We start from the raw sequence: 57,671 nt of genomic DNA on the forward strand, positions 1-57,671 counted from the left end.
AGGCTTTCGCCAATGAAAGGTTCCTGTTGCATGATCTTTTTACACCCGCTTTCAAAAAATAAAGATAATGTTAGATCAAGAACGCGTTAACGTGATCGCAGGAAGGGAATTTTGATGGATGATGGAAATTTGTACAGGGAACGAGGACGCGTCTGGACGCGTGTAACGGGCTGCCAGGCAATACCCATTGCTCCCCCGATGATACCCAGGAGCATGCCAATGCCAAAGCCACCAGCAGCCACCAGCAGAGATACCAGCGAGAGGACGACCGCGATGGCGCCGGCAAGCAGCGCGTTGGAGGGGACCAGCAACTGGATGATGCCCATAGTTACCAGCAGGCCCCCAACCAGTATGCCAGCCCAGATATTGCTGCCCGGCAAGAGGGCAAATGGCAACAGAGCCACAGGACCCCAGAGTACCAGCACACCCGCCAGCACAACCAGAATCCCTCCAGTGAATGGGCGCGTCTTGCGCCAGAGGCGAAATTGTGACCACTGGTGCCAATCATCCTTCTGGCCTGCATTCCTCTTCGGGCCCCTGAACATCTGAAGCCGTGGCTGTGCCCATGTACGTGCCGCCGCCAGGCGTTCCTGCATCGTCTCCTGAATACGCGCTTTAGATACAGAAGTGTTAGCCAACTTCCCAGCCCTGGCATCCCTGCTCTGAACATCTACGATAGTTGGATCATCTTGATTGGCCATCGTCTGAGCCTCCTTTGCTCGGCACTGAGTCCTCTTTTCTCTTTACCCGCAAACTACATCTTTCTCACAACCCGTTTGCCAGTAAGCATCGCAGAGCGTGAGCCAAAATATATTGCGTAATGCGCCGGTTAAGAGCACGTCCAGATAAAAATAGGAGATAGACATTCATCAATGACATGAAACTGACTGACTCTCAATCAATGAACTTATATACAAAAAATAAATTATGCCACTGCACTTGTCAAGGCAAAAAGAAAAAAATAGTAGAAATGGTAGGGGTGGGAAGAAAATTCATGGCAGGCAATGGCAGATAGGGCACAGAAACAGCCTACTCATATAGTATTTGATTTAATGGGGTGGTCTTAAATCAAACCCAGCGCCTGGCGCACAAATTGCGAGGTTCCCGCGATATATTTTTCTACCGGCAGCGTTGAATGATAGACGTAGCATTGCAGGTTCGCATAGTAAACTGTTCCCACAATCAACTCTGCCGCGATATCAGGATCAATAGAGCCAGTAATAGTTCCACGCTCCTGCTCATGGTGCAGCAGTTCGGCAATCAGGCGGTGGTAGGGAGCGAAAACGAACTCGTTTCCCGAGGCCGAATCGATGAGACGAGATAGAACCAGCACATCGTGATAGCTGCTCAGGATAGCGAAGATATCCCTGATGCTCCGCTCTATTTTACGATCCAGAGATTCAGAGACCATGAATGCAGCGGTCAGTGCCGCCTGGACTTCATCTTGCATCTCTACTGTCAGGGCCTTTACAATCGAGGCTTTGGAAGGAAAATACCAGTAAAATGTTCCTTGAGCCACACCGGCCCGCGCAACAATAGCGGAAACGGTCGTGGCCTCGTACCCTTTCTCGGCCATAATCTCTCGTGAGACCTTCAAAAGTTCAGCGCGTCGATCCAATTTAGGGGATCTGGGGGATTTTGTGTTATGATGCATGGGCCCTCTATCCTGGCTGCATAAACGTTTTTGAATGGTTTTGTCTAGCATAACACATCACAATCACAAAGTACAAAATTAGTAATTGAATACTATTCAAATTTGAATTTTGTTCAAATTTATGTTACACTCCTGGAAGGTAGTCAGGTGCATATGGATCTATGAAAGCAGAAAGGGTGCAAAGAGATACTGCCATGGCACAACATATCTCGGCCGAGTCGACCCGCGTTGTTCCGCGCTTGAACAAAAGTGAAAGCCTGTCGTTCATCCTCTCCAACGATCCACTAAATACGCCTCTGCGCCTGGCACGCAAATATGGAGATGCATTTTACCTGCAGACAGGGCGTGATAAGGTCTTTTTCCTCGCTCATCCAGATGACATCCGTGAATTGCTGGTTGTGCAGCATGAAAACTTTCACAAAGGCCATGGCGTCATGATGCTCGACCGTATGCTTGGCAATGGATTAATTACCAATGATGGCGATTCGCACAGGCGGCAGCGTCGGCTGGTGCAACCGACCTTTCACCGGAAACGCATCGCAGGCTATGCTCGCTCTATGGCCGAGGCCGCCCAACAACAGGCACACACGTGGAGGGATAGCCAGACCGTCGATATGTCCCAGGAGATGATGCAGCTCACACTTACCATCGTTGGCAAGACCTTGTTCAACGCTGACGTCACACAGGAGGCCGATACGGTGCAGGCTGCGCTGGTGACCGCGATGGAGGCTTTTCGCAAGCTAGGACTCTCGCCGCTGGGCGAGCTGGTTGAACGGCTACCGCTGCCCATCAATGCGCGTCTGCGTCGCGCCCGCGCCCAGCTCGACAAGGTGGTGTATCGCATCATCGAGGAGCATCGGCGCCAGGGATCGGACCAGGGAGATCTCTTATCGATGCTCCTCATGGCACGAGATGAAGATGGGAGCACCATGGATGACCGGCAACTGCGCGATGAGGTGATGACCCTGTTTCTGGCCGGTCACGAAACAACCTCAAATGCCCTCACCTGGACATGGTATCTGCTGGCGAAAAATCCACAGGTGCGCGCGAAACTGCAGCAAGAAGTCGATAGCATACTGGCGGATCGCACAGCCAGCATCGAGGATCTCCCCCACCTGACCTATACAGAAAAAGTCCTGACGGAAGCGATGCGCCTCTGCCCACCAGTCTGGGCCATCGACCGCATCGCCATCCGCGACACCAACCTGCGTGGCATCCATATTCCCCGCCTATCACGGGTCGTCATGAGCCAGTACGTCGTGCATCATAATCCCAGCCTCTATCCCGATCCCGAGAAGTTTGATCCCGAACGCTGGACACCCGAAGCCCGGGAGACACGTCCAAAGTTCGCCTACTTCCCCTTTGGTGGTGGTCCACGCCTCTGTATCGGTGAAGCATTCGCGTGGACCGAGGGCATCCTGCTGCTGGCCACCCTCACCCAGCACTGGGAAGCGAACCTGGCCCCGCGAGCACGCATCAAGTTCCAGCCCGCCGTCACCCTGCGTCCCCAATACGGCGTCAAAATGACCCTCCACCAACGCCACCTCCACTCGTAGGTGCGCCCCTCGCGGGCGCTTGCTGCGCAGCAGCCCCGTTCCCGGACATCCATATGCCATCAACAACGCCATCTCCTCATCGATTCATGTCTCGCGCTCGATTATACCCTCTGCCATCTACGTTCGACTTCTCGTACACGTGATCGTTTTGGTAACGCTTCTTGACAAATGACCATGGGTCAATTATAATTGACCCATGGTCATTTAAAGCGGGTGACATGTAGGCAGCTAGAGCAAAATACAGAACATGTTGAGGGAAAGATAGATGAAATATTTCGTGACAGGTGCAACTGGCTTTGTCGGAAGCCATGTTGTGCGCCAGTTGGTTAAGGACGGTCACCAGGTGGTGGCGGTCGTGCGCAATCCGGCGAAGGCTCAAGAACTGGTCAGACTGGGTGTACGTGTTTTCCAGGGTGACGTGACAGATAAGGAGAGCATGCATGAGCCGATGCGCGGCACGGATGGTGTCTTCCATATCGCTGGCTGGTACAAGGTAGGCGTCAAGGATAAAAGCGCTGGCGAAAAGATCAATATCCAGGGTACACGCAATGTACTGGAACTCATGAAAGAGCTGGGCATCCCGAAAGGGGTCTATACGAGCACTCTGGCTGTGAACTCCGATACCCACGGTAAAGAGGTGGATGAGACATACCACTTTACGGGACAGCACCTAAGCGAGTATGACCGCACCAAGTGGGTGGCCCACTATGAAGTGGCCGATCCGATGATCGCCGAGGGACTGCCCCTGGTCATCGTGCAACCAGGTCTGATCTATGGGCCAGAAGATACCAGCAGCGTGCGCACAACGTTTATCCAGTACCTGCAGCGTAAACTACCGATGCTACCAGGAGGCACGGCCTTCTCCTGGGCCCACGTCGAAGATATCGCACGTGGTCATATCCTCGCCATGGAAAAGGGTAAGGTCGGTGAGAGCTATATCATCGCCGGACCGACCCACACCCTGGTCGATGCTATGCATATGGCCCAAGAGATCACTGGTGTGCCCGCGCCCCGCATGATTGTTCCGCCCGCCGTGATGAAGGCATTGAGCGTGATCATGGGGGTAGTTGAAAGGGTTACCCCTGTGCCGGATGACTACAGCGCCGAATACCTACGCATTAACGCCGGCACTACCTATATCGGCAACAACGCTAAAGCCAGGGGCGAGCTCGGCTATCAGCCGCGTCTCCTCAAAGAAGGCTTGACGCAAACCCTTGAGCATGAGATACAGCTACTGGGAATGAAATAGGATGAAACTAGTACCATCTGAGTAGATACAAAACGTTTATCATATATGGGGGGTAAGATAAGGGGGGTACAATAAGGAGGTATGAAACGTTTTGTCTGCACCATCAAATCCTGATCTTGACCAATATAGACAGCGCTTGATGCATCGCCGTCGCTATTATCCTATTTATGGACTTTTAATGATCATTACCGGCGGATTAGGCGCACTGGGATTGATTTCACTCTATATTGATCATCCTCTATCTCTGCTGGCCGTGAATCAGCCAGGCAGACTGCTGCACTTATTCCTGTTGCTGGCTTTTCTAGCGTTTATCATTGGTGGAGGTATCTGTATTTCTTATGGTTTCAGGGCGCCCGCCCTGTCTGACATCCAGCGTTATCGGCAGGCAGAACGACATCGCCTCTTTCAACAGGCCTATGGACAGGCCATCCCCTGGTGGAGCCGACTGATTATCCGCATCCTGACAGTGTTGCTCGGCCTGATCTTTTGTGCCGGTGGCATCCTCGTCATGTCCCAGTTTGGACTGGGAGCGCTTGACGGCTGGATCTATCTGATGGTCGGCGCCTTCCTGATCAGCCTCGTCTGCTACTTTATTCCGCGCGAACTGCGCAAACTACCGGCACTCAGCGCCGAAGAACTGGCGCAGAACTGGATCGCCGGAGAAGCTACTGCTGGAGAAGATACCTTCCCGGAAGACAACACGCTACAGCAAAAAGAAGATGAGTAAGCACCACTGAAGGAGCCACAACGATGTCGGTCAAACAGTTGCTGGTAGCGATTGATGGGCAGACAACCATCGAAGTGTTTGTAGCTGGCGATCAGCCGCCGATTCTCTGCGTCACCCATCCCTTCGCTCCCACAGAGGGCAATACACTCTCGTCACTGAAAAATAGTTCGTATTTACAGGCCCTCCTCCGTGCCTCGGGTACCCTGGTAGTTGTCAATCCGAGAGGCATGGGTCAGTCTTCACCATTGAGATCACCCGAAGACGCAGGCCTTCCATGCCTGGTAGAGGACCTGGAAAAGGTACGCCTGCACCTGAGCATACCGCGCTGGACCTTTATTGGCGGCTCATCGGGTGGGGACACCGGACTACTCTACGCCCTCAACCATCCAGAAGGTCTGCAAAGCCTTATCGTCTGCAGTACCACCGCCGATGGTCGGCGTATGCTGCAGAACCCACAATCGATCGCCAGCCCCAACCATTCCAGGTGGGCGCAGGAGATCGCTGCCTTTAAAGCACAAGCCGCTCAGGGTAGCAACCAGCAAACCGGCTATCGCTGGTACAACCTACGCCCTGCTGTCTGGATCTACCTCAAAGATAACGAGCCACTGATGGTCGCTCCACTCAATCCGGCCCAGCTTAGCCGGCAACAGGCCGCCGAGGGTATGTTCGCCAGTTCCTTACTCGCGGAGCGGTTACATGATATTAGCGTTCCTACCCTGGTGCTCTGTGGTAAACAGGACCCGATTATCCCCTGCCACCACTGCCAGTCGCTGGCGGAGATCCCGCACGCGCAACTGGTCACCTTCGGGCACAGCGGACACGACATCGCCGACGACGAACCCGAGCTGTTCTGCGATGTCATCCAACGCTTCCTCAATGAATAAAGAAGATTAATCGGAGGCAAGCTCCGAACCTATCGGTTTCCGACTGTACTTTCGCGCACGATGAGGTGGCACGGGACTTCCACACGTTCCGGGGGACCGGTGCGTGTGCCGTCGATGCGTCCCAGTAAGAAGGTAGTGGCGAGGTAGCCGATCTTTTCCTTGTCGGGCGAGATGGTGGTAAGGGAGGGGACTGAGTAGCGGCCGTCTTCAATATCATCAAAACCAACAACGGCGATATCTTCAGGCACGCGATAGCCCGCTTCGTGGATGGCACGCATCACTCCCAGGGCCAGGTGGTCATTGAAACAGAAAACGCCATCCAGCGGCGTATCGAGGGCCAGCAACTGGCGCAGCGCCTTCGCTCCAGTGCTGCGACTAAAAACAGATATTCCTCGAATGATGAGATGGGGATCAACCGGGAGACCAGCCTGGGTCAGCGCTTCAGTATAGCCTCGCAGACGCAGACGGGACGTGGCGGTCTCACGTGAGTCGGATTCCTGCACCCCAATGGCGGCGATGCGCCTGCGACCCAGACCGATCAGGTGCTGGGTCGCCATGCGTGCGGTCGCCACATTGTCATATGTCACATGATCATAGGGCACATCGTAGATGCGATCACCCAGCAACACTATCGGAATCGATCCAGCACGCGGTGCCAGGTCCTCCGGTTCTGAAGCGAAGGGACTCAAAATGGCGCCATCGATCAGGTGCGGCGTCAACCCCTGCAACACCTGACGCTCGCTCTCCCTGCCTTTGGTGCTATCAATCAAGACGGTATAGGAGCGCTCATGGGCCGTCGCGAGAATCGCTTCACCGATCTCGGAAAAATAAACATTACTCAAATGAGGGATCGCATAGGCAATGATGCCTGAGCTCCCCTTGCGCAGATACCTGGCGGAGAGATTCGGCTGATATTGTAGCTCTTCAAGGGCTTTTTTGACCCGTTCACGCATCTCAGGAGTAACGTAGGGATAGTTATTTACTACATTCGAGACGGTTCGTATTGAGACGCCAGCCCTGAGCGCGACATCCTTTAGTGTGACAGCCAAAGGTCAACCCCCAATCCTTCCAATCAGATATGCAGCATATTGTAGCAGAGATTAAACAGATCGAAAAACAAAAAACAGATACAGGGTGCAGGAGCTTTGCAACGTTATCAAAACTATACCATCAAAATGTTTTTTCCGTCAATAAAAAACAGAATGAAACATGAATAATATTGACAAATGCGATTTTTATATGGTATGTTTCTTGCAACGTTGCAAAACCCTCATCTGCAGATGCTTGAGCGCCCAAAACTTGTGACAAGGTTGTGACAAAAACGCAAGGAGACAGCATTTGGCACGCATAAAAATTGATACGGCTCGCCGCCTTGGAACCATTGATAGGAATATTTATGGCGGCTTCATTGAGCACCTTGGCCGCTGTATCTACGGCGGTATTTATGAGGAGGGCTCCCCCCTCAGCGACGAACATGGCTTTCGTAAAGATGTTATGGAGGCGGTCAAAGGGCTCCATCATCCTATCTTACGCTGGCCCGGCGGCAACTTCGTGAGCGGCTATCGCTGGACCGACGGCATCGGTCCGGTGGAGCAGCGCCCGGCCCGCTTAGAGCTGGCCTGGCATTCGGTGGAAAACAACCACTTTGGTACCGATGAGTTCATGCGCTACTGCGAAGTGATGAACATTGAGCCCTACATCTGTGTCAATATGGGTACGGGCACCATGGACGAGGCCCGCGACTGGGTCGAGTATTGCAATGGCACCGGCGATACCTACTGGGCCAATCTGCGCCGCCAGAACGGCCATCCCGAACCCTACAATGTCAAGTATTGGGGACTGGGCAACGAGATGTATGGCCAGTGGCAGATCGGCCACCTCAGCGCGGAAGATTATGTCAAAAAGGCGCGCGAGTTCGCCAAGGTGATGAAGTGGACCGATCCCAGCATAAAACTGGTCGGTTGCGGCCAGAATGGATGGAACGATTGGGATCAGACCGTGATCGATGGCCTGGCACCATTGATGGATTACTATAGCCTCCACCTCTATACCGGCAGCGATGATTATTATAGCAACGTGCTGGCCCCGGCCCTGGTCGATTTCGCCCTGGAGACATGCCAGGCTACGATCGAACGTGCGCGCTTCAACCAGAAAATAGACCATCCGATCCACATCGCGTACGACGAATGGAACGTCTGGTTTCGGCAGCGCAGCGCCGAAAGCGCCCTTGAGGAACGCTATGACCTGGCCGATGCTCTGGCGGTCTCTTCATACCTCAACAGCTTTGTGCGTCATAGCGATACCGTCAAAATGGCCAACCTGGCCCAGATGGTCAATGTGATCGCTCCCATCTTTACCAGCAAAGAAGGTCTGTTCCTGCAGACCATCTACCATCCACTGCGCATCTACGCGGAACAGATGCAGGAGGTCGCGCTGGATGCCTATGTTGATTGCAAACAGCTCACGCTGACGCAGGATCAGGAAAGATCGCGCTGGCCACAATCTATTGCCTCGTTGGGACCCTTTAATGTCCTGGATGTGTCAGTTACCAGCGATCAGGAAGGCCATGAGCTGGCGATCGCCGTCGTCAATCGCGACCAGGAAGAGGATCATAGCACGACCATCCAGTTTGCCGATCCCATATCCATCAGTCAGGGAAGGCTCTACCAGGTCAACGCCACAGATCCCAACACCAGCAATTCTTTTGAACAGCCGGACGCCGTCACTGTACAGGAGCGCCAGCTAGAACTCGCGAATGGGGCCCTTACGTATACCTTTCCCGCCCACTCACTTACCGTCCTGCGTTTACACGTAGAATAGCCTATTCAGTTTGCCTGATGAGGAGAGGATCAGGGGGGTCACGACCGCTGTTTGTGTTCCCTCCCTCCCCTCTCCACATCATCATTTAATACAATCCTTTTTCTCTTACGGTCCTCCTATATAAGCCATCTGAGCCTGGAAATCGACTGGCTGATAGATCCTTCTCGTTCTGCGCTATCTACGACGAAGCAGGGTGACGGGAGCATAGTCAGCCGCGCTTATTTCTTACAGTCCACTGTAGCGCTGTAGTAGCAATATTTGCGATGAGTTTCAGGAGGAAGCTCTATGACCTCAGAACCCCATACAGGACCTGGCATGCAGCACAACACAACCAAGGGCATGACACGGCGCCAATTGTTGCAGCGCGGCACCGCGCTAGGACTTGGCGGTACGGCGGCGCTCAGCCTGCTCAATGCCTGTAGCACCCCGGCTGCGAACGCAGGACAGTTAAGCGCCAACATTACCTATTGGAACCTCTTTGGCGGCGGCGATGGCGTGCGTATGGTACAGATGGAGGATAGCTTTAGTAAGAGCCATCCCAGTATCAAGCTCGAATCAGTGACGCTGGCCTGGGGAGCGCCCTACTATACGAAACTGGCCATGGCGGCCGCCGGTGGTCGTCCGCCCGACGTCGCCATCTCGCACATGACACGCGTCCCCATCTATGCCGCTCAGGATCTGTTGGATCCATTTGACCTTAATGAGCTGGCAAAGGTTGGCATTACCGAAGATAAATTCCTGCCCAATATCTGGGAGCGCGCCCACTACAATGGCAAGCTCTATACCATTCCCCTCGATACCCATCCCTTCGTGATGTACTACAACGTGGATATCTGCCAGAAAGCTGGACTGCTTGATGGATCCGGCAACCTCAAACCGATGGAAGGAACCGCCGCAATTATCGATGCACTTAAAAGCGCCCAGAAGGTAACGGGGAGCGCGGGCGTGGCGTTTGAGGACCAGGGTGTGACCCCCTGGCGCCTCTTCTATTCCCTGTATTCTCAACTGGGTGCTCAGGTGCTTTCGGCCGATGGCAAGAAGATGATCATCGACGATGCCAAAGCCATACAGGCGCTCTCCTTTATGGCTGATCTAACCACCAAAAGTAAGGTCGCCCCCCCACGATTGACTACGCCGGCGCGGTGGCGCTCTTTGGTAGTGGGAAGGCCGCGTTCCACTGGAACGGCGAATGGGAGGTTTCTACCTTTATTGCTCAGAAGGGTCTGAAATTCAATATGGTGCCATTCCCCAAAGTGTTTGATCAATACCATACGCAGGCCGACTCCCACGCCTTTATCTTACCGCGCCAGAGCGCCGTCGATCCCAACACCCGCGCGGCCGTACTTGAGTTTATCAGCTATATGCTCAAGACCAGTTTCACCTGGGCGCAGGGCGGTCATATCCCTGCCTACCTGCCGGTGACAACCGATGCCCAGTATAAACAGCTCAAACCACAATCGAACTATGCCAGTGTGGCCTCGGCCGCCACGGTTGACCCGATCGCCTGGTTCAGTGGCTCCGGTTCAGAACTGGAAAACGAGGCTGGCTCTGCCTTCCAGCAGGTGCTGGCGGGACAGTTTACGCCACAACAGGGACTGGACCAGTTTAAGGCGTCGCTGCAAAAGCTGCTGAGCCTCACCGCCCCGATGTAGTGCGGTACATCTTTTTTATTGGCTGACATTGTTGTCAAAGAGAGGAGCTGATATGGCAGACGTATCGCTTAAAGAAGGCTTGAATGCACCCGCCCTGCAGCAGCGTGTAGAGGACGCCAGGAAGCGTAATCGCTGGCGCACCAACCTGGTGGGGCTGAGCTTTGTACTACCGTTTTTGATCGTCTACGCGATCTTTGTCATCTGGCCCATCATTCTCGGCTTCCGCATGAGCTTTTTCAACTGGACGATCGGCAAGGGCGGCACGCAATTTCTCGGTATCGCGAACTATCAGGAGCTATTTGGGGATGCGGCAGTATGGAGTTCGCTCTGGAATACCATCCTCTTTACCATTATCAGTACGCCGCTGCTGGTCGCCATTGCGCTGATCCTGGCGCTGCTGGTGAATCGTGCGATCCCCGCGCAGGGATTGTTCCGCACCATTTTCTTCGCTCCCTTTGTGCTGCCAGTATCGGTGGTAACAATTATCTGGGGCTGGCTCTATCAACCCGGTTTTGGCCTGATCAATGGCACCCTGACCTCGCTCGGCTTGCAGGAAGTTCCCTGGTTGAGCGATACCCATGTTGCCATGCTCGCCGTGGTCATCCTGACGATCTGGTGGACAGTCGGATTTAACTTCGTGCTCTACCTGGCCGGTATGCAGCAGATCTCTCGCGAGCTCTATGAAGCCGCCAATATCGATGGAGCCGGTGGCTGGGCCCGCATCCGCTGGATTACCATTCCCCTGCTCAATCGTTTCACGGCCCTGATCGTGATTCTGCAGGTCATCGCCTCGCTGCAGTTGTTCACCCAGACCTATCTGCTGACGGCTGGCGGACCAAACTATTCGACGCGCTCCATTATTCAGTATATCTATGAATCCGGCTTTACCTCGTTCCGCATGGGTTATGCCTCGGCCATATCCTATGTCTTCTTCGTCATCATCTTGCTGGTCTCAGTAATTCAGTTTGTTTTGTATAACCGCGATCGAAAGGAGCAATAAGATGGCCGCACAACAGATACAGGCTGAAGCGCCTGAAAAAGTGGCGCCACGCACAGGCAATTCCCGGGGCAAAATAGCATACTGGGCCGCCTTCGCTCTACTGGTCCTGCTGGCTCTGATCTGGCTGATTCCGCTGGCCTGGGCCATCGATACGGCGCTTAAGCCGGAGAGCGAGACAACAACGGTCCCGGTCTCCTGGTTCGCCTCTCACTTTACGCTGGATGCGTTTATTACGACCCTGGCAACCAGCAATCTGCCGCGCTGGACATTTAATAGCGCGCTCACATCAATCGCGGTCAGTGTATTGACGGTCATCCTGGCCAGCCTTGCGGCATTCGGCATCTCACGCGTTCGCTTCCAGGGCCGCAACCTGGTCTTCTGGATCATTCTAGCAGGCATTATGGTACCCGGCCAGATCTTGATCGTGCCGCTGTTCACCCAGATGCAGGCGTTCAATATGGTGGATACCTACTGGGGCATCATCCTGCCTCAGATCGCATCGCCGGTAGCCGTCTTTATCTTCAAGCAATACTTTGACGGCATTCCCCATGAGCTGGAGGAGGCGGCCATTCTGGATGGAGCCAGTCGCCTACGCGTCTACTGGCGCATCTGGATGCCGCTAGCCCGTCCGGCGATCGCCGCCGTCGCCATATTCACCTTTGTCACCTCGTGGAACAACTTTATCTGGCCGTTTATCGTCATCACCGGCAACAACATGATGACCCTGCCGGTCGGACTGGCCACGGTGCAGACCTCGTTCGGCATTCGCTATGCCCAGATCATGGCCACCGCCGTCATCGGCAGTATCCCGGTCTTGATCGTCTTCCTGTTCTTCCAGAAACAGATCGTCGAAGGTATCGCCGGTACCGGCCTGAAAGGATAAGAGAGCGTCAAACACACTTTTTACTGGGGCGCGTGAGCGCCCCCGCACAGGCGTTCGCATACGTGGCCGCCTCTGTTTTTTATGAGTTGGTGCTGGAGGCGCGAATGCGCCTCCAATGCACCAACTCATAAAAAACTATAACAGGTTATAAAGATGTGGTGGTCCGGCGTGCACACTGCACGCCGGACCACCACATCTTTATAATCTGTCGTTATTGTCTGGCTTTTTCTAGGGCATCACCGGCGGCGATGTCGCGCTGCAGCCAGCGGGCGCCAATGATACCGACGATGCCAGAGATGACCAGCGCGGGGGCACAGGTGATCAGAAGAGCCTGCCCCAGGTCTCCACCAGCCATGTTGTGCAGAAAATGCTGTCCATGGGTGGGATCGAAGTTAGTGGCCATCACGCCGATGATGGCGGGCGCGAAGGCGTCGCCAAACACATGGGCCAGTAGCATGGTAACCGCGATGGCGGATGAACGCAGCCATGAAGGGACGACATCCTGCGTTGCGGCGGTACAGGGTCCACCATAAATTGAGAAGAGAACGACTGTAATAAAGAGGAAGGTGGTAAAGAGGGTGAAGTCACGCGCCAGCACGGCAACGATAAAGGTGGGCGCGCTGATCAGGAAAGAGAGTCCGCAGACCAGGACGCGAGCCCCTTTAAAATAGCGACCCAGCAGATCGCTGATATAACCGCCAGAGAGATTACCGACGATGCCCGCCAGGACGATGACGCCGCCCGAGTAGATGCCTGTAAACTGCTGGCTCAGATGAAAGGTATCGGCCTGCTGCAGATAGAGTGGAAGATAGGTCACGTTCGCGCTGAGCACAAAGAAGGCGAAGATCTGCACCACCGTTAGCACAAGGAGCGTTTTGATGTGCAGGAGGTGCCAGCATTGCTTGAGGATCGATTCTTTGACAGCGGTCGCGCGCTCCGTGAGTGCTGGCTGCTCCCGCTCAATGGAAGGAAGCCGTCCCTCCTCAAGCATGGCCTCCTCATCAGCCTGGTTGCGACGCGGCTCGCGAATACGCCAGACCAGAAAGGTCATCACCAGTCCCGGCGCCGCTGCCACCAGAAAGGCCTGGCGCCATAGTCCCAGGCCACCCAGCACACCACCAACGGCAAAGCCAAGGAAGATACCGGTATATTGAGCTACGCCCCACCAGCTCATGATGCGCGCCCGCTTCTCCCGGCTGAAGAAATCGCTGAGCAGGGCACTTCCTGCTGGATAGTAGCCCGCCTCACCTATCCCTAATATCATACGCGACAGAAAGATCATGACAAAGCTTGTGGCCAGGGAGGTCCAGGCCGTGGCAATGCTCCAGATGGTCAGGCATATTGCGGCGACATTCTTGCGCGGCACGCGATCGGCCCATAAGCCCAACGGGATCGTCGCGATGGTATACACAATAAGGAAAGCGGAAGCAATATAGCCAACCTGCCCCAGCGATAAACCCAGGTCTTTAGCGATAGCGTTTGAGGCGCCCGTAAAAATATTGCGATCCAGAAAGTTCAATAGATTGATGGTAAAGAAAATTGAAAATACATAGCGAGGATAACGCGAGCGTGTACCTGTTGCGGCGACAGATACCTCTGGGGAAGACGCGATCTTCCGCATATCCACCTCCCTGTAGGAATATCACAACGTTGATATCGAAAATGGGATTGCCACCTCTACCATAACATAATAGGAGGTAGATTGTATATGGGACAAGAAATATTCTCAATGGAAGGCACATGAAAGGGGCATCTTCGTCATTGAAGATGCCCCTTTCGCGAGGAGAATAAGAAGAGGTGCTGTCTGCATAAAACTAGGGTTGTGAAAGGGCGGCAGCCTGCGCGGCCGTCAGGGTGTTGACATTGGCGACGAAGTTCTTAGGAGTACCCAGACCTGTCACGTAGTCATAGCCGGGACGAGTGGTGCAGTAGAAACCACATTTGCCATTGGTGCCCGAGGTGATGTCGTTGAATGAGTTGGGCTGACTTTTGGCCAGGCCGTAGAGCAGCTCATTGGTGATCGGCTTATTGACCAGTGCGGCAATGCCGGTCCAGATCGGTGCCGACACGCTGGTGCCCATCTCGGTCTGCCACTTGCCTAACTCGTAGATGGCTACGGGCGAACCGGCAACAGCAGCCACGTCGGGGTTGCCACGGAAGCCCTTGGCCCGCGGGATACCGTATTTCGTCTGATAGGATGGCTCAGAATACAGTTTAGAAAGGCCACCACCAGAACCATCCCAGGCCGTCTCAATAGTTCCATTGACAACAGTGCCGCCAACCGCGATCACACCAGGGTAAATCGATGGCGGGGTAATCTGTCCATAACCATTGTCGCCAGAGGCGCCAAACATGGCCACTTGATTGGGATTGTCATTATACAGGGCCGCGAATTGCTTGCCATTGCCATCAAAGCCATAACTCATATTAATCGCCTTGAGTCCTGGAGTCTTGATAATCTCAGATGGGCCCTCCGCGATAGAAGTATTATTGCTATTCATGATATACACCAGAATTTTGGCTTGAGGAGCTACAGCGTGCATGAGCTGTACATCCAGTAGACCCTCGGCGGGATCGCTGCCGTTGGGAATATACTGGCCACCCTGATTCTTGATGGTCAGACAACCGCTGGCCACGGTACATCCCGGCAGACCAAACTGGCGGCTATAGGCGTTGAGGTCCGATTCCATGGTAGGAATCGCCCCATCAATCACTTCAGCGATCAACTGTCCCTTACCGCCATTGATGCCAGGCAAATTATACATTTTCCACAAGTTCTGCGGAGTCAGGCCCGTGGGTGAAGCTTTAGCAGCCTGCTTCATATGGGTGAAACCCGTCTCACCCATGGTGATGTGGGTCTGTGGTTTTTTCATCCCGTTGAGGATATGGGCAGCACTGCTGTTCGAGAGGCGGAGGATAGTGGCGGGTATCAATAGAACAAGCAACAGAAGGGTAAAAAATAAAATGTTGGCGGCCTTTTTTCTTGTCATCGCCCTTTCAATAGGCAAATATCGATAAAAACCAGACAGCGGGGCACACTCTCTATTGTGGCCCAGGTTAGCTTCCTTATGTGAATTCAACATTACAACCTCTTGTCCGTATTAATTGATCCCCATCTATATAACTGACAGCAATCCTACGCCGGGCATGAGTATGAGGAACTGGGAACTGCTTGCAAGCACCTACGGGTTGGATCCTTGCATCGAAGATAAGCCGGTTCAAAGACGCCTGCCCATTCCCCGGCCCGTCTTTAAAGAACCACTGCTTACTTACGGTTGACTATAGGATAACATGGACTATATTGAAACATGCTGAAACATAATTAAACATAGCCATATTGGGCTACTCAACTATATAAATCTCAACAATAGGTTCGGAGCTTGTCTCGGATTGACCATATAATCCGAGACAAGCTCCGAACCTATTTGGAGGACACGCATCTTGTTTGTGTTATACTGGTGGGTGCCCGCCAATGGCGGGCTCATTGTGGTTTGTCTGCATTCATCCATTGAAAGGGCTTATCATTATGCAAGAGGCTGTAGCATCACCGCTCGCTGGCTGGGCGAACTTTTATGTCATCATCGGGTCTGCGGCGGCAGCGTTAACTGGATTGATGTTTGTGACCGTTACCTTGATCGCGGGGCTGCGCACACGTAGAGGCGGTGGATCGATCAATGCTTTCGGCACACCGAATGTGGTACATTTCAGTGTCGCACTCCTCATCGCGGTCACGCTCAATGCCCCCCTGGCATGTGCTCTGGAACGCTGGTCTGATACTCGGCCTGTGTGGTATAGGAGGGGCCGCGTACATTATAGTCATCCTGCGCCGGGCTCTACGTCAGGACGACTATAAGATGGTCCTGGAGGATTGGCTATGGCATATGATCATCCCGTTCGTCTCTTATACAGCACTCATCGTAGCCGCGATTCTACTCTTCAACCAGCCAGTACCAGCACTCTTCTGTATTGGGGCGGTCACACTTCTGCTCCTGTTCATCGGTATTCACAACGCCTGGGACAACCTGACCTATATCGCCTTCGAACGCTATCCACTGGAGGGCAATCCGCCTCAGGACTAGCGCTACGGCATATTTAAATTTGTTTCCTTCCTTTTCTCGTCTGATGCCGAGTGCTCTCTTCCTTATCACTCAGCATCAAGACGCAATCACGATTCTCTCACAATATTATGCATGCCAACAACGACCATCAAGGCCCTACACACATTGCAAAGTTCCCTGATTGACAGCGGCATATTCTTGAGCTATATTATGAATGATAAATAAACAGATACTCCCTCTATTAATAAAAGGGGAGTATCCTTGCTGGCTAATGATACCGCTACGAAACCATACGTCGTTTATTTGCACTTATAGATAATCAGGCACCTGTATCATGAGTAAAACGGCTTTATCCGGCAAGAAGGAAGGATAGTGTCATGGCTGCGATCATAGAGGTCAATAACCTGACCAAGCGCTATGGTAATAAACGTGGTATTACCGATGTCTCATTTCAGGTGGAAGAGGGTGAGGTCTTTGGTTTTCTCGGACCCAATGGTGCGGGCAAAACGACGACAATTCGCTTGCTCATGGCGCTGTTGCGCGCGAACTCGGGCACGGCATGCATCGCAGGATTGGATGTATGGCGAGAGTCTGTGGAAATTAAGCGGCTGGTCGGTTACCTGCCTGGTGAATTGGCGCTAGACCCCAATTTGACCGGCGGCCAGATTCTGACATACTTCGGACATCTACGTGGGGGCGTCGATCAGGCATACCTCAAGCAATTGATTGCACGCCTGGAATTTGATCCCAGCCGTAAGTTCCGCCACTATTCCAGCGGCAATAAGCGCAAGATTGGGATCATCCAGGCCTTTATGCATCGTCCTCGCCTGCTCATCCTGGATGAGCCAACCAGTGGCCTGGACCCGCTGAACCAGCAAGAATTTGAGCGCATGGTGAAAGAGGTGCGTGATGATGGGCGCACAGTCTTTCTCTCGTCACATATCCTGACCGAAGTGGAGCAGACCTGCAAACGCGTAGCGATTATCCGTGAGGGCCAACTGGTACGTGTCGGATCGGTGGAGGAGTTGAAGGATATCAAGCGCTATGAAGTGACGATCACGTTTGCCAGTGCGGTGCCCGTAGAGGATTTCAAACAGTTGGACGGGGTCGAGCAGGTAGAAGCTCTGGCCGCTGGCCGTACCTTGCGGCTCACCGTACAGGGTCAGGCGGACGCGGTAATCAAAGCGGCGGCCAGGTATCCCGTGATCAGTGTAACCAGCCACGAGCCCAGTCTGGAAGACATCTTCATGCGCTACTACGAAGGTGACAATACGGCCACCAGGGAGGCCAGTCATGTGGTTCACTAGCATCTATCTCAAAACCTTGCGTGAGGCACGTATCGCCATTTTAGGCTGGGGCGCGGGCATTGGCCTGCTGCTATACGCGGTCCTCTCCGCTTATCCTTCACTGGTCGAAACGGCCCAGGCGCGTGCCTCGCTGGTCAGCCTGGCAAGCTCCTATAACTGGCTGGCCGAGCCAGTGGCGGTAGATACGCCGGGCGGCTATGCGACCTTTAAATACGGCTTTACGATCCTGGTCATCGCTATCTGGCCACTGATCGTCTGCAGTCGTCTGCTGCGCGGTGAAGAGGAGCGTGGTTCGATGGATGTCCTGCTCTCGCTCCCACGTGGACGCGGGCGTGTCGTGCTAGAGAAACTGGCCGCCATCTGGACCGCTCTGCTGGGTATGGGGCTAATAATAGGGCTGCTGACTTTTGCCGGTGGTCAACACGTCAACGCGAGCTTCACCTTGACCGATAGCCTGCTCTTTGGCCTGAACGTAGCCCTGGTCGCTGGCATCTTTGGGTCAATCGCGCTCCTGCTCTCACAGTTTACTCAGGAGCGCGGCACGGCCTCGGGTATAACCGGAGCCCTCTTGCTGATCTTCATCGTCATAGACATGGTTCACCGCGTCATCCCCAACACGGAATGGATCAGCCGCTTTTCGCCTGTCTACTACTATAATCTAAGTAAGCCACTTATCCCCTCATATGGCACAAATTATGGCGCGCTCGTAGTTCTTTTGGTCCTGAACATTGTGATAAGCGGAGCGGCACTTGGTCTCTTCATGTTACGCGATATCGGGGGAGCAGTAGCGCTGCCCCGCTGGCTGCGCACACCGCAGAGAAACATACAGACTGAGCAGGCGCTGGCGGTGCATGATTGGTCGCTGCGCTCTGTCTATGCCCGTAGCCTGGGCATGATTCTGGTGCCCGCTTTGTGGTGGACGCTGGGTATCGCCGGATTCGCCGCCTGGGTGGTTGTGATCGTCAAACAGACTGAGGATAAGCTAGCTTCGCTGTATCAGAGTTCACCCCTGTTGAAAGAGCTGGTCACCAAAGTTGGTGGTAACGATGTGGCGACCAATGCCGCTTTGCTCAGCACACTCTTCATCCTGCTGCCATTGCTCATCATGGCCTTCGCCGTCACCCAGGCCAACCGCTGGCCTGCCGATGAAGAGGACGGTCTGCATGAGATGATTCTGGCGACACCACAGGCACGTCTGAAAGTTTTACTGGCACGCTTCGGCGCCCTCACTACCGCGACCATTTTCATGGGTGTGGTGACACTGGCCGCTACGTCTCTGTCTTCGCTCGCAATCGGACTCACGCTTGATAAAGGGAACCTGGCTGCCGCCACACTCTCTATTATTCCGCTCGGTTTGCTGATCGCCGCCCTGGGCTATCTGCTGGCGGGCTGGCTGCGTACGGCCGTTGACACCGGCCTGCTAAGCTTCTTGCTGGTAATCTGGTTCTTTATTACCTTCGTGGGGCCGGAGCTAAACTGGCCAGAAACAACACTTAAACTCTCCGCCTTCTATTACTATGGCACTCCATTGATCCACGGCTTACCGCTTGGGGATACTGTGGGCGTGCTGGTGGTAACCTTCATCGCGCTGGCCCTGGCGTCAGCCCGCTTTATGCGCAAGGACATCGGACGCTAAACGTTCGGGGTTCTCAAGGAATCCGAAAAAACTGGTTCTGAGGTTCTCAGGTTCTCAGGGGCGACCGGTCGCCCCTGAGAACCTGAGAACCTCAGAACCAGTTTTTTCTCTTTATGCTGGTTAGGATGTGATAGATTATAGCTATCTTATATTCCTACATCTCTGATGTTCTCAACAGGAGAAAAATATGCCCCGGATCGCTATAGTTGGAGCGGGAATCGCCGGCCTCGATGCCGCACTGACCTTGCAGGACGCCAACCTCGCATGCAATATTTATGAAGCCGCCGATCATGTAGGTGGTCGCATGCATTCGGATACCACCACATGGACCGATGGCATGGTCAGCGAATTGTGCGGAGAGTTCATCGATGGGGATCATGAGGCCATTCACCGCTTGATCAAGCGCTTTAACCTTCAGACGGTCGATCTGGGGCAGACCGGCCAGGATCGTACGCAAAACTTGATGTACTTCTTTAATCGCTATTATAACGCTGAGGAGATGGACGAGCATTTTCAGGCTCTGGCTCCGCTACTACAACAACAGATACTGGAAGCAGATTTTCCAACGACGTACAACCACTTTACTGAAACCGGCTCCAGGCTCGATCACATGAGCGTGTATGAGTGGATTGAAAAGTATGTTGAGGGGGGACATAATACTCCGACAGGGCGCATGTTAGATAGCGCCTGCACGGGTTTTTATGGGGTGGATAGCAATGTACAAAGCTCGCTTAACCTTGTCTATATGTTCGGTCCCCGCGACCTGGTGCAGGAACCTGCCACATCCACATCCATGCCAGACACTACTAAGATTGCGGGTGGAAACGCTCGGCTGCCGCAGGCGATTGCCCATAGCTTGCCTGAAGGATGCATCCACTTGCAGCATCGACTAACTTCGATAGAACGCATGGATGATGACACTCTAAACCTGACCTTCACCACCACTGAAGGTCCGAAACAGATCCAGTGCGATCGCGTCATCCTGACATTGCCGTTCAGCGCGCTGCGCCATATCGATTATCAGCGCGCCGGCTTTGATTCCTTGAAGCAGACCGCGATTGAGGAGCTTGGCTATGGCACCATCTCCAAGCTCTTCCTGCAATTTGATCGGCCTTACTGGTTCGACAACGGTCCCTGGCCCCAGTTGCACAGGGGTTTTATCATTACAGATCTGGCTGTTCAGACGTTCTGGGATACCTCCCTTGGTCAGCCAGGCTCCAGCGGCTTACTGGTCAACTACACCAGTGGGCATAGAGGGGCCGATTATGCGCCAGAGGCGCCCTATTCGACCACGCAGGATTCCGCAGTTATCCAGGACTATGCCCGACACTGTCTGCAAGAATTGGAAAAGGTCTTTCCCGGTATTACTCCCCACTATACCGAGCGTGCCGCCCTGAGCTATCCGACCGGCGATCCTTATCTGCGTGGCAGTTATGCCTGCTGGCGTATTGGACAATACACACGCTTTGCCGGATATGAAGGTGTACGCCAGGGGCCCATCCACTTCGCTGGCGAACATTGCTCGGTCGACTTCCAGGGCTACATGGAAGGCGGGGCCCGTGAAGGGGAACGCGCTGCGCGCGAGATCATAGAGGATTTCAATCAATCGAAATAAAACGCAGAGATCAAGGAAATGTGCCGCGGCACATTTCCTTGATCTCTGCGTTTTATTTCGATTTGTACATTCCGACCTTTTAATGAGACAGGGCGCCGGACATACCGGCTTCTTCCGGGACCGTTCGAGCTTCGGCATGGGCGGCCTTACTGCCAAGTTCGGTCAGCAGATAGCCAGCCAGTTCGTGGATAGTGATGCCTTGTAATAAGAGCACGACAGGAACGGAGATCTCAGTATCGGCCTCGATCTGATTTTTGAGTTCGACCGCCATCAGGGAGTCAATTCCCAGGGAATGGATCTGGCGCTGACTATCGAGCCTGACGATAGGAATGCGCAGAATGCGTGCGATATGCTCACACAGGTAGTTCTGCACAAGTTGTTCGCGCTCATCTACGCTCTGGGACTGCAAGACGCGGACGGCCAGGTCCTTCTGGGTGTGGGCGCTCTCAGTAATCTCAATGGGATCCTCTCTATCTGCCAGCAGACTGGCAAACATAGCAGAACTACCGACCGATGGATAGAACTGCTGCCATTGCACAACGTCGAAGGGCATCGCCCCTACCTGAACCATATCATTCCACAACAACAGTTCAAGGGCAGCCAATCCCTGTCGGGGGGTGATGTTTTTAATGCCGCGCTGCGCCAGGCGAGCACCACGATTGGTCTGCGCGGCCGCCAGTCCCACCTCAGACCAGGCTCCCCAGTTAATACTCAGAGCTGGCAGACCCCGCGCACAGCGATAATGGGCCAGCGCATCCAGAAAGGCATTGGCCGCTGAGTAGTTACCCTGTCCCGGCAGACCAATTAGCGAGGCCGTCGAAGAGAAGCAGACAAAGAAATCAAGTGGTAGATCAGCGGTGAGACGGTGCAGATTCCAGGCCCCCAGCACTTTGGGAGCCATCACTGCCCGCAGGCGCTCCAGGCTGGTCTGCAGCAGGATGCCATCTTGCAGGATAGCGGCCGCGTGCAGAATACCTCGGAGCGACGGCATGCTGCTCTTGATCTGCTCCAATGCCCTTATGATCTGCTGCGGATCGGTGATATCAGCCTGCATGACAACAACGTTGACATCCTGCCTCCTCAGTTCGTCCAGAACAACCTGAGCGCTTTCAGATGGTGATCGCCTTCCGACGAGCACGATATGCCTGGCCCCCTTCTCGACCATCCATTGGGTAATGGTGAGGCCCAGCCCTCCCAGTCCACCTGTGATTAGATAGGTGCTGTTGGCATTGAACAGACTATAGCCAGCTTCAGCTACGGCGGGTTTCTCAGAAGGAACAGGCTCAAACGAGATCGCCACTTTGCCGATTTGACGCGCCTGGGCCAGCCAGCGGAAAGCATCGATGGTTTCCGCCAGAGGAAAGGTCCGTGTCGGCAATGGCGTAAAGATGCGTGCTTCAAACTGTTGCAGAATCTCGCGCAGCATCGACATCATCAATTGGGGCCGCTCACGCAGCAGCAGAGTGATGTCGATGGCGGAAAACGAGAGATTCTTTTCAAAGGGAGCCAGGTTCAGGCGATTATTGCGCTGAATATCTTTTTTCCCCAGTTCCAGGAAGCGCCCATGGTTGGCCAGCAGGTCAAAGCTCCTGGTCAGCGCCTCTCCTGCCAGCGAGTTCAGCACCACGTCAACTCCCTGGCCGTGCGTGATCTCCATAATCTCATCAGCAAAACTGAGAGAGCGCGAATCCAGCACGTGCTGGATGCCCAGAGAGCGTAAAAATTCACGCTTTTCAGGGCTACCAGCGGTGGCAAAAATTTCAGCGCCGATGTGCTGTGCGATCTGGACGGCGGCGAGGCCGACGCCGCCACTGGCCGCATGGATCAGGACACGTTCGCCCCTCATCAAACGACCGACATAAATGAGGCCGTAGTAGGCGGTCAAAAAGACGATCGATGTGGTTGCCGCCTCCTCCAGGCTGATATGCTCTGGCTTGTGAACAACCAGGGCGGCCGGTTTGATTACGAAGCGACTGAAGCAGTCTGGCGCGCTGACCGCGATCACCTCATCGCCTACGTGTAACCCTTCCACGCCATCACCCACAGCGCTAATACGACCGGCACACTCGAGTCCAAAATGGATGGTCCCATCCTGGTAGTCAAGCATTCCCAGCGCGAACAGAACATCCTTGAAATTCAAACTTGCGGCGGAGACATGAATCTCAACCTCACCGGGTCCGGGCCTTCTACGACTAACGGAAGTCAGGCACAAGTTATCCAGGCTACCAGGAACAGGAACCTCAATGCAACAAGGCTGCTCATTGTGCAGCAGAGAATTATCCTGCTCAAATGAGCGCACAACTGGTACGGCATTCAGGGTAGCCGGATCAACCTTGCTCAGGCGCGCCACATAGCGTTGATGGTCGCGCAACGCAATCTGATCTTCAGGATCATCGTTGTAGATCAACTGAAAGAGGGCTTTTATCTCCGCCGGCCGTATCATATCCGCGCTCAGGTCTACACGGGCGCAGCGCAACTCTGGATGCTCATACACAATGGTCCGCCCCAATCCCCACAGAGGGGACTGCTCAACAGAGGCCGTTGTTCTCTCCTGATCTGTGGCCTGCACACCGCTGGTAATCAGCCACAGACGCGGCGGCTGTGGCCAGGAGAACTGCTCCATCGCCTGCAGTAGGTGCAAGGTACTGCCACAACCAAGCAGTTCGGCTTCCTCTAACATAGCCAGATCTATCTGCTCTAAAGACCGTGCTTCCAGGCTCCAGAGATGAAGGATGCCGTGGCACGAGGGTAAATTCGCTCCATGAACTGCCTGCAGCAATTGGATAAATTCACCGGGACGCGCCGGATTGAGCTGATAATGGGCCAGAGGGATCAGTTCCTTGAAAGCCTCGCCTGGATAAACAAGAATTACATTGTCACCGGACGTGTGCAGGAACTCGGCCACCTGTTGTGCCACGCCGAGACGATCAGCCAGGATCAACCAGCTCCCTTTTTCGCGCTGATGGGCGATACATGCGGCAGCGGTGCGCTTCTCATCGGTCTCTACATGCCTCCATTGGATCTCGTACAACCAATCGCTAACCTCTACAGCGTCAGGACGAGTGTCAGAACTGATCGTAGAACCAAGGCGCTGCAACCTCACGCCACGCGCCTCCAGTACGCGCTGCCCCTCCTGATCAAAAATGTCCCAGTCAAGTTCGAATTGATTGTCCTGCCCTGGCTGCTCCTGGCTCATACGTGCATAGCTCCACAGGGCCGTATGCAGAGGTCGATACAGCCGCAACTGCGTGATCTGAACTGGTATAACCGGCCCTTGCGCTTCCGGATCATCCGCTATACACGACGGCAATGCAGCCAGCACAGCTTGCAGACAGGCATCAAACAGGGCGGGATGAAATTGATATCTATCTATATCCGAGGAGATAACAGGCGCAACCTCAACCTGGCAGAGGGCCACGCCATCCGCTTGCCAGATACGCTCAATCCCACGAAAGGCAGGACCATACTGAAGACCGATGGAGTCCATCAATTGATAATGCGCTGCCCCCTCCATAATCCGAGAGGCTTCCCTTTGCAGGTGTCCCAGGTTCATTGACACCAATGAGATCTGCTCTGTCTCCTGGCGTAGCAACAAGCGGCCCTGGGTATGTAGCTCCCACTGATTCTGCGCCGAGAGCTGTTCGCCCTGCGAACTGAATAGCTGGAAGGAGACGCTCCCGGGCATCTCTGGCGCGACGATAAGCTGCATTCGCTGCGCGTTGTCTTCGGAAAGGAACAAAGCCTTTTTGAAAGCGACATGTTCTAAGCAATAGCTGCCCGCACCAAAGACCTCCCGGACGGCTTCCAGGACCAGTTCCAGATAGGCTGTGGCGGGTAAGATGGCGTTATCCTGCACGCGATGGTCGCGCAGGTAGGCGAATGTATCACAATCCAGGTCGAATTCCCAGCAGTACTCACCGGGACGCGCGGCGGAAGCCGTCCACGGACCCAGCATAGGATGTCCGCTGGCATTGCCGGGACGCGACCTGGCATGTTCACGCCTGGTGGCCTGCTCGGTTCGGGTATCTTGCTCGCTAAGCCAGAAGCGCTCCCGCTGCCAGGGATAGCCCGGCGTGGGAATGTATTGTTCGTTGCCCACATAAAATTGACCAAAATCGATATTGACGCCATGGATGTAGAGATGACCCAGCGCTTCAAGCAAGGTGGCTCGTTCGGGCATAGCGCGTCGCAATGAGGGGAGCGCCGCGCCCACCTGGGTCTCTGTCTGCAGCGCCTCCTTCACCGCACCCATCAACACAGGATGCGGACTGATTTCCAGGAAGATGTGATGACCATCTTCCAGTAAACGCTTGATGGTGGGATAAAACAGTACCGGCTGGCGAATGTTCTGGGCCCAATACTCAGCATCCAGCCGCACAGCCGCATCAAGCGAACTGGCCGTTACCGTTGAATAGAAAGCGGTTGTAGCTTCCCACGGGTGCAAATTCTGGAGGGCCTGTCGCAGTTCGGGCAACAGACCATCTACCTGCGCGCTGTGCGACGCCACATCAACGCGAATCAGGCTACAATAGATCTTCTGCCTTTGTAGCTTCTGCATCAGAGCTTCAACGGTAGCCAGGTCGCCGGCCAGTACGGTGGTGTTGGGACCATTGCAGGCTGCGATCGAGACCTGCTCCTCATAGTCTATCAGTAGCTTCTGGGCCTCCAACAATGAAAGCTCAACCACGGCCATACAGCCTTTGCCAGCGACCCGCTTCAGCAACAGGCTACGCTGGCAGATAACCTGCATGGCATCCTGTGCGCTCAACGCTCCCACCACCACGGCGGCCGCCAACTCTCCCATGCTATGCCCTACCACCGCGTCGGGCCGAATGCCCCAGGAGTGCCAGAGGGCGGCCAGCGCCAGCTCGATCGAGAACAGGGTAGGCTGCACAATATCGATGCGGTTGAGCTGCTCCACATCATCAACATTTGTCAATATATCCAGCAATGACCAATCAACATATGGGCGCATCAGCTCTTCGCATCGCTCCAGCGTCTGCTTGAAAACCGGTTCTTGTTGTAGCAGTTCACGACCCATACCCATCCACTGTGAGCCCTGACCCGGAAACACAAAAACGATCTTTGGCGCCTGAGATGGAGCCATTCCAGATACAATTCCCAGTCGATCTTCATCCGCTACAAATGCGGCCAGCTGCTCCAGCATCTCGTCTTTGCTGGAGGCGACAACCGCCAGGCGCTGGCTATGTCGGCTGCGGCGACAATTAGCGGTATAACAGATATCAGTAAGTCTGGTAGCGACCTCCCCGGCACGGGATTGTGATCCAAAACAGCCTTGATATGACCGGGCCAGGGCGGTTAATGCCTCTGGCGTCTGCGCGGATAGGGTCAGAAGCTGCGCAACGCACGCCTCTTCTTTAGTCTGTACAGTATCCAGTGGCAGGATGTTCGGCCCCTGCTCCAATACCATATGCGCGTTGGTGGCGGAGATACCAAAGCTACTCACCCCGGCCAGCGCGGGCCGCCCGTCCTGGCGCCATCTGGTGATCTGCTGTGGTACTCGCAGATTGAACTTTTGCAGGGGCAACTGTGGATGTGGCTGCTGCAGATGTAAATTGGGAGGAATCAATCCATGCTTCAGAGAGAGCGCGACCTTGATGAGGCCCGCCATGCCGGCCGCCCCCTCGCTGTGTCCGATATTTGTCTTCACCGAGCCGATCAGACAAGGCTGATCAGGAGGACGATTGGCACCACACACCATTCCAATAGCGGTAGCCTCTACCCGATCACCAACAATCGTACCAGTTCCATGCGCCTCTACATACTGTACCAGTTCAGGAGCCACGCCCGCGTCCTGATAGGCTTTCCGCAACACATCTTCCTGCGACTGCTGCCCGGGTGTGACGAGAAGGCCACTGGTGCGACCATCGTTGTTGACCGCGCTCCCCCGGATAACACAATAGATAGGGTCGCGCTCAGCCAGCGCCTGCGACAGCGGCTTCAAAACGACGGTCGCGACCCCTTCGCTGCGCACAAAACCGTCGGCGCGCGCATCAAAAGTCTTACAGCGCCCATCTGGGGAGAGCAAGCCCATCTTAGAAAAACCCAATCCCTGCTCTGGCTCCAGAATCAGATTTGCTCCTCCGGCCAGAGCCAGCGTACATTCTCCGCTCCAGATACTTTGGCAGGCCAGGTGCACCGCCACCAGTGAAGATGAGCAGGCTGTATCGACGGTCATACTCGGTCCCTGCAGATCTAAAATGTAGGAGATACGACCGGACGCCACGCCGCGCGAACAGCCTGTCATCATGTATAGATCGATGTTCTCTTTGTTCTGAAACGCTAAATCTTCATAGTCGTTGGTCGACATGCCAACAAAGACTCCGGTTGCGGACCCTACCAGTTTTTCCACAGGTATACCCGCGTCTTCCAGTGCTTCCCAGGCCACCTCCAGTAGCAGGCGCTGTTGAGGATCCATTCTAGTGGCTTCGCGGGGCGAAATGCCAAAGAAATACGGATCGAACTGGTCAATGTTCTCAAGGAAACCTCCCCACCGCGTAATTAATTTACCAGCTGATCCGGGAGTTGGATCATAAACGGCATCGATGTCAAAGCGTTCGACTGGTATCTCTTGAATTGCATCCTTTCCTTCCAGTAAGAGTTGCCAGAATTCGCGCACATTCCTTGCACCCGGAAAACGACACCCTATACCCACAATAGCGATAGGCTCTCTTAATGGCATGACCTCTGTCTCCTTAAAAGCTCAAATACTATCAAGCACTCAAACAATGATCCAACAAAGTAAAAACATTTTAATTAGTTTTTAATACGCTCCTATCCCACAATGTATCACATTACATATTATACTAAAATACTAAGTAATTACCATACTTTGGTAATAAATGCCTAATGTTGCAGCATAAATGCCAAACAATGCATCTGCTATTATCCTCTACACCTTTACGATACGTAAACTTTGTAATTGCAAAGTTACATGCATATTTGATCTGGAGGAGATCTCTCTATGCGAAGCTATACAATTTTGAGGCGAGCTATAGTAGAGGTAAAACGAATGGTATTCTTATGCTGCGTTACATATCGGTCTACGTGCCTGTAGAGAGAGAATTTCTCTCAATCCAAAAGTGGACCTTCTCTCGGGGTGGCAAAAACAAGCGTGTCCTGATCTCGATTATTACTACGACTTTGACTCATTATGTCATTATAACGTGTTTTTTTGCAAGAGGAAGTAGTTACAGGATAGTTTTGTAAAATGATTGTTAAAGTTAAAATTTAACAATCATTTATTCTTCTCTTTATTGACTTTCTAGCTCAAAATGAAGCAAAATTGGAGTGCGTAAAGCTTTGCACGACATTTTAAACCGGGATTTAAGGGTCTGGTCTCCATTGGCGCTGGTTCATTGCTTTGCCGCAAATAGAAATTTCATGGCAGAAAGAAATAGGGCAACGAATATTGAATAATTCGATACTTCTTGAAGTCAATGGTCTCTCTAAAGTTTACCCTAATGGCTACGAAGCTCTGAACGATATAAGCTTTGTGGTGAACAAGGGGGAGTTTGTTTGCATCATTGGGCGCAGTGGAGCCGGTAAGTCAACTCTTTTGCGCTGCATTAACGGACTGATCCTGTCAACACAGGGCAGCGTCCGCATTCAGGATACATACATTACTGATCTGAGTGAAAAAGAAAAGCTGGCACAACGCCGGAAGATTGGCTTCATTTTCCAGGAGTTTCATCTCGTTGATCGCCTCTCTGCTATTGACAACGTCTTGACAGGACGTCTTGGCTACACTAACAGCTTTTTCGCAACCATCGGCTACTTTAGTCGAGAGCACCGCGAGAAGGCGCTAGAATGCCTGGGTCGAGTCAATATGTTGCATCGCGCATCCTATCGGGCTGATCGGTTATCTGGTGGGGAGAAGCAGCGTGTTGCCATCGCACGCGCCCTGGCGCAAGAGCCTCTTATCGTACTGGCCGATGAGCCCGTCGCGAGTCTGGACCCGGAACTTTCGTGGAGCGTCATGGGAGATTTGCGTAAAGCCGCTAAAGAACTTGGAGTTTCAACGCTTGTTAACATCCATGATATTGATACGGCGAAACACTTTGCTGATCGCATCATTGGCATTGCCCAGGGACGCATTCTCTATGATGGTCCACCGGCACTGTTGACCGATTCTCTGTTGCAAGAAATTTACCGCGGCGCTAATCCTGCCGCTCATTCGCGTTATGAGCAAAGTGCGCCACTACCTGAATAGAGGATCACCTGGTGAGTGACGAAAATATTTCAGTCTCGTTAAGCCATTCCTGGCGGTATGTGCAGTGCGCTAGCATGCGGTCAAAGGAGAGAAGACGTGTCAATTGAAGAATCAAAGAAAACTGCAGATGAAGATTTGAGAGTAGTCAACTCAGGGATTGAGGGGGGACATACGCGAACAACTCCTCGCTGGTTCAGCAAACCGGCGCCTGACCTGGCGAAGCCCTTTGGCTCATTTCACTGGCCCCTTGAGATGACCGCCCTGCTCATTGCCGTTATAGCATCACTCCTGTTTGCATGTGTCATTGATGCAGGAACACTCACCATTAACCTGGCGTTCGCGTTCAACGTGAATCTTGCTGTTGCATTGATTATTATCGTGTCGGGGTTAATCATGGTGGTGCCCAAAGCGATCCGTAAGCCGAAAGAAGTGTTTAGTCCAAACAGTACCATTTCAATAGTTGTTCTGCTGCTGGTAGCTTTGTACTTTTTGTCCGGCGCCATCAACCTGGGTCCACTCAAAGGAATTGATCTCGGTACATTCGCCTATACCATATCCGCACTGGATTTCAACCTGTTAGGCTGTGCGCTCCTCGTCGGTGTCCTGCTCTGGCTCGCATTTCGCAAGAGCATGCTCTCTATGCTCGCGCTAGTGGTCCTCTTCTTGTGGTGGGGATTTAGCATTCAGGGACTAAACTTTGGCATCTTCTCGGAGATACTTAGCAGCCAGGCCGGTGCCAGCCTGCTACGCACAATGGTGCCACCCAGCTGGAACTACTTCAACTCGGTAATTCAGCCGATGCTCTTGACCATACAAACCGCTATCGTTGCCACGGTGCTTGGCATTATTGGCGCTCTACCTTTGAGTGTGTTAGCGGCCAGAAACACAACACCACATCCAGTTATCTACACGATTGTGCGGTTCTTCGTCAACACGATCAGGGCTATTCCCGCTCTGGTGCTCGCATTAATATTCATCACATTTGTGGGCTTAGGACCGGTCCCCGGCGCGCTTGGGTTAGGCCTGCACACAATTTCATCGTTGACAAAACTCTTTGCGGAGTCTATCGAGTCAGTCAAACCTCAGCCAATGGAAGCATTGAGTGCGGCTGGCGCCAATGGTATCAAACGGTTCCGTTGGGGAGTGTTCCCGCAGGTATTTCCGCTGCTGGTCAGTTCCTCAATCTATTATTGGGAGTCAAATACGCGTGACTCAACCGTGGTCGCGTTTGTGGGCGGTGGCGGGATCGGTTTTCTCTTAAATCAGAACCTCTCTCTACTGAATTACTCTAATGTCAGCGTTATTCTGGTTACACTGGTCGTAACCGTTGCAGCCCTGGACCGGATCAGCGATTTTATCCGCGCACAGGTACTTTAGAGCTTTCAGTTCAATTTCTATAGATTGTTTTGTTATTAGCAACATTTATTGTATTTTCCTTACAAAGGAGTTCACAATGTCAGGCATAAAGCCTCAAAACAGACGGTTTCTTTCTTTCGGTGCATTCTTTGCATGTATTATGCTGTTACTGGCCGCTTGTGGAAACAGTGGAAATACCAATAATGGTTCCACAAATGCTGTAGCCCCCAAGAACTGCCCACATCCCATTAGTCTGAGCAAGATCACCGTCGGCGTGATCCCTGCGGAAAGTCAGACAAGCGTCGTTGGTGAGACGCAACCGTTTGCGACTGCCCTTTCAAAACAGATCTGTAAGCCTGTGGAAGTTTTTGTAGGGACGAATTATACGGCGGTGATTACCGCCATGTCGAATGGCAAGGCTGATCTCGCTAATTTCGGTCCTCTGAGCTATGTGCTCGCTTCTCAGGAAGGTGGCATCCAGGCCATTTCGCTGGCACTGGCTGAAAAAACCAAAGCGACTTCCTATCAGAGCTACATCATCACCACGCCGAAAACTGGTATCAAGACCGTGCAGGATCTCAAAGGGAAAACGTTCTCGTTTGTTGATCCAGCCTCGACGAGCGGTAACCTTGAGCCACGCTATATGATGAAGCAAGCTGGTTTGAACGCAGATACGGATGTCAAAGGTTCATACATTGGTTCTCATGATGCCTCGCTACTGGCAGTACTGAGCGGCAAAGTCAATGCAGGTGCCGTCGCCAGCGATACCTACAATCATTTGCTGCAAGAGGGTAAATTCAAAGCTGGCGATCTGAGCATCGTCAAAAAGAGCGATCCCATTCCTGAGGACCCGATGGCTGTGCGTAAGGGCATGAGCCAGAGCGATATGGCGTCTCTCCAGAAGGCGCTCTTAGCCCTAAATGACAATCCAGACGCCGCTAAAGCGATCGGTGCCGGTGGCTTTGGCCCTGGTGACGATAGCCTCTACAATGGCATTCGTGCTTTGGCGAAGTCGTTGAACATTGATCTGAAAAAGGTTGCTGGCTAGTGGCTTGATCCCTTTCATAAAAAAGGGATAGGGAAGAGGGGCATGCCAGGGGATTGCATCCCCTTCCCCTCTTCCCCTGCCACAAGCAGGCAACCTTTTGAGTTATGCGTAGCGTATTGATCCTGTTGTCTGGAAAGAAATACCACCCATGGATTATTATCGCATCCTGGCAAATAGCCGGGAGGAGCAAGTCTGTCGACTCGCCTCGACAATATTGGAACACTATACGAAAAGCCAGGTAAAGTTGTTGAGCGGCCCCCGGCAGGGATTGGTCATGCTACGGGTGCGCGAGACGGTCGCAGATAGTTTATTCAATGCCGGTGAGGTTCTGGTAACCGAGGTTAAATTAGAACTCGATGACCAATTTGGCTTTGGCATGGTTATCGGAGATTGTCCACGGCATGCGCTGGGCGTCGCGCTGGTTGATGCCGCGCTGCGTAAAGGCGGTAGCATAGCCGAATGGCTGACACAAGAATTGGCGGTACTGGACACACAGCTTGCCGCGCAACACCACAAAGAGCAGGCACTTGTGGCCTCTACCAGAGTAGAATTTGAGAGGATGTAATATGATCGGTGCCAATCAAGGTACACAGACTCTCTATAACACGTTGACCTTTCGTGCGCTCCTCGATGCTCTGGCGCGTCCTGGAAAGATCAACCAGCTAGAACTTCCTCATTTCGCAGGAGAAGCCCCTTCCTATTTCTCATCCGCGTGCGCAAGCCATACACCGATCAACATGTATGCCCTGGGCGCTCTGCTCACCTTACTTGATCGAGAGACGACGTTTATCATGGCGGTTAATGGTCAATGGTTGGCACATACAGAGACGGCTGTGCAATGGACCATATTGAGAAGCGGTTCAACCGCTTTGGATGCAGACCACGCCCGGCAAGCAGCCTTTGCATTTTTCTGCAACGGTGAGAATAGTCAGATGCTTGCACAACTGAGTGTAGGGACCCTGCTTGAACCAGAATTAAGCGCCACCGCATTTTACTGCGTCGAGTCGCTTGCTGACGCAGAGAAGAGAGAAGAACTGCACGGCGATTTCATGACATTAGAGTTGCGTGGCCCTGGCATTCAAGAGGTACGCATCGTCAACGTCGAGGGCTTGGCGAAGTCGGATATCGAGGCGATTCTTTTCGCACGACAGAGCTATCCACTGGGAATAGATATCTATCTGGTTGATCGTACCGGGCGTTGTATCGGCTTGCCGCGTACAACAAAGATCCTCGTCCATTCTGATGATAAGTAATACATGGCTGGGACAAAAGGTGCTCCATTCATCTCGCAGTCTAGAAAAGGGTTGTAGTAATTATGGCATATGTCGCTGTCAAAGGCGGTACGAAAGCTGTCCTGAATGCAGAACAATTGGTGGACTACTTCCGGCTCAAAGGTGGAAGCGATCCAATCAGTGTGCGCCAGGTTCAGGATCAGATGCGCCTGGCTGTTGATCGTGCGATGAGCGAAGGTGCAATCTATGCTCCAGAATTAGCCGCGTTAGCGCTAAAACAAAGTGAAGGGGATGCTCTGGAGGCAAGCTTCTTGTTGCGTGCCTATCGTTCAACCATATCGCGTGTTGAGTATTCATTGCCGGCTGATGGGGTACGCATGCGCATCTTGCGCCGTATCTCTGCTACCTTCAAAGATATTCCCGGCGGCCAGGTGCTTGGTCCAACACGTGACTATAATCTGCGTTTGCTCAATACACTCTTGCGCGAAGAATCAAGCCAATCAGCACAAAAGCGCCTGGCGGACATCGAAGAACTGATAGAAGACATACCGGGGGAGCCACAGATCTTTCCAAAGGTGATCGAGAGCATGCGCGCGCAAGGTATCCTTGCTGAACCGCCAGTACAAGAGCAAGCGGAAGCTTCTGCCGAACCATACGATATCACGCGCAAGGCTCTGACGTTTCCCGCTCCCCGCAGCGCGCGTTTACAGGTGCTCACGCAAGCCGATACAGGCAGCCTGATGACCTTTGCTTACAGTAGCGTCCGTGGCTTTGGTGATGTACATCCGACCCTGGGTGAGCTACGTTATGGCTACTTACCGGTTGAAGTTGCCCATCCTCTGACCGGCGAATCGGTCGAAATTGGCGAGATTCTGGCAACGGAATGTGAAATGGTCTCGCGCGTGGCTTCACCGGAAGATGAGCCGAACGCAGAGCAAAAACAGGATGCGCCGCTGCCAAAATTTGGCCTGGGCTACGGTTTTGGCTTCGGCCATTGTGAAGTTAAAACCATGAGCATGTCGATGGTGGACCGTGTGTTGAGTGCCGCGAAAGAAGATACTATGCACAGCGCGACGGGACCAGCCTCAAATGAAGAGTTTGTGCTGCTCCACGCGGATGGGGTTGAAGCCAGCGGCTTCACCGCACACTTTAAACTGCCACACTATGTCACGTTCCAGGCCAACATCAGTGTGCTGGAACGCTCTCGCAATCACCAGGCAGAGAAATTTGCGGCCACGGTGGCGCGGCGCCAGCAGGCAGAAGATCAGTTAGAGGATCTGCTGAAAAAGGCACAGGTGAGAAAGGCAGACGAGTAAAAAATGGCAGCAGACAGAACACACCAGAACCAACCAGTTGATCTCATAGGACAACTGCTTGAGCAGCCACACGAGAACGAGCGCATGAATACCGGATCATCGGAAGCGGCCAGAGAGCGCGAATCACTCTACAACTTTGCCTTTATTGATGAAGATTCAAAGCGCGAGATACGGCGCAAGTTGCTCAAGGCGGTGGCCTTGCCAGGACATCTTGTCCCCTTTGCCAGCCGTGATCTCCCCATCGCTCGAGGCTGGGGAACCGGCGGATTGCAGGTGACCATGTCACTTGTGGAGCCGCAAGATACTCTGAAGATCATCGACCAGGGTGATGATGAGAGCGTCAATGCCGTCAATCTGCGCCGTCTGGTTGAGAAAACAACTGGCATACGCTTTACGACCGATACCACGCAGTCCTCTATCGTACAGACACGACACCGGATACCTGAAGAGCAGATGCGTGACGATCAGATCCTGGTGCTACAGGTCCCTATGGCTGATCCTTTACGCGCGGTTGAGCCTGTTTTAGAGTATGCGACCGAGATGCACGCGGAGGCGGACTATGGTCGCATGTGGGTGTATATGTACGAAAGTGTAGTGCGCTCGGGGGATGTGGAGATCTCATCGCAATATCCAGTGCTCGTTGAAGATCGCTACATCATGGATACGTCCCCCATTCCACGCTACGACGTGCCGCGTCTCCACCAGGCAGAAACATTGTACTTATTTGGGGCAGGGCGTGAGAAGCGCGTCTACGCTATCCCTCCCTATACAAAGGTCGTGCCACTGCAATTTGAGGACTATCCTTTCAAGACGGAGCATGATCCCGCGCAACAGTGTGAGCGTTGTGGATCACATGATACCTTTTTAACGCACGTCTTTGTTGATCCTCAGGATTCAGAGACCACGGGACGCTGGATGTATCTCTGTTCGGATACCAGCTTTTGCCAGAAACGGCAGCAGGCCAGAACGCAGCCTGAGAAGGTAAGATAGAGGTTTTGTAGTTATGACAATAAAGGCACAGGCACATAACCAGGCCAGCCAACCATGGATACTTAAAGCTGACAATCTGACAAAGCGTTACGGACCGGGCTGTACATACTGTTCGATGTTAACTGGTCCTGACTATAGCAACCAGTGCCCTGTGTGTGGCACTGTGATTGCATGTGCGAATGTATCCTTCACGCTAGGGAGAGGTGAGGTGCTGGGGATCGTAGGCGAAAGCGGAAGTGGCAAAAGCACACTCATGCAAATGGTCAATTTAAGCTTACCCGCTGATGAAGGCGCCCTCCTATTTCATGAGCCTGACAATCACGATCAAGAGATTTCCAACCCGGTAAACCTATTGACGCTCGATAAATATGCGCGACGGCTATTTCGCAATGAACGCCTGGGCATTGTCTATCAGCGCCCCGAACTGGGTCTGAACATGAAGTTTACGGTTGGTGGCAATGTCGCGGAGAAATTGTTGCTCGCCAACTGGCGCAATGTGGGCCAGATTCGAGCACGCACGACAGAGCTGATGCAGCTCACCGAGCTCGCGCCGGAACGCATTGATGATGATCCAAAGAAATTTAGCGGTGGTATGTTGCAGCGTGTCCAGATCTCAAAGGCGATCTCCAGCAGTCCCGCAGTCTTGTTGTTGGACGAAGTCACGACGGGACTCGATCTCTCAGTACAGGCTCGTGTCCTGGACCTCATCAGACAGATCCGCTGGGAGTTACAGATGACGATGCTCCTGGTGTCGCACGATTTGGGAGTCATTAAACAACTGGCGGAACGCACAATGGTGATGAAGAGCGGTCGAGTGGTAGAGAGTGGTCTGACCGATCAAATTCTGGAAGATCCACAGCATTCCTATACGCAGCTCCTCGTATCTTCAGCCTTATGAACAGAGAGTAGAGAAAATGATGCAGAGCATTGCACAGCAGCAGCCTATTCTGCAAGTAGACCAGCTCCAAAAAGATTTTCATATGCATCTGATAGATGGGCGAATTATCAAGCCTTTTGCCAGTCTCTCATTTCAGGTACGCAAAGGCGGACTCTTTATGATCGGTGGGAAAAGTGGCGCGGGTAAAACGACTATTTTAAAATGTATCTACCGGACCTATCTGACAACCGCTGGCGCTATCTGGTATGAGTCACAGCAATTCGGCCGCGTCAACATTGCCACCGCCCCTGATGAGATTATCCTTAAGTTGCGCGTACGCGAGTTAGGCTATTGCTCACAATTTCTTAAGATATTGCCGCGCGTCCCCGCGCTGGAGGTCACCGCGGAACCTCTGATGCGCAGTGGTATAGCACGCAAAGAGGCATTGGATACGGCAGCACAATGGCTGCAGCGGCTGGGTATCGAAGAGAGCCGCTGGCAGGCTAGCCCGATAACTTTTAGCGGCGGTGAGCAGCAGCGTCTAAATCTGGCCAGAGCGTTTATTGCAGCCCCTCGCCTCTTACTGCTTGATGAACCCACAGCAAGCCTTGATGCTGTCTCAAAATCTATTGTGCTTGAGATGATCAAAGAAGCCAGAGCATCTGGCGTCACTATTCTGGCGGTCTCGCACGATACGGTGGCGATGGAACCTCTGGCTGATGAGATCTTTAAGTTGAATGTGTAATTCTGGCAGAACATATATGTGCGCCACTTTCTCAGGAGCGAATCTGTGCAAACATTGATACAACATGCAACGCTTGTCCTACCTGACCGCTTAATCGAGGATGGCTGGTTGCTTGTTGAAGATGAAGCCATTCTCGATTATGGTGATGCGGCAACATGTCCGACCGGTTCCAGTATACATACGATACACGCAAAAGCCGGGTTCTTGCTGCCAGGGCTGATCGATCTACACTGTGATGGCATTGAACGCTTTGTAGAACCACGCCCAAATGTACAGTTTGATATCCAGCTCGCTTTGCAAGAGGCGGATTATCGCCTGGCTGCGTGTGGCATCACCTGTGAATTTCATGCTGTCTCCTTAAATGATGGCGAGTTCGGCGTGCGGACCGATAAACTGGTGCGCGACCTTTCTCAGATACTGCTTGCTGAGCGGGGAGATTACCTTATTCGCCATAAAATCCATGCTCGTCTGGAACTGAGCAGTGAACGTGGTAGCTCGATAATTGAAGAGATGATAGAGCAGCGAGCATGTGAACTGGTTTCGCTGATGGATCATTCTCCGGGCCAGGGCCAGTATCCCTCGGAAAAAGTCCTGCGCGAGTATATCGCGTTTACGACCAATAGCAGCGATGCGGAGATCGATCTCATGTTGGAGATAAAGCGCAGCCAGTTGATCTATATTCCAGAGCGAATTGAACGGGTCACCTGTGCGGCGAGAAAAGCCGGTTTAGCGATCGCAACGCATGATGATGATACAGCCAGCAAAGTAGAGCAATGGCCAGCACTCGGGGTAAGCATGAGTGAGTTTCCCACCACGATGGAAGCTGCACAGAGAGCGCATGAATTGGGGCTGGCCGTTTGTATGGGCGCGCCCAACGTTGTGCGCGGACGCTCCAGTGGAGGGAATTTAAGTGCGCTGGAAGGAATTAAAGCCGGTATTGTCGATGTGTTGTGCGCTGATTATCATCCACTCTCAATGCTGAACGCTGTATTCAGCCTGGCGAAACAACGCATATTGACCTTGCCAGAAGCTGTCCGCCTGGTCACCCTTCATCCAGCCCGCGTCGTTCACATGGATCAGGCATATGGTTCGCTGACAGTTGGGAAGATAGCAGATATGATCCTTGTGCAGCCCACACAGCAAGGAGCCTATCGGGTGAAACGCCTCTTTCTCGGAGGAGAAGAGAAGCTTGTGCTTGCTTAAAATGTGTCTTCGTAGTGTTGGCGAACTCGAGCGCCCCCGCACAGGCGTCCGCATACGCGGCCGCACTGATTGTTATGGGTTGGTGCAACAGGGGCGTAAATGCGTCCCTGTTGCACCAACCCATAACAATCAGTGCGCATTTTAGTGAATGCAGATAAAAAGAAAAATATATGCTATCACATATTATCCGATAAGGGCAGACGATGAATACACACCAGAATGATAAGCATGTTGCTGAAGGTGATGTGAACATCACACCAGCACGAGAGACGTGGTCGACTCAACTTCCAGAGTCAACGCAAGCACTGTTGGCAGAGGATGCACGCTGGTTTCTCCATCAATCTCTGTCAACGCCCTGTTTGAATGTTGTGAGCGCGGCAGCAGGCGTTTATCTTGAAGATGTTGCAGGAAATCGCATTCTCGATTTCCATGGTAATAATGTGCATCAACTGGGACATGGGCACCCGCGTGTGGTCTCTGCAATCATCAAACAATTACAACAACTCCCCTTCTCGCCGCGTCGATATACCAATGAGACGGCTGTCCAACTGGCAAAACGCCTGGCACAGCTGGCGCCAGGCGATGACAGCTGGAAATTGCTCTTTGCTCCTGGCGCCGCTGAAGCTGTAAGTATGGCACTGAAGTTAGCAAGACGAGCGACCGGACGTTATAAAACAATCTCGCTGTGGGGGAGCTTTCATGGTGCTACGATGGATACCATTGCCATCGGTGGTGAATCTCTGTTCCATAAAGGATTAGGGCCGCTGTTACCGGGCGCACTGCACGTGCCGCCCTATCTTCCCCGCCAATGCGTCTTTGCCTGTGGTGAGAGCTGTTCGCTGAGTTGCGTTCGCTATATCAATACGGTTTTCGAACAGGAGGGGGAAATAGGTGCCGTGATAGTAGAGACGATACGCAATACCGATGTCGTTGCTCCACCACTGGAATATTATCAAGAGTTGCGCGCTATATGTGATCGACATGGCGCGTTACTCATCCTTGACGAAACAGCCATTGCATTCGGTCGTACCGGCAAGATGTTTGCCATTGAGCACTATAACATTCAACCCGATATGATTGTGGTCGGCAAGGGGTTAGGTGGTGGCGTTTTCCCATTCGCCGCACTGCTTGCTCGGGATGATTTAAATATCGCCGGAGATACCTCCATTGGACACTTCACCCATGAGAAATCACCTGTAGGTGCAGCAGCGGCGTTGGCGTTACTCGATACGCTTGCGGATGAGCGACTGATCGAGCGCGCTGCCCAACTGGAGGAACCCTTTGCAGTGAAGTTACAGAAGTATACATCCCACTTCTCGTGTGTTGGGCCAATGCGTCATATAGGGCTGCTCTTTGCGCTGGATATTGTGCATCCAGATCAGCCGAAAGTGCCTTGGAACGCTGGTGCGGAAGCCATTCTCTATGAGGCACTGGCACGAGGATTGAGCTTCAAAGTATCCAGCGGCTCTGTCTTAACACTTTCTCCGCCGCTAATCATAGAGCCTGAGCAGTGGGAAAGTGCCTGTCGTATTCTAGCTGCATCGATCGAAGCCGTGTTAAAACATCGTTAATCGAGTACTTAGATTCCCAGATTTTTTCTGATTAGAGAAATCACTATGGCAGGGGATAGGAATTTTTTCACCCACAGCATCCCTGCATAGCCTGTCATGAAAGGTCCATATGATAATGTCGGAAGAACGTTCTGCCTTGCTCTGGCAGCATAGCTTATCTGAACAACCCTTTATTGCTTCCACAGCCATCGTTCGCGAGAGTGAGCTTGGCGGCTGGACCTCCATCGGCCATGGCTCAAAGCTCCTGGAGTCCAGCATTGGTGCATATACCTATACAAGCGATAGCGTCGAGATCAACTATGCGGAGATAGGGAAATTCTGTTCTATTGCTTCTCATGTAACAATCAACCCTGGCAATCATCCGATGGATCGGGTCATGCAACACCACGCAACCTATCGTCGCGTAGCCTATGGTTTTGCAGAGACTGACGATGAAAGCATCTTCGCGTGGCGTCGGACTCATAATGTAAAAATCGGTCATGATGTATGGATTGGTCACGGCGCCACAATTTTACCCGGTAGAACTATTGGTACGGGAGCGGTTGTAGGAGTTGGTGCAGTTGTCACCCATGATGTTGAACCTTATAAGGTTGTTGGAGGAGTTCCGGCTCACCCAATTAAAGAGCGTTTCACCCGTGAAGTGGCTGCAAAACTGCTGCACATTGCCTGGTGGGATTGGTCACATAAGAAGCTTGAAGAATGCTTTGCCGATTTTAACGATCCGGAATGCTTTTTAGGAAAACATGGCCGCTAGCACTCCGGCACACCTGGTATTGTGACAAGAACGGAAAGAGAAGGACAACCAGGATAAAAAAATGAGAGAAAAAATTATCGCCATCACCGGTGGAACCATCGTATTGCCAGATCGAGCTATACAGGGTTCTATTCTGGTACAAAATGGACGCATCAAAGCAATTACACCTGCAGAACAAACCGATCAGATACAGGCCGATTATCAGGTTATCGATGCTCAAGGTATGTATGTGGTGCCAGGTATGATTGATATCCATAGTGATGCCATTGAGAAGGAAATTGAGCCACGCCCTGGCTCATACTTTCCGATGGACATGGCTTTTTATGAGTTAGAGCGGAAACTGGTAGGCCATGGCATCACAACTATGTACCATGGACTATCTCTGTCTGGTGGCGTAGGTGTACGTAGTGATGAGATCGTTGAGCAGGCGCTGCAAGAATTTTATCGGCTTTCGCAGATGCGTTCACTGATTCGCCACCGACTCCATCTGCGTTACGAAGTGATCAATTTCCCTGCTGTTGATATGGTCAGAAAACATATCAGTGACGGCTCTATCCACTTATTCTCTTTCATGGATCATTCTCCTGGTCAGGGACAATACAGCGCACCAGGCTCCTATACAACGTATGTCAGTAAGACGCACGGCCTGCAGAATGAAGAAGCCAGGGCTATGGCGCGACTCATGGTCGAGAAGCATGCACAGGTTGACTGGCAGAAGCTGAAAGAACTCGCCGTGTCAGCACGAGCGGCGGGCATCCCGCTAGCGTCGCATGATGATGATTCAAAGGAAAAGGTTGATCAGAATCTGCTCCGATCATTATCCATCGGCCATGCTCGCCTCTGTATTTCGTCTGATCAATGAGGGCATGGATATCGCAAAAGCATTCCGCATGGTCACCCTCAATCCTGCACAAGCTGTGAGAATCGATCGGGACCTGGGTTCAATCGAAGTAGGAAAGAGTGCGAACCTCCTGCTTATCGAAGTATTTACGGGACACCCACTGGTACGCAAAACAGTGGTCAATGGTGAAGTTGCCTATCAGTCAGACTATATGCAACTTCCTCAAGCTCAACCGCTTTAAATGATAGATCTGGGCTTGCGGCACATCGCCAACGCGCGATCACGGCGGCGCCGCCGTGATCGCGCGTTGGCGATGTGCCGCTACGATCCTAATTGGATGCGTCGCCACCAGCATCTAAGCCATCAGGCTGCCAGAAGATGCAGCTCTGGCCGGCCACCAGTCGATAACGCTGCCATCCAGTCTCTTCAGCGGGATCAGCTGGCTCCAGTGCGGCTGACTCAAAGCGGGTACCAATCGGTACCAGCAGCGTACCGTCACCATCTGAAGGCGTATGCAACGTGATACGCTGTCCGGTTCCCTCACGCGTCGCCTCTAAGCGTAGCGGTCCTCTGGCGGTATAAATCGTTGTGCTGAGTCGGGGCAGGCCCGCCAGTTGTGGTCGCACTTCATAGCACGCAAAGCCGGGTGCGAGCGGCTTCAGGCCAACAATTTCGGAACTCAAAATATAGAGCGGGGCCACCGGACAGTGGCTCCACTGGGCCGTGGAGTCGGGAATAGCCTGCCAGAATTCTTGCAGCGTATTATTGTAGCGCACAGAATCCATATCGGCCCAGCGCGTACGGAAATCTTTAAGGATGGCATCTGTACGGCCGCCACGTCCAAGCGCCCAATAGCGCCAACCCGCATTGGCCGGGTAGGAAAACCCCATAGTATCGGGACATTCCACCAGGGCTTTGAGGGCAGCCGCAGTCTGACCGGAGGGGCACTGATCATACATGATCGCCGTGGCCAGTGAGCGGTCGCACATGCGAGGACCCTGAAGCTCACTTGCTTCACCCAACCAGGGCAGATTATTAATGAATACGCCCTCTTCAACACACCAGAAACGCTCAACGGTTGCACCCAGCAGTTCCTCACCAAGCCGCTGAGCACGCAGTTCCAGATCAGAGTCGTCGAATGCGCGTGCCAGCGGGACCAGAGCATGCTGTAGCATAGCGGCGGCATACAGATTAAAGGCACACTGCTTGTGTCGCTGCTGCAGATATGCTTCATGATCGATCCAGACGGTGGGGATAGCCAGTCCTTCTACCGGCAACAAACCATGGGCCTCCTGTGTCCTTAAACGATCCAGATAATTGGTCAGCAGGGAGAAGTGCGCATAGGGGGCGCGCACATCCTCCAAACTGCCGGTATCGAGGTAGTGGTGCCAGGTATCAAAAACAAAGCCAACGCTATGGTCCAGAATTGGCCCCCACGATGAGGTCTGGGTCTGACGCTGTCCAATACGAACCAGGCGATCATAGGCGGGCCAGGAATCCAGGAAATAGCCGTCTGGCGTCTGTCCGTCACAATAGGTGTTGAGGAAGCGGCGCGGAAGCTGTCTATCGCCCAGAAACGTGCGCAATGGGAGCAGTTGATGACCACCGTCACCGCTGTATTGCTGCCGCTCACGGCCCATACCATCCACACACGTCTCCTGCGCACTATTGTAGAGCGTATTGATACTGGCATCAAACAAGCGTTGCAGGGCCGGTTCCCCACAGGAGATCTGTGGTTGTTGTGGCCAGTCATATATCCGGCGGCGCACCCCAATCTTCGAAATAGTTACCGGACGCGTCATAGCATGAATATGCAATTGAAGCCAGCGCAGCGACTCAAAATCAAAAGACTCAAATGTGTTGACACCTTCACGACAGATGAAGCGCGACCAGCTATAGAAATGGTTATCCATCCAGGCAGTCTGAGCCGGATCATGCGCCTCCTGATGCATGACCTCAATAATGGTGCCTTCGGGGGCATCGATGGTGAAATATGGCCAGCCGACCAGCTGCTCCTCCCATTCGAAGGTAGCATAGATACCCGTCTGCCGCTGCTGTGGCAGCCCCAATTCCCAGCTGGAACTGTCACGGAAGCGCACGACTGCCGGATCACGTGTGATAGTAAAGGAATCAGGAGTGCGCATCTCGAACCAGTCGCGGGGATCGCGCCGCCAGTGTACATAGCCCGCGTCTGTGAGCCGCAAAGCGGGGACCTCAAACTCGCGCAATAAGGGGATCTGGCGGGTACGCAATTCGGAGTATTGGGCCTCTGGCATAGCATCGGTCAGGTAGTCACGATATCTGCCACAGGCCGCTGGTTTATCAGCCGGGGCGTCAAGCACCTGGGCCGGCAGCCAGCGGTCATCAGGCTGGTAGTCAACAAGATTCCATAGCTCGGGCTGCAGACGAGCATCAAATTCCTCCTGCAGAGCGCGCAGATACCAGCGCTTATACTGTCCCGGCGCATGTGCCCGGTCCAGCAAACTTAACCATCCCTGATCTGAAAGCAATTGCTCTTGTCGCCCATCGGTGTAAGTCAGATCCAGGCGTAACAGCAAACCGGGCTTACCGCTGACCCAGGTGCCCTCCCCATGACCATAGTAGAGCACCTCGACGCCGATCACGTTGCCTCCACTCCGTAGATAAGGCATGATATCCAGCGGATCAGCCTCTGGATAGCGTGGATCGGCGGGTACAGGTCCCCATTGTACCCGCTGGCCATTGACCGTCAGGCGATAGCGGCTATCGGCCACGATCCATCCCTGCGCTCGCACAGGCAACTGCTCAGGCAGCGTCAGGATACGGCGAAACAGGACAAAAGTATTGGGCAGCGTACGCTCAGATGGAAACCATATCCAGCGAGCAGGTGTAAGATCCATAGCATACAATATCACCCCGGGCAGGTGATATCTCCTCTCTCTCTAGTACTCCAGGGCCTTGAAACGTACGTACCCTGGCGCAATTACACCTATTATAGGCCCGCTTTCTGAGATTGTTAATGTGGATACATTCCACCATCAATCAGCAAAGTCTGGTTCGTTATGTAGCTATTGTCCACCAGGGAGAGGATAATCTCGGCCACATCAGCTGGAGTGCCCAGCCGTCCAACGGGTATGCGTTGGATCAGTTCGGCTGGCGCGCCGGGCAGCATGCCGGTCTGCTCAATCAGGGCGGGAGCCACGGCGTTGACGGTGATACCATGCTGCGCCAGGGTACTGGCCAGGGAATGGGTCAGACCCAGCAGGGCCGCCTTGGAGGTGGCATAATGAGGTCCAACGATGCCTCCGGTAAAGGCTGCGACCGAAGAGACAAAAATGATGCGTCCCCAACCGCGATCGCGCATGCCCGGTACCAGACGCTGAGAGAGCAAGAAGGAGGGGCGTACATTAATATTCATGGTGGTATCCCATTCCTCCTGCGTCAGTTGCTCCAACTTCATCTGCTGACCCCGACCAGCGTTGCTAATCAAGATATCTACCCGCCCCATTTCCGCCAGGGCGGTATCCGCCAGTTTCGTCACCTGGTCTGCGTCACCCAAATCAGCCTGGACCGCCAGTGCGCGCCGTCCCATCAGTTTGATCGAATCGACCAGCTCCTGCGCTGGCTTTGCCTGCTGTCCATAGCCGATTACCACGTCGGCCCCCTGTTCGGCCAGCCTACGCGCCGTCTCATACCCGATGCCACTGCTGGCTCCAGTCACCAGAGCCACCTTCCCATGTAGATCCATCGTCAACTCCTTCATAAACAATAGCTGTTGCTTCATTCTCGATCTCTATCAGAATACAACATTGTGGAGAAGGGCTCGACACCTACAGGAAGAAACGATTGAGTCTCCTATTTAAGCTCGTCCGTAATTAAAATGGTTATATATTATTATCTATCGGATTTCATGTTCTACATGGAGGTTCACATGGAAGTCACGGCAATACAATTAATCGTCTGGATCATTATCGCGGCCATAGTTGGTTTCCTGGGTGAACTCATCGCCGGTCGGCGCGCGCCCGCCGGGATACTAGGGGCTATCATGGTCGGTCTGTTCGCCATCTTTCTGATCGTCGGCTTTTTCCATTTTCATATCACAGGTGAACCTAGCGTCGAGGGCGTTCCATTGATAAGCACGATTATCGCAGCAGTTATGCTTGTCGTGGTGTGGAGCAGCCTCTCCTATTATCGTCGTCCATAAAAAGATAGCGGCACGACAAAGAGAGATGGCTACCGTAATCTCCATTGATTATGATAGCCATCTCTCTTTTGTTGTCAGCTGTGTGTTTGAGCCTTGCTCCAGGCGAGGCAACTGCTAGCGCAGGTGCTGCGCCTTCTGGAACAACTGTTGAGCCTGCTGGAATGGATCCTGCTGCTGGGCTTTAGCGTTAGCATGGGCAGACGTGCTGTTACCAAAGGTCGCGTTATTCAGCGTAGTTTGGATCTGCTGCGCCAGGGCATTGCGCAGGGTAGTCAGCGAAATCAGGCCGTTCTCCAGATTGTTGTACGTCTGGTCGTTGGCAGAGTCGCTTTCCAGGGCCTGCGTAGAGATGGCCACGGTCTGCAAGCTCAACGCGCCAACGGGAGCGTTGATCTGCTTGTAGAGCTGACCCAGGCGGATATAGAACGCCTTGTTGCTGCGTACCTGTTTGGGCAGAGCATTCTCGGTGAAAACCTCAAACATGGCTCGTCCATCACTGGTGTAGTCGTCTTTCAGGCCCAGCAGTGACATCATGGTCGGGCGCAGATCCGTCTGGTCGGCCCAGATGCTATGATCAACACCCAGGTGACGTATACCGGGTCCAACCAGGCCCAACCAGGTGGTATTGATGTCAGGTGAGAGATCACCATGGTTCCAGGCATAGCCCGACTGAATCTGGATACAGGGTTGACTGCAGTTAGGCGCTCCAGTATACAGGAAGTAATCGGGTTTGGCGAACATGGTCAGCGTCGGTGTCCTGGCAGGATCAGCGGTCACCATGTGCAGGAAATTCATCTCGACCGAGTCAGCCAGGTAGTTGGTGATCTTCTCATCCTTACCGGTGTAAGGATTGGTCGCGGTCAGATCTCCCAGGGCACGAGCAAAGTTACGGGTCGTCGGATCCTGGCGGCTGGGATTGCCCTTGATGTAAATGTTAGGTGCCGAGTCGGCATGGACAGTGAATGGGGTGGTGATATTCTTCTGCGTTGCCAGCAGTCCGGTCAGGTTGCCATTGACTTCGCCGACCTGTTGATAGGTGCAGGGAATGGTCACACCATCACAATTGGCCGGGCTAGGTGCACCACCGGCGAAGTGATCGTTTTCATCAGCGCTAAAGTTGAAGATCGTATTGCTGGCATTGATGCCGTCCTTTTGCAGGCGAGCGAAGAACTTGCCAAAGGCGTCGTCATATGACTTCAGAGTCTGAACGTAACCCGCCTCACCAGGACCATACGCGCCGTTGTGTGGATCGCTGCCATGAGGATCATGTGCATCTGAGATGTAGGCATAAGTGATCGGTACGTTGTGCTCCTGCATCGCGGCCACATACGAGAGCGAGACAGCGGCGCTCATACCATCAAAGCCAGGGAAACCAACGTGCTGCTTGCCATCCTGGATCACCTGACCATTGAGGTCCACTAATGGACCCGATGGGCTGATCTGTGGCGCGACATATTTATGACCAAACAGGGCCTGGTAGCCGGTGTAGCCACCGGGTTCGCTGGGCAGCACATCAGGCCGACCATTGTTAGCGTTTGAGCAAAGGGCATCATCCTTGGCGCAGTGAATGCCAATGCCGACAAAGTCACTATAGGCCTGAGCACTATTTGATTTAACCTCGGCAGCCTCGGGTGAGTTGGCACCAAAGACGGTTGGGATATCAGTGCCGATGTTCTCCAACACCATGTTGGCGGTCGAAACGGCGCCAAAATTACAACCTGCGCGTGTGTAAGAGACCCACGGGGCCGGTGTATTGGTGTTGGGGGCAGAGATCATATTGTAAGGCGCATTAGGGGCCGTCGAAACTGGCGCGGTCCAGTAGGTAAATGACGGCGTTGAACTTGTGCTACCATCAGGGTTGAAGTAGCGATAGCTGTTGGCAACCGGGTTACCGTGATGTTCACCATACAGGCCAGTCAGGCTGGTCAAAATATCATCTGCAGTATGGGCGATCAACGGTGTGTGATAGTTCGAGAGCATCGTGCCATTGTTTTTAATGAAGTTCAACAGATTGGGCATCTGCTCCAGGTCAGAAGGAACATTGGGATTGTCACGAGTAAAATGCACATTGTCAAATTGAACATTAATGACGTGCTTTACTGCTCCGGTCGGCGAATTCAGCTTACACGATGTGTTGTCAGAACCTTTATTAGAGGCGGCACTGGCAAAATCACCACGTCCAATAAAGAGTGTCAACAGCAACGCCGTGAGCAGAACGCCAGGGAAAAGAACTCCCCATGATCTTTTCAAGACGAGACTCCTTTTAACTAAGATACATTAACAACAGACATGCATAGAAATAGATAGATTTCAATGCCGATTATACAATATTAAGTCTCAAAAACAGTGATCCACTATAGCTGACTCACTAAGTGTAACATACTTTTATGAAAAAGAAGCTATCTGAGTGTTAAGAGATAATAAAATTAATGCATTCCAGAGAAGTAAACGATTAGTAAGAAGTATTTTGCGTTCCTGTAGTGGTAATGAAAGCGTGACATATCTGCGCCATCTTCTTATCATATACTACCAACACATAGACACTTACTATGGACATTTGCGGGCGGCTCTGCTATGGTATTGAGCATGAAAGCATCACTCTTCTTTCAAGGGGGAACGCTGGTGCTCCAGGGCGTCCCGGAGACGTTTGAGGCCCCGCCTCCTTTTCGCTTCGTACATAATCGCTGGCGTTGTGAGGCCTACCATTACGCGAAGCTGCTTCCATGGCTACAAGAAAACAGGATCCGTAACCAGGTGGCCCGCTGGCAGCGTCTGAAGCTCAAACTGCAGGATCCGCGTGAGCCGCATGATTATCAGCTGGAGGCGTTGGATGCCTGGTTGGCGGCGGAGAAGCGTGGCAGCGTGGTGATCCCGACAGGAGCAGGCAAGACGTTTATCGCCCTGCATGTCATGCACAAGGTCAATGCTTCCACCGTCGTTCTGGTGTCCACCGTTAGCCTGCTGTATCAATGGTATGTGGTACTGAGCAATACATTTCAGACCGAGATCGGGGTTTACTATCACGCGGAGAAGAAGGTGCTGCCGATCACGGTCACGACCTATCATTCGGCGGGCGATCTGATGGCAGAACATGGCAATGAGTTTCGCCTGCTGATCTGCGACGAGGTCCATCATCTGCCGGCCAGAACGTGGGGCGAGGCGGCACTGATGAGTCCCGCGCCGTATCGTCTGGGCCTGACGGCAACCTATCCAGATGAATCGGAACAGACAGGAGAGCGCTGGCGACTGGATGATCTGCTGGGGCCGATCGTGTATACGAAACGCATCGAGGAGCTGCTGGGCAAGCAGCTGGCCGACTATCGGACGCAGCGCATTCGTGTCGATCTAACTCCAGAGGAACGGATAGAATACGACGCCACCCACAAGCTGTATACCTCCTACATTCGAGAGCACCGTCTGCGCGGCAGCCATGGCCCCAACTGGCTGCATGAACTTTTCCGCCTATCAAACGTTGACGTGGAGGCGCGCCAGGCCCTGCTGGCGCGTCAGCGGTTATGGGAGATCATCGAGGGCTGTCAGGAGAAGCTGTCCATACTGGAACAGCTGCTGCGCGAATACTCCCATGAACGCATCCTGATCTTCACCGAATCGAATGCGCTGGCCTATCAGCTATCACGCCAGTATTTGATTCCAGCCATTACCCATGAGACCGGCGTGGCCGAGCGCAAACATATTCTGGAGTCGTTCCAGGAGGGACGCTATCGCGCGTTGATCACCGCCAAAGTCCTGAATGAAGGAATAGATGTTCCTGAGGCCAAGGTGGCGATTATCCTGGGCGGCAGTTCTAGCAAGCGGGAATATATTCAGCGGCTGGGACGCATCCTGCGCAAGCGGGAGCTGAAACAGGCAGTCTTATTTGAGATACTGGTGCGCAAGACGGTTGAAGAGAGTAAGGCGCAGCGTCGCCGCGTGGCTAGAGAGGATTGTTAAATGCTCACGAGTGACCTGATCCGACCGCTGCTGCGCTTTCAGGGCCGCGACGTCTCGGTGGCACTGGTAGATCCACAGAACGCCACGCTGCAGACGACGGCATGGGAATTGATCGAGCTATTTCACTCCCATTTGAATTGTTCACAGGAGGCCTGGGAGCAGGCCCTGGCGGCATACATAGGACCCCGCCTGGATTACGTGCTGATGCGAGGGCTGGCCAAGGTGTTGAGCGATGGTGCCACCTTTACGCCGCTGCCAGCGACACATGCGCCAACAGTGGTACGCGAGAGCATGTTCTCCTATGGCCCCGTCTTCTCCGGCAGCGACATGGTGCATCCTTTCTCGCGCCAGGGTGTGCTGCAGTCGGTGGCTACCAATCTACAGATCAGTCCGAACGACGTTGAATCATTGCTCTTTGCCGATCGCCATGCCTCTTATCGCCTGACTGATACCGGTCCCACCTGGACCCCTGAAACATTGCTGGCACGCTACAATCTGGAGCTGACGCGCGGTGTGCTCTACTGGGCCTCGCAACTGACCATCGAGATCGCGGATAATTATAAGGACATCTGGAAGTTCATCAAACTATTTAAGCTGATGTTCGTGGCGCAGGCCACCAATAGTGGAGGCTATCGCATCGAACTGGATGGCCCAATCTCGCCTTTCGTGGGAACTACGTTGCGCTATGGACGCCAGATGGCCGCATTTCTGCCCGCGCTCTTCCTCTGCCAGCAATGGAAGATGCAAGCCACCGTCTATCCCCCACAGGGTCGTGGCGCTATGAACTACCAGTTGGATTCCACCAGTAGCGATCTGCAGTCACACTTCAAGCGCTCGGGAATCTTTGATAGTCGCCTGGAGGCCGATTTCGCCCATGAGTTTGAGCAGAAGATCGGCCAGCGACGCGGCAGATGGCTGCTGCAGCGCGAGAGCCATCTGCTGCTGCTGGGCGATACCGTGATGGTGCCGGACTTTGCGATGGTTGATCGTCGCGACGAGCGGCGCCGCATCCTGATAGAGCTGGTCGGATTCTGGCATCCCGACTACCTGCGCCGCAAGATCGAAAAGGTGCGGGCCGCCAACTGCTCTCACCTGCTCCTGCTCGTCTACAAGGGGCTAAACGTCACCGAAGAAGACTTTCAGGGCATCGCCAGCGAGGTCCTTTTCTTCCCCAATAAACCCGTCATGAAAGATGTATTAACAAAGGTTGATGAGATGTCCCAGCGTATCTATGGACCGGCATCGGCATGAACTTGATGAAACGAATTCGCAGCCGCGATTCTGTACGCTATCGACCACCTATATGGCTGGTAGTACTGCTTATATTAGGCTTGCTCGTGCGCCTGTACACGCTCGGCCTCGCGCAGGATCACCTGAACGGATCATTTTGGAGCGGCAGTCTGCTACCACTCTTGCTCTCATTGCTAGCTATACTGCTCACCTGGCACGTTGCGGCCTCGCTGGCCAGGTACGCGGAGCTATCCGAGCGAGGCGCGGAGCGCTTCACGGTTATGTCGACACTGCTCATGGTGGCGCCTCCCCTTGCCATCCTGATGCTGCAACTCTCATCCTGGCTCACCAGTGCGAGCGCCCTGGTGCTCCTGGCGCTCCTCTTTACCCTGCAACGCTGGCAACAGAGCAAGCGCTCAGTCCCGATCTGGCATCATCCTATTCCAAGGCGCCTGTACACGCTCACCTCTTTGCCACTGCTCTACACCTCCTGTGTCGCGCTCCTCTATGCCGGTTTCTATCTGCTACACACACTTCCTCACCCATCTTTATCAATCATTATCACGGACATGTTCACTTTAAGCTGGCCCTACACTATAGGCGCTTTTTTCGCGCTCCCCTACCTGATCACCCAATATCGACAAGAACGCGCCTTTCTCCATGGCAGGCGGACCACAAATCCTGGCACACCGGCAACGGTCGTCTTCCATGTAGCAATGCTGATAATAATAGCCATCTACTCCGTAACTCAGCTCTATACCTACATTTTTCTGATTCACTAAAGAAAGCGCTTTGATCGGGCTCTTGACTTTTCTTATCTCAGACACCTATACTTACAAATAGTACTGAGTGACCAATTTAGAAATATGGTCATGTGAAAGGGGCGAAGTAAAAAACAAGCATGGAGCATTCTTCTGGACCAGCTGAATCACAGAAAAACGTAGAGCGTGCTCAGCGCATTCTGGATGTGGCCGCCGAGCTGTTGTTGCGCTGGGGGTATAAGCGCGTGACCATCGATGATATCGCCAGGCACGCGGGTGTGGGGAAAGGAACTATCTATCTGCATTGGAAGACGCGAGATAGCTTATTCGAAACGGTCATATTGCGCGAGATGATCATCATTTATCGTGCTGTCGTGCAGCGCATGTATGCGGATCCCCTTGAAATTCTACCTCATCGCATGCTCCCTTCGTCACTCCTGATCACCGAAGAGAGGCCAATCATTAAAGCGCTTCTCACTCGTGATATAGAAACCGTAGGAAAGCTGATTCAGAATAATGCCCACGGCGAGATCCGAAATCGCGAAGAATTGACAATCAAGGAGTATTTTAGCCTGCTATACCAGCATGGGCTGACCGCAGTCGATAGCAATCAACCGGAACATCTCTATGCATTGGAGATGCTCACCACCAGTTTTACCATGCTCGATCCCTATATTGTTAGTGGTCAACAACTCTCAATCGAGCAGAAAGCCGGGGTACTTGCTCGCATTATACGTCAAACCTTCGAGCCGCCGGCACCACCTGCTCTCACTGTCGTACAAGAGCTAGCCCCGGCCATCATCCAGTTGTTTGAACAGCTATGCCTTGACTTTGAGCAAAAAATACGAGCACAAACCGATCTGTAACACCATCCTGTACTGCTTTACTAACATATCATCATTTTTACGTTGTGAAGAAGTGGTTCTAAGGAGTAAAACCATGCAACAAGTATCATCTCAGGAGCGCTGGCAGGCACAACTGGCCTGGTGCAAACAGATGCGAGAGCAGAGCCCGGTGTATTATGACGAGCAGCATCGCCTCTGGAACCTTTTCCGCTATGAGGATGTAGTCTCCACCCTCGCTGATCCAGCCACTTTCTCTTCACATATTATGCCTCCAGCTTCAGCTCAGGATTCAGAAGAGAGCTTCCTGAGCTCCTGGCTCAAAGGCGATATCACGAAAATGGACCCACCACAGCATCGCCATTTTCGTGGCCTGGTCAGTCAGGCTTTTACACCACGCGCGATTGAGCAAATGGCGCCGCGTATCCATGAGATTACCAATACTTTGCTTGATGGGGTAGCCGCGAAAGGCGAGATGGAGTTCGTCAGTGACCTGGCCGCTCCCCTTCCTATCATCGTGATAGCTGAACTACTTGGCGTGCCCCCTGAGGACCGAGACCGCTTCAAGATCTGGTCAAATACCTTGATCGACTCCTCTTCTGTCCAACCAGGGGACAAAGCCACGCTGAATAAGGTCATTCCCATCTTTAAGGAGATGTTCGCGTACCTGCAGGACTTCTGCCAGGCACGCCGTGAACACCCTCGCAATGACTTGATCAGTCATCTCACTCAAGTAGAGTTTGAAGGCAGGATGCTAAACAATGATGAGATCCTGGCCTTTGTGACTACCCTGCTGGTCGCTGGCAATATCACCACGACCATCTTGCTTGGGAATGCTATCGTGTGCTTGAATGAGCATCCCGATGCAGCAGAAGCCATCAAGGCCGACCCCTCGCTGATCCCATCCATGGTCGAGGAGGTCCTGCGCTATCGTCCACCCTTTACGGCAACTATGCGCCTGACAACCAAGGAGGTGACAATACAAGAGGTAACCATCCCCGAGCGGCAGATGGTTATTACCTGGCTGATCTCCGCTAACTACGACGAGCAGCAGTTTCCCGATCCGGAGCACTTCGACATCCGGCGCCATCCCAATCGCCACCAGGCCTTCGGACATGGCATCCACTTCTGCATCGGTGCCCCGCTCGCGCGTCTGGAGGCTAGAATAGCCCTGGATATCCTGTTGAAACGTTTCCCATCCCTACAAATACAACCCGGTGCCAGACAGGAAGCCCACGCAAGTCCCTTTATTAATGGCGTTAAAACGCTACCCGTGAACTGGTAACCTTGATACATGATACATTGAGTAGAAAGATGCCTATCTGAGACACCCTTCTACTCAATGTATATCGGTTCGTTTATGCTGTTATTTTCCGGCTAACCGAGCGACTACAGGGGCGAAGTTCTCCATCTGTCCGGCATTGACCTGGATATAGGAATAGCCAAGTTGCTCACGCTGTGCGAGGAGATGCTCGACAGCCTGCTCGGTGCTCATAGGCCTCTTCTGCATATAAGGTCCACCAGTAATAGAAAACGCTTCAGCCGGGCTATCTGTGATGACGAGACCAAAGTCGGTCTGACTGAGCTCAAGCTGCTCGAAACGTGCGCCAGCCGCTTCTCGTATCCACTCGATCTTTTGCGCCAGCGGAACATCGTTGACTTTTTCTCCGGGCCTGCCAAATTTGGGGGTAGGAGAAACAATATCCGCATGGCAACCGGCGATAGAGAGCATGCGCTGATTGGCGCTGCCAATCAAGATGGGAGGACGTTGAACGGGTTTCGGCACGGCTGGCAAATCGGTAACGGTATAGTATTTACCCTTGAAATTTACACGCTCCTCGGTAAAGAACTGTTTTATGATGGTCACAGCCTCCTCAACACGACCAACTCGGGTACCAGCAGAGTCAAATGGCAGCCCTAATTGATTATAATCTTCGGGACCCACCCCGGCCCCTATGCCAAGCTCAAAACGTCCATCAGAGAGCAGGGCCAGAGTAGCCGCCTCTTTGGCTAAAACAGCGGGATGGCGATAATCATTGCAGAAAACATAGCTGCCCACACGCAGTGTGGTTGTCGCCGTCGCGGCAACCGCCAGGGCCGCAAATGGGGCCACATTCATCTGGGTGCGATCGGGCAATAACAGACTACTGTATCCAAGCTCTTCAACATGGCGAGCAAAGCTGGTCCAGGTTTCACGCGACTGAGCATTGCCGCCAACGACACCAAAGCGAAACGGTTTCGGCATTATGCACTCTCTCTTTCACCCTTTAATCAGTACCTATCTCTGGTTGATTCTGTACATCTTTACATTGGCCAGCGATCGGTTCTATCATTATGCAGATGATCTATCCAAACAAATGAAATTTAGCTATACTGATTATACAATTAAATTCAGCAAGGTGGCAAGATCCTATATGAGTCCTCGTCCTTATCGGCTTGGTCAACGTCAGGCGGCGACCGAGCAAACCCGAATGCGTATCATTCATGCCAGTCGTGAACTGCTGATGACTGAACATGGCTTCGCGCACTTTTCCATGGAGATGGTAGCCAAACAGGCAGATGTAGCACGCATGACGGTCTACCACCAGTTCGGTTCCAGAACAGGCCTGCTCGAAGCATTATGCGATTCCCTGGCGGCCAGCGGTGGCATGGAGCAGATGGCGAACGCTTTTTGCCAACCAGACCCTATCGAGGCTCTGAAACAATACATTATTACCTTTGGTCGCTTCTGGAGCGCGGATCGGCTCGTCACGCGGCGCCTGCGCGCACTGGCCGCCCTTGATCCTGAGTTTGAACAGGTGATTCGCCAGCGGGACGAACGGCGCCATTGGGGAGTACATACCCTTCTCAGCCGAATTATCACAGAAAGCGAACAGCCTGGCGCAGCGAAGATAGAGGAAGCGACCACCGCTCTCTATACGCTGATCAGCTTTGAAACCTTTGACAGCCTGGCCGGGTCTGAACGATCCCCCGATGAGGTTACAGAGCTTGTCTACCAACTCGTCCTGGCCGCACTCGACCGCCTCATTCCCGGTATAAAACCATCATTACCGTCATCGCCATCACCGTAGCTGCGCCCCTTGCGGGCGCTTCCTGCTTCGCTTCACGTAAATGCCGCACATTATAAAGCCCCTTGCGGGCGCTTCCTGCTTCGCTCCACGTGAAGATCGTCCATCGCGAACGCCTGGTGATGTTCTCGCAAATATGGCAGAGGATGTCATGAACGCCACTGTAGAATAAGGGGAGAAAATTGATGAAGGCACAAGGAGAATATCAACCATGCGTTACGGTTTTATCATTCCCGCTGGTGATGTCCAGACTATACCCGAGATGGCAGCCGAGGCGGAGGCGGCTGGCTGGGACGGCGTCTTTATCGCTGACTGTATCTCGATCGATACACCAGACTACCCACCAGGTCCCTGCTACGATCCCTGGATCTTGCTGGCGCTGATGGCGGCGCGCACACAACGTGTCATACTGGGTCCGATGATCGCGGCGATCTCGCGGCGCCGCCCCTGGAAACTGGCGCGCGAGACGATGACGCTCGATCATCTTTCACAGGGCAGGATCGTGCTACCGGTCGGGCTTGGAGCCGCCAACGATGATGCCGGCTTCTATAAAGTTGGCGAGGAGATGAGCCAGAAAGGCCGGGCCGCCCTGATGGATGAGTGCCTGGATATTTTAAATGGTGCCTGGAGCGGCGAACTCTTCTCGCACGATGGCGACCACTACCACGTACAGAGCATGCAACTCTTGCCGCCCTCAGTCCAGCGACCGCGCATCCCGGTCTGGCCGATCGGGGTCTGGCCGCGTGAAAAGTCGATGCGGCGCGTGCTGCGCTGGGATGGTATCGTGCCACAGAAGAAGGATGGCGACATGACGCCCGAAGATATCCGCGCCATCAAAACCTATGTCGAGGCCAAGCGCGAACTCACCACGCCATTCGACATCACCTGGGAGGGTGAGACACCAGGCGACGACCCCGAGCGCGCGGCGGCCATTGTACGTCCCTGGATCGACGCGGGCATCACTTGGTGGATGGAGGCGCGCTGGAACAATACAGGTCTTGACGAAGTGCGCGAACGCATTCGCCAGGGGCCGCCGCGCATCAATTGATGCTCATCCTCCACCACAAGGGATTTATTGTACCTCGGCCAGCGGATTCACCCATTTGCCGACGGAATGGATGATATGCGCCTGCCGAAAGCCGGCCGCCGCATAGGCGTGGCGCGCCGGTGAGCGATCCAGATTGGTTTCGACGATGGCTTTTCGAGCCCCGTACCGCTTGAAGCGGTGCAGGATCTCTGATAGCAGGACACGGGATAATCCAAGCTGCTGGAAGCGCGGATGAACGCCAATCGGCTCGATCTGGGCCAGCTGGCGCGCGGGCTCTAGCCAGCCCACGCAGAATCCGGCCAGCGACCCATCAGGCGCCTCGATGACCAGATCCACCTCAGGCCGATAGGTGGGCATGTGCAGGGTTCGGGCCCGCCACTCAGGGGTCATAGAGTTGCTCTGGAAGGCAGCGCGATGCAGTTCCGCATAGGCCGCGACCTCGTCTACACCGCGCAGGGTGCGCAATATAAACCCTTCAGGCAAATCCGGTACAGGCGGCAGGTTTTCTAAAGGATGCTCCAGATAGACGTAGCATTCATATTCATCAGCCAGAAAACCATGGGCATTCACCAGCTGCTGCCGCTCGCGATCTTCCTCCCAGAACTCGGCCCAGTAGAGCAACGGCTTCCCGCGCTCAGCATCGCGCTCACGAAAGCGCTGATCAGCCCAGGCAAAGAGGTCCTCCTTCACCTCACTCTGCTGGGGACCCGGCAGGATAAAGAAGTCGAGCACCGCCCAATAGTATTGCCAGGCGGCCAGGCCGACCATCACCCCTTCATCGTTCTCCCAGAAGACGGCGTCATTACCGGCGTGGATCGCCGGAGTGCTCAGACGCCACGGCCAGTCAACGACGTGGCGGCACGATTCCGGCATCTGGCGCACAAGCTCAAGCACGCGCGTCAGATGCTCTGTGCCATCAAAAGGATGGCGTGTAATAGCCATGCAGGAATCCTTTCCATCAATAATCCTCCTCCATTCCGGAAGGGGCAAGGATTAAAACCAGTCGGAGAAGCTCAGGCAGCTATGGCTAACCGGGAAAAGCAGGCTCAGCACTGACCGGGCTTCATCCGACAGTTGTTGAGGATGCTGCTCTAATATCCACGACACCGGGCGATAACCAAAGACGAGTTGGGCAAAGCTCTGGGGCGAGCTCTGGAAGATGATGGCCTCGGACGAAGGCGAGTCTACAAGGCTCAGTTTTGTGCCCTCGATACGAAGGGTAACGCCTTCGTCTCCGATTACAAAGTGTAGCTCGCCCGACCACTGTGCCAGCGCGCGCCGCCAGCGCACCTCAAGCTCTGGCAGCATAGCAGCCAAGAGCGTGGGCAGATGGACGAAGCGTCCCATCCAGCCGGCGTAGCGATGATGAAACTGCGAGGTG

At 53.4% G+C, this 57,671-nt stretch carries 49 protein-coding genes (2 of these 49 cut by a window edge); 36 read left to right on the forward strand and 13 right to left on the reverse strand.

Features of this window, described 5'->3' with window-relative positions:
* The 3 genes from AABA21_RS01975 to AABA21_RS01985 form a co-directional block, all read right to left on the reverse strand.
* A protein-coding gene (locus tag AABA21_RS01975) for a DUF6230 family protein (RefSeq protein ID WP_338247276.1) crosses the window boundary here: on the reverse strand, positions 1–32 show its start. It extends 580 nt beyond the left edge of the window; 32 of the gene's 612 nt are visible here — the first part of the coding sequence; its start codon is at positions 30–32; its stop codon lies off the left edge, out of view.
* Positions 33–86: 54 nt separating this feature from the next.
* Entirely contained in the window at positions 87–701 is a 615-nt protein-coding gene (locus AABA21_RS01980; RefSeq protein ID WP_338247277.1) for a DUF6114 domain-containing protein, read from the reverse strand.
* Between the two features lie 362 nt (positions 702–1,063).
* Positions 1,064–1,705, reverse strand: a complete 642-nt coding sequence (locus tag AABA21_RS01985; RefSeq protein ID WP_338247278.1) for a TetR/AcrR family transcriptional regulator — start codon at positions 1,703–1,705, stop codon at positions 1,064–1,066.
* 143 nt (positions 1,706–1,848) lie between these two features.
* Between AABA21_RS01985 and AABA21_RS01990 the strand changes: the two genes are divergently transcribed.
* The 4 genes from AABA21_RS01990 to AABA21_RS02005 all read left to right on the forward strand — a co-directional run bounded on the left by AABA21_RS01990 (position 1,849) and on the right by AABA21_RS02005 (position 6,070).
* Positions 1,849–3,210: a cytochrome P450 gene (locus tag AABA21_RS01990; RefSeq protein ID WP_338247279.1), complete on the forward strand. Its 1,362-nt coding sequence runs from the start codon at positions 1,849–1,851 to the stop codon at positions 3,208–3,210.
* Between the two features lie 265 nt (positions 3,211–3,475).
* Positions 3,476–4,459 (forward strand): NAD-dependent epimerase/dehydratase family protein, encoded by a 984-nt coding sequence (locus AABA21_RS01995; RefSeq protein ID WP_338247280.1) that lies wholly within the window; start codon positions 3,476–3,478, stop codon positions 4,457–4,459.
* Positions 4,460–4,550: 91 nt separating this feature from the next.
* Positions 4,551–5,186: a hypothetical protein gene (locus AABA21_RS02000; protein ID WP_338247281.1), complete on the forward strand. Its 636-nt coding sequence runs from the start codon at positions 4,551–4,553 to the stop codon at positions 5,184–5,186.
* 23 nt (positions 5,187–5,209) lie between these two features.
* Positions 5,210–6,070 (forward strand): alpha/beta fold hydrolase, encoded by an 861-nt coding sequence (locus tag AABA21_RS02005; protein ID WP_338247282.1) that lies wholly within the window; start codon positions 5,210–5,212, stop codon positions 6,068–6,070.
* A 29-nt stretch (positions 6,071–6,099) separates the two neighbouring features.
* Here AABA21_RS02005 and AABA21_RS02010 read toward each other — a convergent pair whose 3' ends face one another.
* Complete coding sequence (locus tag AABA21_RS02010) at positions 6,100–7,119, reverse strand: LacI family DNA-binding transcriptional regulator (protein ID WP_338247283.1); 1,020 nt, start codon at positions 7,117–7,119, stop codon at positions 6,100–6,102.
* Between the two features lie 289 nt (positions 7,120–7,408).
* Between AABA21_RS02010 and AABA21_RS02015 the strand changes: the two genes are divergently transcribed.
* The 5 genes from AABA21_RS02015 to AABA21_RS02035 all read left to right on the forward strand — a co-directional run bounded on the left by AABA21_RS02015 (position 7,409) and on the right by AABA21_RS02035 (position 12,425).
* Entirely contained in the window at positions 7,409–8,890 is a 1,482-nt protein-coding gene (locus AABA21_RS02015; RefSeq protein ID WP_338247284.1) for an alpha-N-arabinofuranosidase, read from the forward strand.
* Between the two features lie 285 nt (positions 8,891–9,175).
* Positions 9,176–10,117 carry an extracellular solute-binding protein gene (locus tag AABA21_RS02020; protein WP_338247285.1) on the forward strand — a complete coding sequence of 314 codons (942 nt, stop codon included), beginning with the start codon at positions 9,176–9,178 and terminating at the stop codon, positions 10,115–10,117.
* A complete protein-coding gene (locus AABA21_RS02025) occupies positions 10,033–10,542 on the forward strand; it encodes a type 2 periplasmic-binding domain-containing protein (protein ID WP_420917085.1) in 510 nt (169 codons plus the stop codon). Before AABA21_RS02020 ends, AABA21_RS02025 begins: the two co-directional genes overlap by 85 nt.
* Positions 10,543–10,594: 52 nt before the next feature.
* Positions 10,595–11,542: a carbohydrate ABC transporter permease gene (locus tag AABA21_RS02030; protein WP_338247287.1), complete on the forward strand. Its 948-nt coding sequence runs from the start codon at positions 10,595–10,597 to the stop codon at positions 11,540–11,542.
* Position 11,543: 1 nt separating this feature from the next.
* Complete coding sequence (locus tag AABA21_RS02035) at positions 11,544–12,425, forward strand: carbohydrate ABC transporter permease (RefSeq protein WP_338247288.1); 882 nt, start codon at positions 11,544–11,546, stop codon at positions 12,423–12,425.
* A 211-nt stretch (positions 12,426–12,636) separates the two neighbouring features.
* Here the strand turns inward: AABA21_RS02035 and AABA21_RS02040 are convergent, their stop codons facing one another.
* Positions 12,637–14,046: a spinster family MFS transporter gene (locus tag AABA21_RS02040; protein ID WP_338247289.1), complete on the reverse strand. Its 1,410-nt coding sequence runs from the start codon at positions 14,044–14,046 to the stop codon at positions 12,637–12,639.
* Positions 14,047–14,239: 193 nt separating this feature from the next.
* Positions 14,240–15,415, reverse strand: coding sequence for a S53 family peptidase (locus tag AABA21_RS02045; protein ID WP_338247290.1), 1,176 nt, complete (start codon positions 15,413–15,415; stop codon positions 14,240–14,242).
* 536 nt (positions 15,416–15,951) lie between these two features.
* Between AABA21_RS02045 and AABA21_RS02050 the strand changes: the two genes are divergently transcribed.
* From AABA21_RS02050 to AABA21_RS02070, 5 genes are all read left to right on the forward strand, one after another.
* Entirely contained in the window at positions 15,952–16,278 is a 327-nt protein-coding gene (locus AABA21_RS02050; RefSeq protein ID WP_338247291.1) for a hypothetical protein, read from the forward strand.
* A 1-nt stretch (position 16,279) separates the two neighbouring features.
* Entirely contained in the window at positions 16,280–16,504 is a 225-nt protein-coding gene (locus AABA21_RS02055) for a hypothetical protein (protein ID WP_338247292.1), read from the forward strand.
* 356 nt (positions 16,505–16,860) lie between these two features.
* Positions 16,861–17,790 carry an ABC transporter ATP-binding protein gene (locus AABA21_RS02060; RefSeq protein ID WP_338247293.1) on the forward strand — a complete coding sequence of 310 codons (930 nt, stop codon included), beginning with the start codon at positions 16,861–16,863 and terminating at the stop codon, positions 17,788–17,790.
* A complete protein-coding gene (locus tag AABA21_RS02065; RefSeq protein WP_338247294.1) occupies positions 17,777–19,426 on the forward strand; it encodes an ABC transporter permease subunit in 1,650 nt (549 codons plus the stop codon). The genes AABA21_RS02060 and AABA21_RS02065 overlap by 14 nt, the downstream gene beginning before the upstream one ends.
* A gap of 187 nt (positions 19,427–19,613) precedes the next feature.
* Positions 19,614–21,041, forward strand: coding sequence for a flavin monoamine oxidase family protein (locus tag AABA21_RS02070; RefSeq protein WP_338247295.1), 1,428 nt, complete (start codon positions 19,614–19,616; stop codon positions 21,039–21,041).
* 79 nt (positions 21,042–21,120) lie between these two features.
* On the opposite strand, the gene AABA21_RS02075 is transcribed toward AABA21_RS02070, so the two are convergent.
* Positions 21,121–27,744: an SDR family NAD(P)-dependent oxidoreductase gene (locus tag AABA21_RS02075; protein ID WP_338247296.1), complete on the reverse strand. Its 6,624-nt coding sequence runs from the start codon at positions 27,742–27,744 to the stop codon at positions 21,121–21,123.
* A gap of 681 nt (positions 27,745–28,425) precedes the next feature.
* On the opposite strand from AABA21_RS02075, the gene phnC reads away from it, so the two are divergent.
* From phnC to AABA21_RS02145, 14 genes are all read left to right on the forward strand, one after another.
* Positions 28,426–29,274, forward strand: a complete 849-nt coding sequence (gene phnC / locus AABA21_RS02080; protein ID WP_338247297.1) for a phosphonate ABC transporter ATP-binding protein — start codon at positions 28,426–28,428, stop codon at positions 29,272–29,274.
* Between the two features lie 96 nt (positions 29,275–29,370).
* Positions 29,371–30,651, forward strand: coding sequence for a phosphonate ABC transporter, permease protein PhnE (gene phnE, locus AABA21_RS02085; RefSeq protein ID WP_338247298.1), 1,281 nt, complete (start codon positions 29,371–29,373; stop codon positions 30,649–30,651).
* 76 nt (positions 30,652–30,727) lie between these two features.
* Positions 30,728–31,678 (forward strand): phosphate/phosphite/phosphonate ABC transporter substrate-binding protein, encoded by a 951-nt coding sequence (locus tag AABA21_RS02090; RefSeq protein WP_338247299.1) that lies wholly within the window; start codon positions 30,728–30,730, stop codon positions 31,676–31,678.
* A gap of 148 nt (positions 31,679–31,826) precedes the next feature.
* Positions 31,827–32,243: a phosphonate C-P lyase system protein PhnG gene (gene phnG / locus AABA21_RS02095; RefSeq protein WP_338247300.1), complete on the forward strand. Its 417-nt coding sequence runs from the start codon at positions 31,827–31,829 to the stop codon at positions 32,241–32,243.
* A 1-nt stretch (position 32,244) separates the two neighbouring features.
* Positions 32,245–32,931 carry a phosphonate C-P lyase system protein PhnH gene (gene phnH / locus AABA21_RS02100; protein ID WP_338247301.1) on the forward strand — a complete coding sequence of 229 codons (687 nt, stop codon included), beginning with the start codon at positions 32,245–32,247 and terminating at the stop codon, positions 32,929–32,931.
* Positions 32,932–32,993: 62 nt separating this feature from the next.
* Positions 32,994–34,226 carry a carbon-phosphorus lyase complex subunit gene (locus tag AABA21_RS02105; RefSeq protein ID WP_338247302.1) on the forward strand — a complete coding sequence of 411 codons (1,233 nt, stop codon included), beginning with the start codon at positions 32,994–32,996 and terminating at the stop codon, positions 34,224–34,226.
* Positions 34,227–34,310: 84 nt separating this feature from the next.
* Positions 34,311–35,216, forward strand: a complete 906-nt coding sequence (locus AABA21_RS02110; protein WP_420917124.1) for an alpha-D-ribose 1-methylphosphonate 5-phosphate C-P-lyase PhnJ — start codon at positions 34,311–34,313, stop codon at positions 35,214–35,216.
* Positions 35,217–35,229: 13 nt separating this feature from the next.
* Positions 35,230–36,114 carry an ATP-binding cassette domain-containing protein gene (locus AABA21_RS02115; protein ID WP_420917086.1) on the forward strand — a complete coding sequence of 295 codons (885 nt, stop codon included), beginning with the start codon at positions 35,230–35,232 and terminating at the stop codon, positions 36,112–36,114.
* Between the two features lie 16 nt (positions 36,115–36,130).
* Positions 36,131–36,838, forward strand: a complete 708-nt coding sequence (locus AABA21_RS02120) for a phosphonate C-P lyase system protein PhnL (protein ID WP_338247304.1) — start codon at positions 36,131–36,133, stop codon at positions 36,836–36,838.
* 45 nt (positions 36,839–36,883) lie between these two features.
* Positions 36,884–38,041 (forward strand): alpha-D-ribose 1-methylphosphonate 5-triphosphate diphosphatase, encoded by a 1,158-nt coding sequence (locus tag AABA21_RS02125; protein ID WP_338247305.1) that lies wholly within the window; start codon positions 36,884–36,886, stop codon positions 38,039–38,041.
* A 203-nt stretch (positions 38,042–38,244) separates the two neighbouring features.
* Positions 38,245–39,612: a (R)-1-hydroxy-2-aminoethylphosphonate ammonia-lyase gene (gene pbfA / locus AABA21_RS02130; protein ID WP_338247306.1), complete on the forward strand. Its 1,368-nt coding sequence runs from the start codon at positions 38,245–38,247 to the stop codon at positions 39,610–39,612.
* A gap of 115 nt (positions 39,613–39,727) precedes the next feature.
* The gene (locus tag AABA21_RS02135) at positions 39,728–40,366 is read left to right on the forward strand and encodes an LbetaH domain-containing protein (protein WP_338247307.1); all 639 of its coding nucleotides are present in this window, start codon (positions 39,728–39,730) and stop codon (positions 40,364–40,366) included.
* 61 nt (positions 40,367–40,427) lie between these two features.
* Positions 40,428–41,228: an alpha-D-ribose 1-methylphosphonate 5-triphosphate diphosphatase gene (locus tag AABA21_RS02140; RefSeq protein WP_338247308.1), complete on the forward strand. Its 801-nt coding sequence runs from the start codon at positions 40,428–40,430 to the stop codon at positions 41,226–41,228.
* A 4-nt stretch (positions 41,229–41,232) separates the two neighbouring features.
* A complete protein-coding gene (locus tag AABA21_RS02145; protein ID WP_338247309.1) occupies positions 41,233–41,448 on the forward strand; it encodes an amidohydrolase family protein in 216 nt (71 codons plus the stop codon).
* Positions 41,449–41,536: 88 nt separating this feature from the next.
* Here the strand turns inward: AABA21_RS02145 and AABA21_RS02150 are convergent, their stop codons facing one another.
* Both AABA21_RS02150 and AABA21_RS02155 read right to left on the reverse strand, forming a co-directional pair.
* The gene (locus AABA21_RS02150; protein WP_338247310.1) at positions 41,537–44,086 is read right to left on the reverse strand and encodes an alpha-L-rhamnosidase N-terminal domain-containing protein; all 2,550 of its coding nucleotides are present in this window, start codon (positions 44,084–44,086) and stop codon (positions 41,537–41,539) included.
* A gap of 116 nt (positions 44,087–44,202) precedes the next feature.
* On the reverse strand, positions 44,203–44,970 hold the full coding sequence (locus AABA21_RS02155; protein ID WP_338247311.1) for an SDR family NAD(P)-dependent oxidoreductase: 768 nt from the start codon (positions 44,968–44,970) through the stop codon (positions 44,203–44,205).
* A gap of 147 nt (positions 44,971–45,117) precedes the next feature.
* Between AABA21_RS02155 and AABA21_RS02160 the strand changes: the two genes are divergently transcribed.
* Complete coding sequence (locus AABA21_RS02160; protein WP_338247312.1) at positions 45,118–45,390, forward strand: transglycosylase; 273 nt, start codon at positions 45,118–45,120, stop codon at positions 45,388–45,390.
* Positions 45,391–45,504: 114 nt separating this feature from the next.
* Here AABA21_RS02160 and AABA21_RS02165 read toward each other — a convergent pair whose 3' ends face one another.
* Positions 45,505–47,640, reverse strand: coding sequence for an alkaline phosphatase family protein (locus AABA21_RS02165; RefSeq protein ID WP_338247313.1), 2,136 nt, complete (start codon positions 47,638–47,640; stop codon positions 45,505–45,507).
* Positions 47,641–47,976: 336 nt separating this feature from the next.
* On the opposite strand from AABA21_RS02165, the gene AABA21_RS02170 reads away from it, so the two are divergent.
* From AABA21_RS02170 to AABA21_RS02190, 5 genes are all read left to right on the forward strand, one after another.
* Positions 47,977–49,341 carry a DEAD/DEAH box helicase gene (locus tag AABA21_RS02170; RefSeq protein WP_338247314.1) on the forward strand — a complete coding sequence of 455 codons (1,365 nt, stop codon included), beginning with the start codon at positions 47,977–47,979 and terminating at the stop codon, positions 49,339–49,341.
* Positions 49,342–50,592 carry a DUF790 family protein gene (locus AABA21_RS02175; protein ID WP_338247315.1) on the forward strand — a complete coding sequence of 417 codons (1,251 nt, stop codon included), beginning with the start codon at positions 49,342–49,344 and terminating at the stop codon, positions 50,590–50,592. It begins immediately after the preceding gene.
* Positions 50,589–51,353 carry a hypothetical protein gene (locus AABA21_RS02180; protein WP_338247316.1) on the forward strand — a complete coding sequence of 255 codons (765 nt, stop codon included), beginning with the start codon at positions 50,589–50,591 and terminating at the stop codon, positions 51,351–51,353. Before AABA21_RS02175 ends, AABA21_RS02180 begins: the two co-directional genes overlap by 4 nt.
* 119 nt (positions 51,354–51,472) lie before the next feature.
* Positions 51,473–52,198, forward strand: coding sequence for a TetR/AcrR family transcriptional regulator (locus tag AABA21_RS02185; protein WP_338247317.1), 726 nt, complete (start codon positions 51,473–51,475; stop codon positions 52,196–52,198).
* Positions 52,199–52,271: 73 nt separating this feature from the next.
* Positions 52,272–53,459, forward strand: a complete 1,188-nt coding sequence (locus AABA21_RS02190; protein ID WP_338247318.1) for a cytochrome P450 — start codon at positions 52,272–52,274, stop codon at positions 53,457–53,459.
* A gap of 81 nt (positions 53,460–53,540) precedes the next feature.
* Here AABA21_RS02190 and AABA21_RS02195 read toward each other — a convergent pair whose 3' ends face one another.
* Complete coding sequence (locus tag AABA21_RS02195; protein WP_338247319.1) at positions 53,541–54,419, reverse strand: TIGR03621 family F420-dependent LLM class oxidoreductase; 879 nt, start codon at positions 54,417–54,419, stop codon at positions 53,541–53,543.
* Between the two features lie 169 nt (positions 54,420–54,588).
* On the opposite strand from AABA21_RS02195, the gene AABA21_RS02200 reads away from it, so the two are divergent.
* Together AABA21_RS02200 and AABA21_RS02205 are read left to right on the forward strand one after the other, a co-directional pair.
* The gene (locus tag AABA21_RS02200) at positions 54,589–55,245 is read left to right on the forward strand and encodes a TetR/AcrR family transcriptional regulator (protein WP_338247320.1); all 657 of its coding nucleotides are present in this window, start codon (positions 54,589–54,591) and stop codon (positions 55,243–55,245) included.
* Positions 55,246–55,453: 208 nt separating this feature from the next.
* Positions 55,454–56,290 (forward strand): LLM class flavin-dependent oxidoreductase, encoded by an 837-nt coding sequence (locus AABA21_RS02205; protein WP_338247321.1) that lies wholly within the window; start codon positions 55,454–55,456, stop codon positions 56,288–56,290.
* A 24-nt stretch (positions 56,291–56,314) separates the two neighbouring features.
* Here the strand turns inward: AABA21_RS02205 and AABA21_RS02210 are convergent, their stop codons facing one another.
* Positions 56,315–57,232, reverse strand: coding sequence for a GNAT family N-acetyltransferase (locus AABA21_RS02210; protein ID WP_338247322.1), 918 nt, complete (start codon positions 57,230–57,232; stop codon positions 56,315–56,317).
* A 51-nt stretch (positions 57,233–57,283) separates the two neighbouring features.
* Positions 57,284–57,671 carry the 3' portion of a GNAT family N-acetyltransferase gene (locus AABA21_RS02215; RefSeq protein ID WP_338247323.1) on the reverse strand. The gene runs 899 nt beyond the window's last position, so the window shows 388 of its 1,287 coding nt (coding positions 900–1,287); its start codon lies off the right edge, out of view; its stop codon occupies positions 57,284–57,286.

It is taken from the genome of Dictyobacter halimunensis, from assembly GCF_036245075.1.

Coding starts and splice junctions, on each gene's coding strand:
- AABA21_RS01980 (WP_338247277.1), bottom strand. CDS start 701: ATGGCCAATCAAGATGATCCAACTATCGTAGATGTTCAGAGCAGGGAT.
- AABA21_RS01985 (WP_338247278.1), bottom strand. CDS start 1,705: ATGCTAGACAAAACCATTCAAAAACGTTTATGCAGCCAGGATAGAGGG.
- AABA21_RS01990 (WP_338247279.1), top strand. CDS start 1,849: ATGGCACAACATATCTCGGCCGAGTCGACCCGCGTTGTTCCGCGCTTG.
- AABA21_RS01995 (WP_338247280.1), top strand. CDS start 3,476: ATGAAATATTTCGTGACAGGTGCAACTGGCTTTGTCGGAAGCCATGTT.
- AABA21_RS02005 (WP_338247282.1), top strand. CDS start 5,210: ATGTCGGTCAAACAGTTGCTGGTAGCGATTGATGGGCAGACAACCATC.
- AABA21_RS02020 (WP_338247285.1), top strand. CDS start 9,176: ATGACCTCAGAACCCCATACAGGACCTGGCATGCAGCACAACACAACC.
- AABA21_RS02030 (WP_338247287.1), top strand. CDS start 10,595: ATGGCAGACGTATCGCTTAAAGAAGGCTTGAATGCACCCGCCCTGCAG.
- AABA21_RS02035 (WP_338247288.1), top strand. CDS start 11,544: ATGGCCGCACAACAGATACAGGCTGAAGCGCCTGAAAAAGTGGCGCCA.
- AABA21_RS02040 (WP_338247289.1), bottom strand. CDS start 14,046: ATGCGGAAGATCGCGTCTTCCCCAGAGGTATCTGTCGCCGCAACAGGT.
- AABA21_RS02045 (WP_338247290.1), bottom strand. CDS start 15,415: ATGACAAGAAAAAAGGCCGCCAACATTTTATTTTTTACCCTTCTGTTG.
- AABA21_RS02050 (WP_338247291.1), top strand. CDS start 15,952: ATGCAAGAGGCTGTAGCATCACCGCTCGCTGGCTGGGCGAACTTTTAT.
- AABA21_RS02055 (WP_338247292.1), top strand. CDS start 16,280: ATGGTCCTGGAGGATTGGCTATGGCATATGATCATCCCGTTCGTCTCT.
- AABA21_RS02060 (WP_338247293.1), top strand. CDS start 16,861: ATGGCTGCGATCATAGAGGTCAATAACCTGACCAAGCGCTATGGTAAT.
- AABA21_RS02065 (WP_338247294.1), top strand. CDS start 17,777: ATGTGGTTCACTAGCATCTATCTCAAAACCTTGCGTGAGGCACGTATC.
- AABA21_RS02070 (WP_338247295.1), top strand. CDS start 19,614: ATGCCCCGGATCGCTATAGTTGGAGCGGGAATCGCCGGCCTCGATGCC.
- AABA21_RS02075 (WP_338247296.1), bottom strand. CDS start 27,744: ATGCCATTAAGAGAGCCTATCGCTATTGTGGGTATAGGGTGTCGTTTT.
- AABA21_RS02090 (WP_338247299.1), top strand. CDS start 30,728: ATGTCAGGCATAAAGCCTCAAAACAGACGGTTTCTTTCTTTCGGTGCA.
- phnG (WP_338247300.1), top strand. CDS start 31,827: ATGGATTATTATCGCATCCTGGCAAATAGCCGGGAGGAGCAAGTCTGT.
- phnH (WP_338247301.1), top strand. CDS start 32,245: ATGATCGGTGCCAATCAAGGTACACAGACTCTCTATAACACGTTGACC.
- AABA21_RS02105 (WP_338247302.1), top strand. CDS start 32,994: ATGGCATATGTCGCTGTCAAAGGCGGTACGAAAGCTGTCCTGAATGCA.
- AABA21_RS02110 (WP_420917124.1), top strand. CDS start 34,311: ATGAATACCGGATCATCGGAAGCGGCCAGAGAGCGCGAATCACTCTAC.
- AABA21_RS02115 (WP_420917086.1), top strand. CDS start 35,230: ATGACAATAAAGGCACAGGCACATAACCAGGCCAGCCAACCATGGATA.
- AABA21_RS02120 (WP_338247304.1), top strand. CDS start 36,131: ATGATGCAGAGCATTGCACAGCAGCAGCCTATTCTGCAAGTAGACCAG.
- pbfA (WP_338247306.1), top strand. CDS start 38,245: ATGAATACACACCAGAATGATAAGCATGTTGCTGAAGGTGATGTGAAC.
- AABA21_RS02135 (WP_338247307.1), top strand. CDS start 39,728: ATGTCGGAAGAACGTTCTGCCTTGCTCTGGCAGCATAGCTTATCTGAA.
- AABA21_RS02140 (WP_338247308.1), top strand. CDS start 40,428: ATGAGAGAAAAAATTATCGCCATCACCGGTGGAACCATCGTATTGCCA.
- AABA21_RS02145 (WP_338247309.1), top strand. CDS start 41,233: ATGGATATCGCAAAAGCATTCCGCATGGTCACCCTCAATCCTGCACAA.
- AABA21_RS02150 (WP_338247310.1), bottom strand. CDS start 44,086: ATGGATCTTACACCTGCTCGCTGGATATGGTTTCCATCTGAGCGTACG.
- AABA21_RS02155 (WP_338247311.1), bottom strand. CDS start 44,970: ATGAAGCAACAGCTATTGTTTATGAAGGAGTTGACGATGGATCTACAT.
- AABA21_RS02160 (WP_338247312.1), top strand. CDS start 45,118: ATGGAAGTCACGGCAATACAATTAATCGTCTGGATCATTATCGCGGCC.
- AABA21_RS02170 (WP_338247314.1), top strand. CDS start 47,977: ATGAAAGCATCACTCTTCTTTCAAGGGGGAACGCTGGTGCTCCAGGGC.
- AABA21_RS02175 (WP_338247315.1), top strand. CDS start 49,342: ATGCTCACGAGTGACCTGATCCGACCGCTGCTGCGCTTTCAGGGCCGC.
- AABA21_RS02180 (WP_338247316.1), top strand. CDS start 50,589: ATGAACTTGATGAAACGAATTCGCAGCCGCGATTCTGTACGCTATCGA.
- AABA21_RS02185 (WP_338247317.1), top strand. CDS start 51,473: ATGGAGCATTCTTCTGGACCAGCTGAATCACAGAAAAACGTAGAGCGT.
- AABA21_RS02190 (WP_338247318.1), top strand. CDS start 52,272: ATGCAACAAGTATCATCTCAGGAGCGCTGGCAGGCACAACTGGCCTGG.
- AABA21_RS02195 (WP_338247319.1), bottom strand. CDS start 54,419: ATGCCGAAACCGTTTCGCTTTGGTGTCGTTGGCGGCAATGCTCAGTCG.
- AABA21_RS02200 (WP_338247320.1), top strand. CDS start 54,589: ATGAGTCCTCGTCCTTATCGGCTTGGTCAACGTCAGGCGGCGACCGAG.
- AABA21_RS02205 (WP_338247321.1), top strand. CDS start 55,454: ATGCGTTACGGTTTTATCATTCCCGCTGGTGATGTCCAGACTATACCC.
- AABA21_RS02210 (WP_338247322.1), bottom strand. CDS start 57,232: ATGGCTATTACACGCCATCCTTTTGATGGCACAGAGCATCTGACGCGC.